The following is a 57,671-nucleotide window of genomic DNA, read 5'->3' on the forward strand; positions in this document are numbered from 1 at the left end:
CGTCAAGTGAACGCGTGGATCCGTGCGCAGCAGTCTCTCGGCATCCGGAGGCAAAGGGTCTTGCGGCTCGAACGGGCCTACCACCAACATGTGCAGCTCAGGACGTTCTACGCGCAGGGTCTGCCACGCCTCGACCAGCTCAACGAGCCCTTTGTCCCGGACCACGCGGCCGACGAAACCCACCACCTCGGCATCGAGTGGGATGCCGTAGCGGCCACGTGCGTCGGCACGGACGGTCGCCCCGACACCGGCTGGGTTGAACACCCTGTCGGCTGAGACACCGTTGATGCTGCCGTGATGGAGAACCATCATCTTGTCCGGCCTGCACAGCCCTTCCGCGACTGCAGCTTCACGCAACGAGGCACTGACACAGAAAACCTGGTGTGCCAGTAGACAAGACACCATTTCGGCCCACCGTAGAAGCCGCCGCTTCAGCCCGGTCGCCGTCATGAGCGGCAGGCCGTGCATGTGGTAGACCCGCACCGGCACCCGCGCCAGCCATGCTGCCACCATGCCGAGCAAACCGCCCTTCGGCGTGTGAGCGTTGACGATGTCTGGGCGCACCTCGCGCAACCAGCGCCACAGTCGGGCGATCGTCGCCATGTCACGCAGCGGTGTGATCCGCCGTGGCATCTCCAGTCCGTGAACTCGGACGCCCTCGCGAGCGGCGAACTGGTCCAGCAGCTCACCAGGCGAGGAAAGCGCCCATACGTCCATTCCCCGGGCGTTCAGGTAGCCGACCTGGCCATGGAAGAACGTGAGCGATCCAGGCACCGTGGTGACATGCACCAAACGAACCATGTAGAGAACCCCCGGACTTCATGCTGTGGCGCACCGGCATCGCGAGTGGCAGTGTAGGACAGAATCCGCGCCGGATAAATGGATCATTTCACCTATATGGAACCATTCACAGGAATAGATCCTTTTACCCATGTGGGCCATTCAGGCGGTGGCAATTCTCCATCTTCTGCCACGATCAAATTCGCTTAAAAGCATATCCCTGGGCATGGTCAAACACGATTGTGAACGTGTACGATGACCTCCACAACATTGAGAACCCAGTGGGGGATTTGTGCAGACCACACTCACTTCAAACGGTTGTGTCATCGACCAGGATCCAGCCAAATTCGGACACTTTCGGGAATCGAGCGAGTACGCCGCCGATGGCGCCGTGCTGCGCGAGCGCCTGAGCGAGGATGGGTACGTCTTCCTGCGCGACGTGCTCGACAAGCATGTGCTGTTGCAGGTGCAGGGAGCTATCGCTGACGAGCTGAACCGCCTAGACGCGCTCGATCCCGACGGCGACCGCTCCGCTCATCTGTTCCCCGCGCGGGCCGGTCTGTCGCTCTACAAGGTGGCCGACAACATCAGCCATACCGAACGCCGTGCGCTGACGGGCCAGCCCGCGCTCCAAGCCATCTTCCGCGCCATTTTCGGCGAGGAGGCGAAGTCGCTCGACTACAGCTGGCCTCGAATCGCCGGCCCGGGTCGCAGCGAGCAGCCACATTGTGACTGGGTCTTCATGCGGCGCGGGACGCCACGCCTGTACACGGCGTGGATTCCGCTGATGGATCTGCCGCTGTCACACGGCCCACTGATGATTCTCGAGAACTCACATCTCGACAATCCATACACCCGCGGCTACCTGCGGATGGATGCCGACGAACTGGGCTACTTCGACGCGATGCGCTTCAAGCACGGCACGCTAGTGCACGGCGGGAACTACAGCCGACGGCCCAATCGCGTTCGTGATGAATTCGGCACACGTTGGCTCAGCGCCGACTACCGACTGGGCGACGTGATCATCTTCAGCACGCGCGCAGTGCACGCGACACTCGACAACCGCAGTCAGGGTTTCCGCACGTCCATCGACGCGCGCTTCCAGCCTGCGAATGACGTCACCGATCCGCGCTTCGTAGGCCCGCATCCGACCGTCCACAGTGCGCGCGACATCAATATTTTCCAGCACGCACACAGGTTGACCGGGCGACAGGCAGACGGGCTCACCGCGTTACGCGACAAATGGAAATTGCAGCGTCAGAGCGGACTGCTTCGACACTTCGGCCGCCACGGGCGTGGCGCCGACGGGCGCGCGGCGGGCTCGGCGACATAGTTGCGCTCGCGCAGTTGATCCAGACGCTCACCATTCTGGGAAGCTCATCGAAACGCTGCGGCGGTAGATCGGGAAGAAGTCGGTTGCGGCTGGGATCGGATCGTCGTTCGTCAGACCGCTGAGCTCTCGATACTGCGTTTCGTTGGCGATGACGCGCAGGGTGCGGAACTTCCAACGCAGCGGCGAGAACCCGGCCTTGAACTTGAACACACCGTCGGCGCGCGCACCGACGCCACCACCAAGGTGCAGCCAGCGATGTCTGCGCGCATGCGCCCACTCGATTGCCTCCGCGATCATCAACTTTGTCGCATGTGTCGAGGCATGCGCCTGGTCCATCGCGGAGAGGTGGTACTGCACGATTCCACTTTCCTCGAAGAACATCGAAGCAGCAGCCAGCTCACCCTCCCGCGTGCGTGCGAGAAACAGGTGACAGTTGTCAGACAGGTCTTCGCGCAGCTTCTCGAAGTACGCGCGGTCAAACCTGTATGCACTGAGCGCACCGACGCGGTGCATCGTCGCGTCGTAGAGCGCGATGAAGTCATCGAGGTTCTTGCAGGTGGGGTCATGCTCGACCATCACGCCTTTGCGCACCGCTTGGGCGATCTCGTTGCGATGCGTCTGGCGCATGCGCGCGCGGATCGTGGTCAGGTCGCCGTCGAGATCGATCGGAACGGTCTCACCGTGATCGACCAGCAGACCAAATTCGTTGAGCGGAAGCGTCGACGCGTTGAGCAGCGGATGCAGACGCATCAAGAAGGTCACGATCGATTCAGCTGCGAGTACTTCCAGAAACGCACCGGCGACCTCGCGGCGCTGCTCTGGCGCCGGGAGCTCGTTCCGCCGCCACAGCGCACCCGAGTATCCGTAGGGGCTGATTGCGTCGAACAGGTCCCCTCGGCCTGGTACAGGCCGGCGCAACAGCGGCACGAGCAGGCCGCACCCCGCGACCTCCAGCCATACCGCCAGTGGCTGCTCGTCCGTGTCCGCGTCGGCGCAGGCGTATTCGGGGCGGTGATAGATGTCGTGCTCCGTTTCGGCGAGCACCCGCGGCCACCAGGGATCGTCCGCAGTCAGCAGCCGCGCCGTCACCGAGACCCGTGTTTCCCTGCCGTTGTTGATGCGCGCGTCGGTCGATCGTGTGGGCCGCGCAGGTATCCCGACGGCAATTGTGTGCGGCGGAATGTCATGGGCGACGAGTCCGCCGCCGCCGACGACCGAGTACTCGCCAATTTTCGTGCCGGGCAGCATTGTGGCGCCGATGCCGAGCTGAGCGAAAGGACCAACCGCACAGTTGCCGCCGAGCGTCGCGTGCGGCGAAATATGCGCAAACGCCCCCACCACGCAGTCGTGCTCTATCACCGCCGACGTGTTGACGATCGCACCGCGCCCGACGACACCGTCAGGATTGACCACGGCGAGCGGCATGATCACTGCGCCGTCCTCCACGATCGCAGACGGCGCGACCACTGCACTCGGATGGATCACGGTGACCAGCTCCGCCTGTTTGGCGAGACACAGCTCGGCTGTGCGTGCTCGCACGATGCTGTTTCCCACGCCGAGCGCAACGCGCGCATCCGGATTCACGTCGAGCCAATCCGACGAGCCGAGCACCGGCAGACCGAGTACTTTCATGCTCTCGGACTTGGTGTCATCGACAAAGCCGGTGACCGTCTCACCGCATGCGATCAGGATGTTGGCCACGACTTTGCCATGCCCGCCCGCGCCGTACACGATCAGCGGCCGCGCATCCACACCACGCCCGTGGCGAAATAGTCGCGCGATCCGTTCCCGCGTCGCACTGGCGGTCACGCCGCTCTCGATCGCGTTGGCACAACCGACGAAGGGGCCAGGACCGTCCATATCACCGACGTCACCATGAGCTTGGACGCCCGCGATCCGGTCTCCGACATCGCCACCCCTCGTAGTCGGCCGTCGGGCTGGCATCTAGGTCACAGCCCTCGGTCAGGATCATCTCGCGTCCTGACCCGCCGCGCTAGAAATTGCTCGCAGTGCGGCGCTGTCCAGGTGAGGCAAACTGACCCCATGCCTGGGATCCTTGCGAGGGGCGTCATCGGCCCGTCGTTGGCACGCCATTGACGACGCTTGCGGATGTCCTTCCGTGGTTCCTTCCCGGGTTGGCCATTGCCGCCGTGATCGCACTCGCCGTCGCGGGCCGTGTGGCGCGGCGGCTGCGCACGAAGAGTTGGGTGGCGTTCCTCCTCGTGACGAGCGCCGGCGCCGTGCTCGCGGCGACGATCCCGCCGAAAGAAGGTGGCTTCAGTGGCCGACCACCGGCAGCGGGTCGATGCGATTTCGGCCGCGTCGGGCTCGCGCCTCTGTCTGAGTATGTCCACCTTGGCGACACCAGCCTGAACCTCATTCTGTTCGTGCCCCTTGGTCTTGCGATCGGGCTCCTCGGTCGATCCCCCACCACGGCCCGGGTGTTTGCGGCTGCTGTCGTGCTATCGCCGGCCATCGAAGCCATCCAATCGCTGGTACCGATGCTCGGGCGTGGATGCCAGAGCCAGGATGTCGTCGACAACCTCCTCGGACTCGGTATCGGAGTCGTGCTTGGGGTGTTGATCTCAGTCGTGAGAACGGTGCGGGGCAGGAGGGACAGAGCTCGGGGAGCCCCACGCGAACCCGGCGCAGACGGTCGCCAGCCAGACCTCCTGTGACTCGGGCGGGTGTTACTGGCAACGCGACGGAGACGTCGAGGAGTTTCCCTCCTACCTGCGGTTGGGCCTGCTAGCGTGGGCGCGGCGTGGCCTGCTGTCGGGGGGCGACGTGAGATTGGCGCAACACATCGACCACGTCTAACGATGAAGGCAGGACGGTGCGTACCGAGGACTTCCGGACGATCGACCATCTGACGCCCGAGGCGAAGAACGAACGCCTTTCCGTTGACCCAGTCCCCACACTGACCTGATGCCGACGCCGCCCGTGACCCTCATCGACCCCACCGACGAGCGATGGACGTCCGCTCTGGCCCGAGTGGGCCACGATGTCTACGCCACGCCCGGCTATGTCACTGCTGAGGCGCTTCGGATTCAGGCGGAGCCGGTGGGCTGCCTGATCGACGACGGTGGCCGTCTGTTCCTGCTCCCTCTGCTGCTCCGGAGTGTCGAAGGCGACGAGGGATCGACGAGGGACGCGATCTCGCCCTACGGCTATCCCGGCATCGTGCTCGACGAAGACGGCGCCGCGGACGATGACTTTGCGGATGACTGCCTCGCTGCGTGCCTCGATGCGCTCCGCGGAGTTGACGTGTGCACTGCGTTCGTCCGATTGCATCCGGTGTTGAACGCTTCGCTGGGCCCCCAGCTGAGGCGACACCCGGTCACCGAGAACGGCCTCACGGTGTCGATCGATCTGACGGTGCCCGCCGACCAGGCGTGGGCCGCCATGAGCAAGGGGCACGCAAACGCCATCAATCGAGCCAACCGAGCTGAGTTCCGCGTCGAGATATCTCCAGCCAGCGACCAGATCAACGAGTTCGCGGCGGTGTATGCCGAAACCTTGCAGCGCCTCGGCGCGGACGAGACCTACCACTTCAGCGACGAGTCCCTCGGCCGGCTGGCCGCACTGAACGAAGCCTTCGTCGCCGTCGCCTACGCCGGCGATGTGGTGGCAGGCGCATATCTTTGTTTCGAGAGCCACGGCATCGTCCAGATGCACCTCGGCGGACCCCGAACCGAGTTCCGAAAACCGTCCCCGTCGCACCTGATGATCCACTCCATCGCGCAGTGGGCCAGGGAACGGGAGAACTCGATCGTCCATCTCGGTGGAGGGGTCGGCGGGACGATCGATGACTCGTTGTTCACTTTCAAAGCTGGCTTCTCACACAGTCGGCATCCCTATCGGACGTTGCGGCTGGTGGCGAACCAGGACCTGTACGACGGTTTGATCTCGGCTCGGGCACGTCGTCTCGGTTCATCCAGTGCGGAGTTGCTCGGCACGGGCTTCTTCCCCGCCTACCGCGCAACGCCTGAGCCAAGCGACTGATCGTCTGCCGTCGCCTCGCGGTGTCATCAACTCTGCGGCTGCATCCCGTACACCCGGACGCCGAACGGCGGCACGGATGCGTCGACAACCACCTGACCTGCAGCAAGCGAGGTGGCAACTGGCATGTCCGTCGTCCACTCCTGGACGGACGCGGTCGCGGCATCGGTCCGAAAGCGCAACCGGCCGCGCCACGTGGAGCCGCCGACATCGGTATTGATCAAGGTCACGACAGTGCCTGTGCCGACCTTGTTCACCAGATACTGCAGCGGCGGCCCGTCCACGCTCACCGTCGCGGCAGCGGCATGGAGTTGGTCGAGCAGTCGCTGGCCCGACTTGAGCACACCTTGTCCCTCGGCATCGAGCAGGCCGTCTGCCGTAGTCAGATATACCGATCCGTGCCCGAGTTTGTGGCGGACGATGGCCGGATGACCATCGGTCGTGGTGGCAACGATCTCGGTCTCCAACCCCGGTTTGACGAGGACGTAGTTGAACTGGTTCTCCGTGATGACCGAGCCGTCCGACCACGTGACCGAGTTCGCCGGCCGGTGCTCTGCAGAGATGTCGACATTGGTCAGCGAATCGACGCCAAGCCTCAGCTGATCCGCGTTGACGACGACCGTGCCGCCCCGCCGGACGAACTCCTTGAGATCCGAGAGCAGGTCCGCCGACAACGGTCCGCTATTGGCCAGAACCACGACCCGGTAGAGGAGCAGCGTGTCGAGTCGTGCTTGATCGGTGATCACATCGAGCGACTCGCCCCACCGCGTGCTTCCCATCGGTTCCCACGCCCGCGGGTCGGCGTTCGGTGCGGCCAGAGCACGGCGGTAGGCAGCCTGGGTGGCACGGGTATCCAGCGTCCCGTCGGTGTCGGTCACCCGCCAGTCCGCGTTCGCCACGATCGTTCCCCATGTCTGGTGTCCGGGGTAAGCGACGTCCAGGAGACCGCCAAACATGCGGTCACCTGCCGTGTAGGAGTTCTGTCGGTACCACTTGAGTGGCTCCTGGTCGAACTCGCCGTACGGCGGCTCATATCCAGAGAAGTGGTTCTGCAAGATGGCCATCGACACCTCCGGGACACCCCTGTTGGGATGGCGTCGCAAGCTGAAGTCGGCGAAATCGGCCACCACCGCACCGAGCGGGTTGCGGCCGGTGTTTCCGGCGCCGAAGCCGTAGTTGGCGGCCTCGTTCAGAATCACGTCGGCGCCAGCCATGTACGCCGCGTACATGCTTCGCTCGAACATCGACGGTGACCAGCCGGTGACCAGCTTGCCGCTGTCATCGAATGTCGTCGGACCGCCGTTCCAGAAGCGGTAGGTCGAGATGTCGATCCCCCACTCACGGCCCAGGTGTTGTCGAGCCGCGCCCCGGACCATTGCGAGACCCGGGCTCATCCCGCTGACTTCGTCGAGGTTTCGCTCAAGGAGCACGGCGTCGGATCCGAGGTCGTACGCGTACTGGGGGCAGAAGGCGTAGACGCACACCGACATCCACTTGTATCCGCGTTGTTGGGCGGACTGTTCCAGGTAAGGCCGAAGCGCCTTCGCGTCGAGGTAAAAACGAGACCAGGTTGCGTACGCCTGCTCATCGGTGAGGCCAGCGAGACTCGGGCGGTTCTTGGCCCAACATCCTCCGCCTTGATCGAACTCTGGCATTCCGAGGCGCCACGCCCACGACTGTGCCGTGACCCCGAGCTCGCCGAGCGTCCGCGCAACGTCAGGGTCGGACGAAGCCGGATAGCAGGCCGACACGTTCGCTTCGGTGGGAATCGCGAAGTACGCAAAAGGGCGACCGGTTCCGTCCACGAAGCGCCGTTCATCTGCCTCGACGGGTGGGTGCAGGCTGGCCCCATTGGCCAAGGTGTCGTGGAGTCGCTGGTCGAGCAGTGGCCCACTCTCGCCGTACACCTCGGTGAGAAAGGCGAAGGGGCGGGTCATGGATGGTGATCCCAGCTGCGCGGTGGACCGGCCAGCCGGCGACAACGGAGCCGGGACGGGGAGCGGGACCACCAGGTATGTGACAAGTACGACGACGAGGCCGAGCGCGAGTCGCCGAGTCGCCCTACCGGCCCGAGCTCGGGGGGTCTGCAGGGCATGACGGGGCACCTGCATGCCGTGTGTCACCGAATCCAGAAATGACCAGTCGAATTTGATGTCATGGACCGGTCAGTTCCGCCCACATCGTGTTCCAGGTGGAGATTTCGGAGGGCGACGGAACCCGGTTGCGTCGGACGAGCACGAGGTCCTGTCTTCGCGCGATGACGGCCACGGTGTCACGAACCCCCTTCGCGAGCTGGCCGCCCGACCCGACCAGGCTCGACATTATCCGGCGATGCCGAGCTCCATAGCGCATCAGCAAGACCACCTGGTGCAACCGCGCCTCTACGCTTCTGCGCAGCTTGATCTGATCCTCCCGGTAGCCGAGCAATACGTCGGGAAGCGATGCGTAGCGGCTTGACGTGTGCCCGCGCAGGAGAATCTCCCAGTCCTCGCAGCCGCGGGCGCACGGATCGTAGGGAAACCGCTGGAACCACGATCGCCGTCCCATCCAGGTGGGGTGTGCCAGGGGGATGCCGTTGCGCATGGGATTGGCGGTGAGCTCCTCATGGCCGCCGGGACAAGAACGTGGACCGCGAGGGGTGCCATCAGATGTGAACACCATGGCTCCCGCTCCCACGACGTCGACCTCTGAGTTCTCCCGCAGAAAGGCAAGCTGGGTCTCCAGCCGGTGCGGATAGCAGATGTCGTCGCCGTCCATCCGCGCAATGATCGACGCGCGACTGTGCAGCACGCCCTCGTTGAGGCGAGCTGAGATCCCAAGCGAGCGGCCATCGACGAAGGGACGAATCCGATCGTCGAGATCGGCCCACGCTCGAAGCTGGTCCACCGTGCCGTCGGTGGATCCGTCGTCAAGGATGACGAGCTCCCACGCCTTCCATGTCTGCGCCACGATCGAGCGGACAGCTGGACCGAGGGTGGCCTGCACGTTTCGGACCGGCATGATGATGCTGACGGCGGGTTCCATGGCGCAGTCATCCCCCCGTTCCACGGGCTAGTCGCGTCACTGCCCTGTCGCCCTGCAGAAGCGACTCGTACAGCTCCAGATGTCGGTCGACCATCGTCTCGACTGCATATTCCTGTCTGACTTCGCGCGCACGGGATTGCGCCCTGCTCACGAAGCCCGGGTAGTCCGAAGTCAGCTTCACGATCGCGGACGCGAGCGCAACGTCATCTCCCGGCGGAGCCAGCACGCCGGCGTTTTGAACCTGCTCCGGAATTCCTGCATCAGCGCTCGCGATTACGGGCTTGTGTGCAAGCAGAGACTCGGTGATCACACTCGGCAGTGACTCCGCCTCGGCGAGGCTCGGAAGAACCAGAGCGTCGGCGAGGCGGTATTCCGCGAGCATGCCGGTGGTGTCCCGCTTGCCGACGAACGTCACGATGTCGTCGATCGACAGCTGCCGGGCCAGGTCTTGCAGGTTCTCCAGCTCCGCGGAGTTGTGATAAACCATCCGGAGAGTGACGGGGGTTTGCGATCGGATGGTCGCCATCGCACGGAACAGCACGTCAAGACCCTTTCGCTGAATCAATTGACCTGCGAACAGCAGCCGCCACGGGCCGTCCTGCCGCGGCAGGACGGGCGGCGGCGGATCCGTCGGCGCGTCGATTCCGTTGCGGATCATCACGACGCGGCCCCGCACCTCGGAGCGCAGGCGATCCGCCTCTTGATACGACAACGCCACGCAGGCATCGGCGGCCCGATTGATCAACCGGAGCGCCACAGCCCGCTTTGCCGGCAGAGTCCTTTCCTCGTTGTGCCTGGTGAAGACAATCGGCGTGGGTCGAACCGCACGGCGGGCGGCAAGCCCCGGCACGCTTTTGGCCAAGTGGTGGACGTGCACGATGTCGATGCCCGTCAGCGAATGGTTCCAGCTGTGTGGTGCCACCACGACTTCGATCCCCCGCCCACGGAGACCCTTTTCGAGCGTCATCTCCGGGGTCGGATTGATACTGCGTCGATACTCCTCGTCACGCCCGAAGACGCCACCAACAATCAGGACTCTCACTTCTGAATCTCCTTCGTGCGGGAACCTGTCAAATATGCGACAGCGACCATTGCGATCATCGGCCAGAAGAAATACACAACCATCTGCGCGAGGACCGAAATCGAGTGAATGATGAGCAACGCCACCCAAATGCCGCAATACGACCAGGTGAATGACGCCAGCGCGTCTGGCGCCACCTCGACACGATCGTCGAGTCTGCGTATTGCGAAGCCGAGCAGTAGATATCCGATCACAATTCCAGGGACGCCGAAATTCCAATACAGTTCCGCACCCAACGGAAGATTCTGGTCCCTGATATCGGGCTCGCCGTAAACCAATTCGTTGTACAGCGTGGGTCCACTGGTCGCCCGGAAGGACTTTCCGAGCACCGGTACGGGAAACATTGCGGAACTGACGATGGAATCGCCGTAGCGCAGTCCCGTCTGATCCACTTCCTGGATCACCACCGCCCAGAATTGTGGGCCATTGCCGTAACCCTGCACATTGTCTGCGAATGAGGCACCCGGCTGGTCCATTCCGGCGGCCGCCGGGTTGATCTCGCCCCCGCGTGTGCCCGAATAGACGTCTCGGTACTCCCCGAACAGGAAGCCGACGGCAGCCAACAGCGCCAGTAGCGCCACGATGCGAGTCGGCGACTGTCGCCGACCGAAGCAGCTGTAGGCCGTAACGAGGGCCAGCAGGGGAACAACCACGGATCCGCGGTTGTAGTTGTACGTCGCCGATGCACCGATGGCGATGACGATGAGGCCGATCTCGACAGGCTGGAGGCGGGCCCCCGGCCGTCGGCGAGCGATCCGCGCGGCCCACAGAATAATGACGCCGTACGCCAGGAACGGGCGCAGGAATTGTCCTGCCGCCGCCGCCAGGGTGGCCGGGCCCTGCTCTTCGAAGATGTCGCCGTGCCCGCTGAAGTAGTCGACGAGCGCGCCGACGGATGGAAACGCTAGCCCCAGTCCCACCACCCCGAGCGCGATGAAGCACATGGCAATTCCAGTTGTACGAACCGGTTCCAGGAGAAGCGGCCGTGGTCGCGCAGGCTTCGGGTACGCAATGTATCCGCCCGCGAAGCACACATATGCCAACGCCTGCAGCAGCACCGCCGTGTTGACGAACTGGTTGGCGGGATAGAAGCGAAGCGTGCCCAGAAAGGGCCCGGATACTACGAGAGCCGTTGGGATGACCACGAGTTGGAGAAAGAAGAGCATCGCGGCAACGTTGCCGGGTCCGAGAACGCGGTCACGGTTCCACCTGACTCGTGGCACTAGCAGCTGGATGGCCAGGAATGTCGCGAACGATATCGGCACAGCCGGATATCTGCTCGCATAGCCTCCCCGCTGCATGGCGATGGCCCAGACAATCGCCGCCACGCAGACCGCTGCGGCGGGTGGTGAGATCGCCGGGTATCGACGGACTTCCACGGTCCTCACCGCCATCATGTCAGTCCTCTCGCGGGTGGGCGGGCCGCCAGCGCAATCGGCAGCAGCACAAGGCAAGTCGCAATGTAAGCAGCGAGATAGGCCGAGGCCAGTCCGACGCCCTGGAGCACAGGCACCAGGACGACCGCGCTAACGACAAGCGTGATAGCGAGTGCAAAATCACTCCAAACCCACAGTGCCAGACGCCCTTCGGCAAGAGCGCGGTTACTCAGTACGTTGTTCAACGCGGCCGGAACGGTCGCAATGGCAAGTACGACGAGCACTCCGGACGCGAGCGTGAAATCCGGGCCCTGCAGACCCATGAGTTCGGGCGCGAATGCGACGAAGCCGAGGCACGTCAGCGTCGAAAAGGCCAGCGTCATCGCACCGTACTGAACGAACAACGTCCGTGCGTCCGTGCTGCGGCCCGTCGCCCGCAGCCGGCCGAGCATGGGCAGTAGAACCGAACCCATCGTCGCGGGGACAAACAGCGCGATGGCGTGCCATCGCATGGCGACGGCGAACGTGCCAACATACGCGAGACCATCTGACTGCCTGCTCAGCAGTACCTGCCCCAGCCAAAGTGCAGGCTGGACCGACACACTCGCGATCAACGCCGGAAATGACACGCGCAACAGCGATTTGGCTTCGATCAGCAGTTGGGCGCGCCCGTAACGGAGGGCTGAACGGGGCCCGCGGGCAGACATGACGAGCTGAAACCCCAGGAGGCACCCCAGTACGTCCGCCGCGGCCAGTGCCCAGAGCACCGCCTCTGCGCCGGATGCGCTGAGAAGAACAACGGCCAACAACACCCCACACAGAAATCCGTGAACGGCGCGGAAGAGTCCGACCATCTCGAACCTCTCCAGCGCGGCCAACAGGCCGGCCAGGACCTCGACCATCGGGGTGGTGAGTATGAGAATCGACGCGACGGCCATCAGCGGGGCGACACGCGGCTGTTCCAGGATCGAGTCTGCGATCCACGCGCTGCTCAGCACGGCGCCGATCATCGCGAGTAGACCAACGGATGCGGTGACCCAGAGAGTCAGATCGATCAACCGGTCCCGACGGGCGATGTCGACCTCGCGGGCTTCGGCAACCAATTTCTGCGCGGCTACCGGCAGCCCGAGAACACTCACCGACGTGATGACGAGCGTGGTCGACAGCGCAAGCGATACACCACCAAACTGCTCGCTGCCGAGATGCCTGGCAGCCAGGAGCAGCGCGCCGACGTTCGCAATACGACCGATGAACGTCCCGCCCAGAGCCCAGCTGCTACCCCGCAGCGCGGTGCGCAGCGTCATGTCGCTGAGCGGTCGGGTCAACACCGTCCAGGAACCAATCACACAGACCACTTCGCCCCGGTCATCGGTCCAACACTTCGCGATACAGCTCCTCGGCCCGCTCGGCGATGGCGGGCCAGGTGAACTTTCGCGCCTCCCCCGGTGCCGCCGCGGCCAACCGTGCCAATGCGGGGCGGTCGTCACACAGCGCGATCAGTTCTACGGCCAGGGCCTCCGCGTTGCCGGGCTGCACCAGGACGCCTGCAGAAGACGGGACCACCTCCGGCAGGCCACCGAGGTTGGAGCAGACCACCGGAGTTCCCGACGACAGCGCCTCTGCAGCGGCCATGCCGAACATCTCGTCCTCGCGGGTCGGCATCGCGCAGATATCGAGAGAGCGAAAGACGTCGGCGACCTCGTCCTCGGGCACGGCACCGAGCCAGCGCCCGCCCAGCTCCTTGATGTGATCCGTCAATGCCGTAGACCGGGTCTGACCGAAGAAGTCAGTAGGACCGGCGACCAGTAGAGCGGTGTCGGGATGCGCCTCCTTCACCCTCCGGAAAGCCTCGGCGAGTGTGTCGGATCCCTTCTGTTCGCACACGCGGCCCACGTATCCGATCACCAGCTGGCCATTCAATTCGTAGCGCAGTCGCGCAGCCACCCGCCGCGACTCGTCGGGACTGAACTGCTCGACGTTGACACCGTTGGGAAGGACGCGGAGGTCGTCGAGCCGAAAGGACCAGTACTCGGCGGCCTCGCGGGCACAGAAATCCGAGACCGGCATGAGCAGGTCGAACGATCTCAGTGTGCGACGGTGTGCCGCCTTCACAATCGGGAATTCGCTGCCCCGGTAACGGAAGAAGTCGAATGTGAGGACCTTCGGAGCGGGGAGCCCGGCGAGGCATACCGCCGCCGTGGAGCTGTTGTGGACGTGGATGACGTCCGGGGCGAACTTCCTGATACCGGATCGGGCACGCAGCAGCAACTCGATGTCGCGCACCGGGCGCCGCGTTCGGCAGGCGACGTCGAGCATCGGGACCGAACGCGCCGCCCCCGTCGAGCGGGGTTCGTCGCCCTCCGGGGCGAGGGACACGACCAGAACATCGTCGCCGCGCTGCAGCTGCGCTGCCGCCAGCTCGACCATCCGCCGCTCGACCGCGCCGCCAAAGGAATACCCGACAGGCAACGTGGATGGTCCGATGTGGACGATTCGGGTCATGTGCTCGCCGAACCGTGTCCCGGGGGCGGATGGCAGTGGTTCACAGTCGGGCCTCGCTCGAGTTGAAGACAGTCGAATCGCCGCTGTGATTGAGGTTTTCGGGCACCGCGTCCAGTTCTGGAAGGTCCTTGTCGATCTGCGGGTCGACGGATTCCGGCACCTGGCTCGGTTTCGGCCGACGGGTAAAGGACTCTGCGGCCGAAGCACGAGAGCGGCGGGTTCGTTTCGGCCGCGGCTCCATGGAGAATACGCAGCCGAGCACGCGTGCAGAGACCGCGCGCAGGGCCTCGAGGGCTTCCGTGACCTCCGCAGCAGGTGTCCGGCCGTACCGCACCACGAGCAGGGTCGCATCGCAAGCACGAGCGAGCACGATTCCGTCTGCTACCTGTGGCAACGCAGGTGAGTCGATCAGGACGATGTCGTAGTGACTCTCGAACTCGGCGAGCATCGCCGAGGCACGGTCCGAGCCGAGCAGCTCGCTCGGGTTCTCGGGAGACGGCCCGCTCGTGAGGACATCAAACAACCCATCCCTCCACGACCCAATTGCATCGGACGGCTGGCATTGGCCGAGAAGGACCGTGCTGAGGCCAATTGTCTTCGTGATTCCGAGAAAATTGCCAATGCTGGGCCTGCGCAGGTTCGCGTCGACCACCAGGACTTTGTCGCCCTCCATGGCAAACGCGGCGGCGAGGTTACATGCCAGGGATGTCTTGCCCTCCCCAGCTACTGCACTCGTCACGAGCAGGCTGGTGCAGTTGTCACCGATCCCGGCAGACCGAAGGTTCACCCGTAGCTGCCGCACAGCCTCAGCGACCTGCCCGTGCGGACGATCCGGCAAGAGACTCGGGGTCCGCCGAGACTGCTTGTCATAGGGGACTGACCCGAGCACGTTCAGGTCGGTGAGCTCTTCCAATGCATCCTTCGTGCGTACCGATCTATCAAGATTGCGCCTGATGAGAGCCACCGACAGCCCGAGGAATCCACCGATCACGGCCCCCACCAGCACGTCGACTTCGAGGTTGGGAGACGTCGGCGTTGTCGGAATGTCAGCGGGGGCGAGCACCCGCAGCGTCGTCACCGTGGAGAGTGTCGGGTCACGAGGGCGCTCCAGATCTGCCACGAGATTGGAAGTCTTCTCGGCGAGGCTGTCTGCGACCATCGCGGCGCGTTTGGCAGATGAATCGGTGACCTTCACGATCACTGTCGGGTTTCCCGCGCTGGCCTCAACGGTGATCGAGTTGGCCGGAACTGGGCCGCAACCGTCCCGGCAGGCGCCGGTCGTGTCGTTTCTGACCTCGTTCAGTACCCGGTCGCTGACGATCAGCTGGGTATAGGCGCGGGCCTTCTGCTCGGCGAGCAGAGCGCCCTGGTATGCCTGCCCAGGCTCGCCGCCACCCTCGATAGCTGCGAAGTACAGCGTCGTGGTCGCGACGTAGGTCGGAACGCTGGTCAGGGCGAACGCGAGACCGCCGAGCATTCCGAAAAGTAGACCGGCGGCGATCCACCATTTCCCGTAGCGCATGAGTTGCAGGTATTCGCGAAGGGACAAGAGGGGCTCCTAAGTCAGTTTGTGGCAACCAACCCGAAATAGTCGTGATCTCGGGCTGGACGGCCAGCCTATTTTTCTAGGACAGTTTGGAAGGCTTGACATTTGACAGTCATGGTCGAGACCAAACCGTCGGAAAAACAGCCGGATCACTGAAGTCCGGGTCACCGTTCGGCAATCTGCGGCAGAGCTTTTCGTCGAACATCTCCACGTTGCGTCCATGAGGGTCGAGCAACGCGCGGTAGCGGTTTCCGCCATCCTGATAATGTGCTGCGTACGAAAGACGAGGCGCGCCAGAGGTATTCGGGTAACTGCCGTGCACAGTCCAGCCATGGTGAAAGCTGCACTGCCCGCGCTTCAAGATCATCGGAACCACGTCGACGTCGTGGCCCTCGGCGCGAAGGCTTTCCTCTACTTCGGAAAAGTTCTGCTTGTTGAAATAGCGGGTGTGCTCCATACCCTTCCAGCGATGGCTACCCCGCATCACGGCGAGCGGGCTGCGGTTCTGCGGCACATCGTGGAATGGCACCCAAGCCGTGGTCAGGTCATCTGAACTGCATGTACCCCAATACGCGTGATCGGCATGCCACCCGGTGCCGATGCCAGGAGCGTCGCTTGAGCCGGACGGCTTGTAGAAAAGTTGATCGTCGAGCAATCGAACAGACCTACCGTTCATGAGCTTTGCGGCAATCGCACCGAGAAGCGAATAGGTGGCGAGTTCCAGTAGCTCTCTCTTTTGCAAAGAAATGAACTCGTTGATCCGCTGCCCCGCACCGTCCGATTTCTTCCAGTTCACGTACCCGGTGTCGTAAGGCAGGACCGCATCGACTTTCCCATCCCAGAACTCCTGGATTCCAGCGTAAGCTGAATTCAACAGGGCCTCCGGAATAACCTCTTCTTTCGTGATGTAGTACCCGTTCGCTTCATAGAACGCTATGTCGTCATCATCAGGCAGAAAAGCCTCTTGCTCAGCCGTGAGTTCGAATGACGGCGTCACGGGCCGGGGAAGTGAAGTGGCCACCGAGCCGATCTCGTCGAGCGTCATGATGGCCGATCTTTCTGATTCAAGCTCCGGCAGTTCGTCACAAACTGTGGAACTTCTGGTTCTCGCCGTGATTCTGGTTCTTTACCAAGTGAACCTTGGAAAACGACCTCCGTATAAGCGCCTTCCTTGCGGATCCCTGCCCCTTGCAAAACTCTGAAGACGGTCAAGAAAAGAATCTTCAGATCAAGCCAAAGACTCCAGTGGTCGACGTACCAGACATCGAGTTCGAACTTTCGATCCCAGGTGAGCGAATTGCGACCATTGACCTGGACCCATCCGGTGACACCCGGCTTGACCTCGTGGCGGCGCGCTTGTTCTGGGCTGTATCGGCAGAGGTAAAAGGCTCGCAGTGGGCGTGGTCCGACCAAGCTCATATCACCCTTGAGTACGTTCCAGAGCTGAGGAAGCTCATCCAGACTGGTCTTGCGGAGGAACTGCCCGAAGGGTGTTATCCGTTGCGAGTCAGGCGGCGCACTACCCGTGTAGTTTGGATCGTCGAGCAATGATTCACCCCGATCAGGAACCATCGTCCGATATTTGTAAAAGGTGAAGATCTTCGAATCTTTACCGGGACGCGGCTGAGCGAAGAGAACGGGCCTCCCCATGCTGAAATAAGCGGCGATGGCAATGGCAATCATGAGGGGAGACAGAAGAACGATCAAACCGAACGCGAGACATCTGTCTGTGATTCCCTTGACCATTCTTTGAAATCGGCGGTCGCACCCACTCATCGGCGGTCCTATCTCTGGGTTTTCGATTGGAATACGAGCGGCTCGCGCGCGATTCATTTACCAGATCCCCTTTTCTCGACGGGGGTCGGCGAAACCGTAGATCTGAGAGTGAGTCCAAGATCGTCGAATTCGGCAGCTCCCCGATAGTCCGGGCGCCGGAATGGTTCGATGAGAGTCTTGAACAAGATGCGCATATCCAGCCCGAACGACCAGTCGTCGACATAGCGCACATCGAGGTCCAGCTTCTCCGAATATGCCACAGACTTACGACCGTTCACCTGGGCCAAACCGGTGATTCCCGGGCGGACATCGTGGCGCCGAGCGTGATGTGGCGAGTACTTGTCGATGTATTCCACCAGAAGCGGGCGGGGCCCAACCATGCTCATTCGCCCGCCGACCACATTCACGAGTTGCGGCAATTCATCAAGGCCGGCCCTTTGCAGGATCCGTCCGGCACGGGTCAACCGCACATCGTCGTCGGCGCCCGACCAGGGGTCCTCACCAGGCAGAAGTGGGCGCATTGTTCGAAACTTGTACATCGTGAAAATTTCCCCGTGCCATCCCGGCCGTCGCTGACGGAAGAGAACGGGAGGACCTGACGTGCACCAAATCAGCAACGCAATGATCGCGAAGAGTGGGGCCAGCAGGACAAGAAGCGCAGACGCCGTCAACAGGTCGAGAGCCCGCTTCAGTTGTGAGGGCCGAGCGCAGTCACGAGACATGATTCGAGGCTCCGCGGTCGGGACGAGCGGTGAGGAACGCCCGAATGAGCGTGTGTAGCCGATCGACCTGAGCCGAACAAAGTACGGATCCGCTCGGCAAGGCAAGGCCTGTCGCGAACAGCCGGTCGGCGTGTCCGCGCAGGAACGCACGGGACCCGGCGAAAACAGGCTGTTGGTGCATGGGCTTCCAGAGCGGACGGCTCTCGATGTCTGCAGCAGTCAGCATGGCCGAGAGTTCGGCCGGCTTCCACTCCGCTGCAACCGAATCGACGAGAATCGCCGTCAGCCAGCAGTTGTCCTCGACGTCACCTTCCTCTTGGAAAATCTTCACGCCCTCGACGTCGGCGAAGAGCTGACGGTAGCCCTCTCGCAATCGCCTACGGCGTGCGAGCATCTCGTCCAGTCGCTCCAACTGCGCGAGACCAAGGGCAGCGAGCACATTGCTCAATCGGTAGTTGTAGCCGATCTCGTTGTGTTCGTAGTGTGTAGCCGGCTGCCGCGCCTGTGTGCTGAGATACCGCACCCGTTCGGCCAGTCGTGCGTCGTCCGTGAGCAACGCCCCGCCGCCACTGGTGGAAATCACCTTGTTGCCGTTGAAGCTCAGGATGGCGGCGACGCCGAACGAGCCGGCGGGACGACCTTCGCGGCTGGCTCCCAGCGCCTCTGCGGCATCTGCCAACAGGGGAACCCCCGCGCTTTGGCAAATGCTCTCGATCTGCGGGTAGTCCGCACAGTGTCCAAGGAGATCGACCGCGATCACCGCAGCAACTCGCTTGCCGTCGCGTCTGAGCGACCGGAGTGCCAGACCCAGTAGTTCAGGATCCAAGTTGCCGAAATGCGGATCGCAATCCACAAAAACCGGTGTGGCCCCGGTGTATACGACAGCGTTGGCAGTCGCGGCGAACGTCATCGTAGGGACGACCACCACATCGTGCGGCCCGACTCCCAGCTCCAGCAACGCAAGATGCAGTGCTGCGGTGCCGGAGCTCAGCGCGACCGCGTAGCGCCGAGAGCATCGGTCGGCCAGGGCTTCTTCGAATGCGTCGACCATCGGTCCAAGCGGAGCGACCCAGCCGGATCGCAGTGCGGCGACACACAACTCTTCCTCTCGCTCACCAACATCGGGAGCTGAGAGGTAGATGCGGCTGTTCATACTGCATACCCCCGTGCTTGGTTCGTCGCGCCCGTAAGTCCGCGCTCAGGCATCAGGCGTTGTGTCAGTTCGATGACGGACGCAGGCATCGCCGCAGCCTCGGATGCCATCCAACGCAGTGCGGAATCATGGTCGGCGAACCGATCCAGGCTCGTCTCGCCGTCGAGCAACGCCAGCGGGGGCACATGGACATGCGAAACCAGCGGATGTGACGGACGGTAGTCGCTGACTTCGGAACACCCGAAGAGCTCCTCGTGCAGCTTCTCTCCAGCGCGCAGGCCGGTGTAAACGATCTCGACATCATTGCGCTGCGCTCGGTAGATCAGTGACCGCGCAACATCATCGATCCTCACCGGCGCGCCCATGTCGAGCACCAAAGCTTCGCTGCCGCTGCCTATTGCGGCTGCCTGGAGCACCAGCTGACATGCCTCTGGAATGGTCATGAAGAACCGGGTGACGTCAGGATGCGTGACCGTCACCGGGCCACCTTCTTCGATCTGCCGTGCGAACGCCTCCAGAACCGAGCCACGCGATCCGAGAACATTCCCGAAGCGGACGCTGAGGAAACGGTCGTCCATACAAGTTGCGGCAGACGCCGTGAGGCGCTCGGTAACTCTTTTGCTGTAGCCAAGAACGCTGGTCGGATTGGCCGCCTTGTCCGTGGAGATGTTGACGAAAGTCTCCACCCGCGACTCCTGCGCCGCACGTAGGACATTCCAACTACCGACGACGTTGGTCATCCAGGCCTCAAGAGGGTACTTCTCCAGCAGCGGTAAATGTTTGAGAGCCGCCGCGTGTATCACCACTTCAGGCCGGCACACATCGAAGATCCGTCGCATCGCGCGCAGGTCACGGATATCGGCAAGAACCGTCTCGTCGTTGTCGAGCATCGCACGGCCATGAATCGACAGTTGCGCAGCATGCAGCGCTGATTCGTCACGGTCAAGCATGACGAGCGCCGCAGGGTTGAGCCGATGGATCTGGCGGCACATTTCCGAGCCGATGGATCCGCCGGCGCCGGTGACCAGAACACGACGACCGGCGATCTCGGCCGCTATCGCTTCCTCGCCCAGGTGTGCCGGTGACCGTCCGAGGAGGTCGTGGAGGTTGAGATCCCGCACGTCGCCGTCGGGTCGCGCACTACGCACCAATTGCGACACAGGCGGAACAATCAAAGCACCGATACCCAGCAGCGCAGCTTCCGTGGACACGCCCCTGACGAGCTCAGGATCCGGATCCGAGATCGCGATGACCACCGCATCCGCGCCGAAACGTGTGATGACAGAAGCGAGATCACGTCGTGTCCCGCGTACCTGCACTCCAGCGACGTGCAAGCGGCGCTTACCCGGGTCGTCATCAAGCAAGGCGACCGGCTCAAACGGCATTCGCTCATCGAGCTGCATCTGGCGCACCAGATTTTGGCCATAAGAACCCGCACCCAGGACCACCACCTTGCGGCGGCGGGTGTCATCTTTACGATGCCGGCGAACCAATGTGCGGCCGATCCATCGAACAGCCAGCATGCCGCCCAGCGCGAATGTTCCCGACAGCAGTGGCACCGACCGCGGCACGAGGAAGGGCGTCAACAAACTCAAGCTCAGCAGCAGAAGCGTGGACGAGATCGTCGCGACCGCCGCCAACGCCACGCTCTCTTCGAAACTCGCGACGATGTAACGGTGTCGATAGATTCCCAATGCGCCACCCACGACGACATTCGCCAGCACGGCACTCAGCGCGACGATGGTCATCGGGCTGACCTTCACGAACTCGAAGTCGAAATCGAAGCGCGCCCAGGTTGCCACCCAAACGGCGATGAACCAGATCGCAGTGTCGGGCACCCACCACGGCGATACCGGCACGTTCTTCGTCGCACCGCCCCTGGGTCCGTAGCGCCTCAAGAGTGCCGCCGGCACCGAAGTCGTATCGCTTTCGGATTGGCCAGTTGTTCCGGTCATCGCGCGAACCCCCGATTGCCCACGTCAAGCACCGATCAGGTAGGGCAGGTCGAGCGCGAGAGTGGCGCTCAGCCAGCGGATTGTGCGATCGAGACCCGCAGCGAGGTCGAAGGTCGGCGTCCAACCGAGATCGCTCTGGGCTCTGGTTACATACGCTGCGCCAGGACGCAACTCGGCGATACCGGGATACCAGGAGGGCGCCGGTCCCCCATTGCGGATCGTTGACATCAGATCAGCCAGCTCGGCGAAGCTCGTATGCCGTCCGGTGCCGATGTTGTATGTCCCGGTCGTTTCAATAGCAGCGCCGCCGGCCCGCACGAAGGCATCGACCACGTCATCGACATAGATGAAGTCCTGCTTTGCGGCGTCATTCCAGCATCTCGTCCACGGCTGACCGGCGATCTCGCCGCCACCGAGGTGCACCACCGCGCCCGCGGGGCCGTATGAACTCTGGCGGGGGCCATAGACGTTGGACAACGCGAGGCAGATCGGTGCCAATCCGTACATTTCGCCGTAGGCGTGCAAGTACATTTCGCCAGCCAGCTTGGCTGCCGCACCAGGAGATGCGGGATACGTCAGCGCGGCGTCGTCCAGGACCCCACGGGTCGAAGCGCTGGACCCGGCGTAAACGACCCTCCGGACACCGGATTGTCGGCTGGCCTCACACAGGTTGATTGTTCCGAGCACATTGCAGCGGGCGTCAAACTGCGGATCGTCCATCGCCGTCTGTGGATTCACCTGAGCCGCAAGGTGGAAGATCACGTCCGGGTGGCAGCCTGCCACAAGTCCGGCCAGATCCGGTGCCTGAATATCGTTCTCCAAGAAGATGAATCGCTGCTTGCCGGGCATGTTCACGCTGAACGCGGGCTCGAGATTGGCCATCGTGCCGGTGCTGAGGTTGTCGACGCCGATGACCTGGTGTCCGTCCGCGAGCAGACGGTCGATCAGGTTCGACCCGATGAATCCGGCCGCGCCGGTCACCATGACTCTCATGAAATCTGCGAGTTCATGTGGCTACTCCACCGTCACAGACTTGGCGAGGTTGCGGGGTTTGTCGACATCCCATCCGAGGGTCAACCCAAGTGTTCGGGCCAAGACCTGCATCGGGATCACGCTCCCGAGCGGGCCCCAAGGCGCGAAGGGATCACCCGGTGCTGGAATCGTGCTACCCGCGGGACCGATGCTGATGGTTCGGCCACCCCGAGCCAGTACCTCCGAAACGTTGGCCGCCAGTTTGGGGTCGCCGTTGTCGACGATCACAACCGGAGTTCCGTTGCCGACAAGCGCAAGTGGCCCGTGTTTCAACTCTCCTGCGGGGTAGCTCTCGGCCCAGCGGTAGGTCAGTTCTTTGAGCTTGAGTGCACCTTCGGCCGCGTATGGCAATCCGTTTCCCCTCGATATGAAGAGGAAGCCGCCTGCCTCGCTCAAGTCTTCCGCGATCGGGGGCACCAGGCACTTCGCCACCGTTGCGGCTTCGGCAAGTTGATCCGGGAGTCGATGCAGCTCATCGACCAGCAGCGCAGCATGTTCGGTCGGGAGTTTTCCCATATGGACGAGCGCTGAAATCATCAGTGCCGCACCGGCAATGACCTGGCATACGAAGGTTTTGGTGGCTGCTACGCCGATCTCAGGGCCGGCAGAGCAGCAGAGGTACTCATCCGCGCCGCGCGCCAAGGTGGAGTGTGCACTGTTGGTGATGGCCAGAACGGGAGTGCCGCCATTGCGACCTGCGAGGGCGCGCAGTACGTCTGCGGTCTCCCCTGACTGGCTTATCGGTAGGCACAGGGTACGGGGTTCGGTGATTTCGTCGGCAGCTTCGCTTGCGACTGTGCAGTTGACCGGGATGGCGCCCAACCGGCGGGCCACATTGGCTATCACCCGACCGGCGTTGAGTGAAGTGCCACAGCCGATCAACTCCAACCGATCGAATGAGTCCAGGCCGAAGTCGGCCCACAGCGCCCCGTCGGCAACTCCGCCAATCAGTTCGTCGATCAATCGGCGCGCGGCGATCGGGGTCTCGTCGATCTCTTTGGCCATGTAGTCGGCGTATCCGCCCAGCTCGGAATCCTCGCCGTTCCAGACACTTCGGGCCATCAACGGCTTCCGTTCTTCGCTCCCCCCGTTTCGCCAGCAGTCAGCGTCTGTCAACTCCACGACGTCGCCGTCTTCGAGAACCCGAAACTCATCCGCCCAGTCGGCCACCGCTGCAATGTCGCTCGTCGCGAAATCCCCATGTCCAGTCCGTGCGATGAGAAGCGGAGAATGCTGCGAGGCGACCACGATGCGGCCTGTCCGCTCCTCCAGCACCGCCAGTGCCCAAGAGCCCTCTACTGCAGTGAGCGCCGCCTGCACGGCGACCAGCAGATCGACGGAGCACTCCAGCTGGTCTTCGATGAGATGACACAGCACTTCACTGTCCACCGCTGAGGAGAAGTGATGTCCCGATGTCGCCAGCGTTTGACGGAGGACGTCGGCATTTTCAATTATCCCGTTGTGGACCAGGCTGATTCGGCCCTCGCAGTCGGAATGCGGATGGGCATTGTTTTCGGTCACCGTTCCGTGTGTCGCCCAACGAGTGTGGCCGATTCCCACGTGGGCGAATTCAGGTCCGGTCCAGCTCTCGACGGCGCGATCAAGCGCAGCGACTCGGCCCACGGTTCGCAATCGTGCGACGTCACCGGCTGATGTCTGTACCGCAACCCCCGCCGAATCGTAACCGCGATACTCGAGCTTCCGAAGTGCGACCAGGAGATAGTCGATTGCAGGCGCGCTGGTGCGGCACGCGATGATGCCGCACATCAGCCGACCCACAAATTGCGCATGCCGGCCGGGATGTCGATCTCACAGTCGTTCGCTAGGAAAGTCCCAATGGGGGCGATAGCTAACTTTGCGAGCACCCAATAACTATCGGTCTCCGCAACCCGGGCGTACATGGGCAATCGGATCCAATTTTCGGTAGACCGCGATCTAGTCCCCGCCCTGGTGCCTGTTCGTCCGAATACCCCGTGCCAGTTCCGCCGCCTCGGTGCGCGTGTGCACGCCGAGCTTGGTCAGAAGACTGTGGACATGGTTCTTGACCGTGTAGAGGGCGATGCTGAGCTGCGATGCGATGTCGCGATTGGATTGGCCCAATTCCAGCAGTCGCAGGATCTGCGCCTCTCTGGCCGTCAGAGCTAGTTCCACCATTGCCGGCTGCGGATGGGCAGCCAGTGTCGATACCCTGCGGAGCAAAATCGCCGTAATCCTCGGAGGCCAGTCAGATTTCCCGGCAGCGACGTTGTCGATCAAGCCGAGCAAGTCCTCGAACGAGTCGCCTCTCATGTGATAGGCAGATACCCCGGCCTCGGCGCAGTCGACGATCTGAGACTCATCATCTTCCCTGGCGCCCAAAGCAACCGCCCGGATGTGCGGATGAATGTCTTTCATCGCGCGGAGCAGCAGGGAACTCCCCCGGGTAGCCAGGTTCAGCACCGCGACCACCGGCTCGGAATCTTCGAGTGCCACCACCAACGAGGGCAGGTCCCAGGCAACGATCGGGTGGTATCTCCCGTTCAGCGCGACGAGGCCCGCCAGGCTCTCGCGGTACAACCGGTAGTCGTCGATGATCAGAATGCTTTCGCCGCACGACGCGGCGGGCCCGTCAGTCCGATCGGACGCCACCCTCATATGGCGACCGAGAACGGGCGCGGGCAACGCGCCGCATGATCCTGCATGACCGTTGTCCCGCCCAGCGCCAGCACGGGTCGCCGGGGTGCACCGCCAGCAACGCTACTGACGGTCACAAAGAAATTAGCCAATGCACGATTCACGGAGCACCGACGATCACGGGTGTGCCCATGACGGCATCCCCCGGACCCGAAGGCTGATTCGATCTGACAGCAGACGGGGGTCCGGCGTCGGCTGCATAGGTCTGCCGGGAGTGTTCGGCGAAAAGCGCAGTCAGAATTCGAGATTCGCCGGTGCAGACCTCGCCACCGCCCGAAGTCTCGACCGGAGTAGACAAGCATCGCATTGATCCACTATCAACTCGGTCGTGGCTGGTCGTATATGGGCTATTGGATTCACTTTATGCGGGCGTTGCGCCTAGATCCCCACCGATGCCGTCGTATCGAATCGAACGAGAATAAGCCGCCGCGGCGGTCCGTGTACTGACACCGAGCTTGGTCAACACGTTGTGCACGTGGTTCTTGACCGTATGTACCGCGATGCAGAGCCCACCCGCGATGTCTCGATTGGACATGCCCATCTCCAGCATTCGCAGGACCTGGAGTTCGCGTGAGGTAAGGAGGACAAGCCCCCCTGGCTGAAGCTGCCGTCGCGCGGCAAGCGTCGACAGGCGTCTCAGCAGTATCGCAGAAACAACTGGCGGACAATGTGATTCACCGGTGAGTACTCTGCCTATGATAACGAGTAATTCGCCAAGTGACTCGGTTCGCAGGTGATAGCCGGCGACACCTGCTTCAGCGCAACCGATGATTCCAGCGTCGTCATCGTCGGAGAGGCCGGTGACGATCACTTTCGTTTGGGGGTGAGTCTCCCGAACCAGGTGGATCAACGTATGACTGTCACGGGTGGCCATGCTGAGCAGCACGATGTCCGGGGCGAATTCGTCGAGCGCCCTCCGCAGCGACAGCAGATCCCACGCCGCGTCAGCTACACAGCCCCCGCTGGCAAGGATGACAGCGGCCAGCGTGTCGCGGTGAAGCATGCTGTCATCGACGATAAGTATCTCGGCCCTCGCAAACTCAAGCCGAGGTTCCGCCAGTCGCGGCGAGTGCCCATTGTGCGACGTCAACGCAGGCGAGGCGCCGATTCGTGTCATCGAGTCGTACTTGGGTCGCGGGCACACTGAATGGCCCTCGTGCGCAAGTCCATTCGCCGCCGGAGCTGGATAGGGCTGGCTCATCGGAGTCGGCTCAGTCGCACTGGCAGATTCCGGGCGTACCCGGCTAACGGACCGATGTCGTTGGCGCTCACGATGGTTCGCCTCGGTTGGCGACCAGCGTCCCCGACTTTACCCTGAGTCCGGCGCGTCGCTTCCACGCGGAGATAGAGATTCACCCAAACTTCATCTTCTAGCAACACTTCGGCCTCCCCTCCGTATGTCTCAACTATGGGACACGCTTGCCATCTCGTACATGGACCATAGGAATCAAATTCAATCCAGACCACGATCTAGTTCTCCGGTTCAGTCATAGGCAGATCGAGGGCCCGAACTCGGGCGGCAGCCTCCGCCCGAGTACTGACTCCAAGTTTGGTCAGCACGCTGTGGACAGCGTTCTTGACCGTGTGCAATGCAACCGAAAGGCGATCGGCGATGTCTCGATTCGACAGTCCCATTTCCAACATCTGCAGAATCTGGGTCTCACGCACGGTGAGAACTAGCTCCTTGGACGCCGGCCGGCGCCGGGCTCCAAATACCGAGGCGATCGAGCAGAATCGCCGAGATTCGAGGCGGGCAGACAGACTCCCCAGCAGCTACTTTCCAATCTGCTCATTGCGCACCGCAACGAGCTGCGGTTATCTGTCGGTTCATCGAGTTACTCTGCCGTCACTGATTTGGAGAGGTTGCGGGGTTTGTCGACGTCTCGGCCCAAGGCCAGCGCCAGTGTCCGGGCCAGAATCTGCAGCGGGACAATCACTTCGAGGGGACCCCATGGCGCGGCCGGTGCGGACACCACGGGTACGGTGCTGCCCTTCGAACCGATGCTGATGATGCGACCACCACGCGCCTGGACTTCGGCGATATTGCTGACAAGTTTGCGGTCGCCATTGTCGACGACGACGACCGGTGTGCCGGAACCGATCAGCGCGAGGGGCCCGTGCTTGAGCTCACCCGCCGGATAGTGTTCAGCCCATCGGTAGCTGAGTTCCTTGAGTTTCAACGCGCCCTCGGCCGCATAGGGAAGCCCGGTTCCCCTGGCGATGAAGATGAAACCACTGGCGCCGGTGAACTCTTCGGCAATCGGGGGAACGTCACACTTGGCCACGGTGCCAGCCGTCACCAGCTGTTCCGGCAGCCGTCGAAGGTCATCGAAAATCGTGCTGGCGGCGGCCGCGGAGAGCCGGTCGGTGGCTACGAGCGCCGAAACCATCACCGCGACACCCGCAACGATCTGGCACACGAAGGTCTTGGTGGCCGCCACGCCGATTTCCGGGCCTGCCGAACACGTGATGACTGCATCCGCACGGCGCGCAAGATTTGATAGCGGGTTGTTGGTGAGGGCCAACAAGTCTGACCGGACGATCGTCGGAAAGTCGAGGGCCTTCAACAGGTCGGCGGTCTCCCCGGACTGGCTGACGGCGAGGCGCAGCGTCCGTGGCTCCACGATCTCCTCGGCGGCTTCACTGGCGACCGTGAGCACCACTGGGATTCCGCCGAGGCGTTGCACGACGTTCCCAATCACGCGACCCGCATTCAGCGAAGTACCACAACCGATTATCTGTAGACGGTCGAACGGCTCCAATCCGAGATCGGCCCAGAGTGATCCGTTCGCGGCGCAGGAGCCGACCGCGTCGAGCACCCGTGCCACGGCTTCGGGTTGTTCGTCGATCTCCTTGGCCATGTAGTCGGCGTGACCGTTCAACTCGGCGTCACTCTGATGCCAGATGTATCGCGCCATGACGGGCGCCGGGGTGCCAACTCCGTGCGCGTGCCAGCCGTTGTTCCCTGTCAACTCGACTACGTCACCGTCGTTCAGGACACGGAATTCATCCACCCATTCAGCCACTGCGGTGATGTCACTCGCCGCGAAGTCGCCGTGGCTGGTATGCGCGATGAGGAGTGGAGACTGGTTGGCGGCGACGACGATTCGACCGGTTCGTTCGTCCAGCACCGCGAGCGCCCACGATCCCTCGAGTGGAGTGAGCGCGGTCTCCACTGCGTCGAGGAGGTCGCCGGAGAGACGCAGCTGATCCTCAATCAGATGGCACACGACTTCAGTGTCGACGGATGTAGCGAAGTGATGGCCCGACGTCGTTAGCGCGCGCCGCAGCGTGTCCGCGTTCTCGATTATTCCGTTGTGGACGAGACTGATCCGGCCTGTGCAGTCGGTATGAGGGTGTGCGTTGCTCTCGGTCGCCGGCCCGTGCGTCGCCCATCTGGTGTGACCGATACCCGCGCCATCGAGCTCCGGTCCGGTCCAGTCGCGCACTGAACGACGAAGTGCGCTAATCCTTCCGACCGTCCGCAACCGCACGACATCGCCTCCGGTGGTTTGCACGGCAACCCCAACCGAGTCGTAGCCGCGGTACTCGAGTCGGCGAAGTGCGATCAGGAGGTAATCGATTGCCGGCGCATGCGTCCGGCACGCGATGATCCCGCACATCACGCGGCCGCCTGATCCGTTGTGGCCGGCCAGGATTCGTTGGCGAGCGATCGCCTGTCACCGTCTAGAGCTAACCCGAAGAACACCACTTCACTATCGGGGTCCGCAATGCGCACGTACATGGACCATGCGAGCTAACTTTTGCTGGACCGAGGTCTAGTTCGTCCGGGTCACCCCTGGTGTAAACCGGATGGTGCGGGACAGTGCCGCCGCCTCCGCGCGCGTGCTGACACCCAGTTTGGTGAGCAGGCTGTGCACGTGGTTCTTGACCGTGTGTACGGCGATGGCGAGCTGATCCGCAATGTCCTGATTCGATCGGCCCAGTTCCAGCATCCTCAGGATCTGAGCCTCCCGGGTCGTGAGAGCTAGTTCCTTCATCGCAGGTTGCCGCTGCGAGGCCAGCATCGACAGTCGGCGGAGCAAAATCGCGGAGACGGCCGGGGAGCAGCCCGTATGCCCAGCAGCAACCTTGCGTATCAAAGCGATCAGGTCCTCGAGCGAATCGGCTCGCATGTGGTACCCGGCCACACCTGCCTCGGCGCACGCGATGATCTCAGTTTCGTTGCCCTCCGACGCTCCCAGAACGATCACTCGCATGTGAGGGCTGATGTCCATCGCCGCCCGGAGCAACGATGCGCTGTCGCGGGTCGCCAGGTTCAGCAGGACCACGCTGGGCTCGGCCTCATCGAGCGCCCTGACCAAAGACGGCAAATCCCAGGCGACGCTCGGTGCGGCCATGTGGTTTTGAACGAGGATGGCGGCCAAGTTATCGCGATCGAGCGTGCAGTCATCGATGATCAAGATGCGTTCGTCACGAAGTCCATCGTCGGAATCCGTTCTCTGCCAATCCACTTGGAAAGCCACCTTTCCGTTTCGCCAGTATTGGCCGCCGTGTTGGCGGGGGACCCTTCGCTCGGATCCGGGATCATGCCCACCCTGCTGGCCGTCACGCACCAGATGAAGGGTGTGCTCACCCGATCCTGTAGACATTCCCTTCTGCACTTGGCATCTCCTGGCTTCGATCTAGAAAGCGATGCGAGGACGGACTCTTGATCCGGGGTGAACATGTCAAACAGCTCTGGTCCATGCGGCAGTGGATACAGCGAGACGGTCAATGCCAATCCGATGGCGGCCAGCGCGGCACCAATGGCTCGACTGGCTGGTCGCTCGGACTCACTGCGATGCCGTCCGGTGTTGGGCGGCTGGGTCAGCGATTTCGACGAAGTCGTCTGGCCGGTCATGAATCCCACCTAGCGGCCCGCGCTGCGAGCACCACACCGTCGATGCTGTGGTGTCGCCGCATCGGGCTACCGCCGCTCGACGCACCACGGCGGTGGAGACTCGGCAGACCATGCGAATACACGCACGGAGACGCCATGTCCTGAGCAACCCGTCCCGCCCGTTTTTCCGTGTGCGTTCCAACCGAGCCGAACCAGTCGCCACGCACCACGGGGACATCGGCAGAACTGCGTCAGTGTGTGCCGAACAAGGGGATTGAGCTAACTCACAGCGCACCGATCCACTATCAACCCCGCCTGCCGCGCCGTACATGGACCGTTGGAGCCATTTTCAGACCAGCTCCAGACCTGGATCTTGCTGGCTGAAGCTGAACGAGCGCGAGACGGCCACGGCCTGTGCCCGCGTTCTGACGCCGAGCTTCCCCAACACGCTGTGGACGTGGTTCTTGACGGTATGCAGCGCGATGCAGAGCTGGTCTGCAATATCGCGGTTCGACAGTCCCATTTCCAGCATGCGCAGGATCTGAATCTCGCGTGCGGTCAGAACTAGTTCCTCCGCGCTGGGTTTACGCTCCGCCGCAAGCGTCGAAAGGCGGCGAAGCAGAATCGCCGAAACCTTCGGCGAACAGACGGACTCGCCGTGGCTGAGCTTGTGAATCAACAAGTGCAGATCGTCGAGCGACTCAGACCGGAGGTGATAGCCAGTTACTCCGGCCTCGGCGCACGCGACGATCGTCGATTCGTCGTCCTCCGACACTCCTACGGCGATCACCTTGGCGGCAGGACTGGTCGAGGTCGCCATTTTCAGCAAAGTCGCACTGTCTCTAGTCGACACAGTAAGCAGAACGATGTCCGGCGTGCATCCTTCGAGCGCCGACTTCAGTGACAGCAAATCCCACGCAACCGTGGATTCGACGGCATCATTCACGGCCAACAACGTGACGAGATTCTCGCGATATAGCGTGCAGTCATCTACGACCAAGATCCTGGTCGGACCCCGTACACAATCGCTCGGCGCGACTCCGAATCCGAACGCTCGATCCCGCGTGTCACCGAGTGGCTCCAGGAGGTCCGTCGACCCGTGCAGCGAAGCTACGAGGCCGCGCAAATCAGTCGGCAACGCTCCATCACGAGCGTGCTTCGGCCAGCCGCCGAACGACGCCCTCGCAGATACTCGACCGTCCTCAGCAAACCCGCCGACGATGCTCTTCGGTACGCACGTATTGTTTGCCATAATCACGTCACCGTGATCATTTGCTCGCCCCATCCCCGACCCCCGTTTCGCATACCGGACCCTCGACTTCGCATGCTGGCCCACGTTTTGCGTGTCAGCCCTAGTGGAGCATACGGCCAATCGGCAATATTGACTATCTAGCCAAAAAGGGCACGAATTACGGCATCCGCCCTGCAAACTTTGCTAGATCTGAACCGCCGCGCGTACCGGTGCCTCCTGGAGGCGCCAGCTAACCGAGGATGAGACCGGACGTCGGCACGCCGGTGCCTGCCGTGACGAGCACGTGCTCGACGTCGGGCACCGGATTGACCGAAGTGCCGCGCAACTGCCGCACGCCTTCGGCGATGCCGTTCATGCCGTGGATGTAGGCCTCGCCGAGTTGGCCGCCATGGGTGTTGATCGGCAGCCGGCCACCAATCTCGATGGCGCCATCGGCGATGAAGTCCTTCGCCTCGCCCCAGCCGCAGAAGCCCAGCTCCTCCAGCTGAATCAGGGTGAACGGCGTGAAGTGGTCATACAGAATCGCGGTCTGGATGTCGGTCGGCTGGAGCCCCGATTGCGCCCAGAGCTGCTGGCCGACCAGGCCCATTTCGGGGAGCCCGTCCAGTTCCGGTCGGTAATAGCTCACCATGGAGTACTGATCGGGGCTGGCGCCCTGGGCAGCCGCCTCGATGATGGCGGGCCGGTTCTTCAGATCCTTGGCCCGCTCCGCCGACACGATGACCAGGGCGACGGCGCCGTCGGTCTCCTGGCAGCAGTCCAGCAGTCGGAGCGGTTCGGCGATCCACCGCGAGCTCTGGTGCTCCTCGATGGTGATCGGCTTCTCGTAGAAGTACGCCTTCGGGTTCTTCGCGGCGTGCTTGCGATCGGCGACGGAGACCGCGCCGAAGTCCTTGCTGGTCGCACCGGACAGATGCATGTACCGCTTGGCGATCATCGCCACTTGTGCTGCGGGGGTGGACAATCCGTGCGGATACGAGAAGGAGTTGTCCACGCCCGTCGAGTCGGCATTCTCCACCAGCCGCGTCTGCACCTGGCCGAACCGCATGCCCGAGCGTTCGTTGAACGCGCGGTAGGCCACCACGCAGTCCGCCACACCGGTGGCGACCGCGACGGCCGCCTGCTGCACCGTCGCACAAGCCGCACCGCCGCCGTGGTGGATCTTGGAGAAGAACTTCAGGTCTCCAATGCCAGTGGCACGCGCGACGGCGATCTCGGTGTTGGAGTCCATCGTGAACGTCGTCATGCCGTCCACGTCCGCTGGCGTCAACCCGGCATCGTCGAGTGCGTCGAGCACGGCCTCGGCGGCCAGCCGAAGCTCACTACGGCCGGAATTCTTGGAGAAGTCCGTGGCGCCGATGCCGACGATGGCCGCCTTGCCCGATAGTTCGCCGCTCACGCGACCCCTCCCATGACCAGCGTCGCATTGGCGATGACGTGATCGCCAAGGCTGTTGCTGCCCTTGATCTTCAACGTGATGAGTCCGTCGTCGACGGCCGTCACCTCACCGGTGAACGTCACCGTGTCGTAGGCGTACCACGGCACGCCGAGCCGCAGTGCGATCGACTTGATCACCGCGTTCGGGCCTGCCCAGTCGGTGATGAAGCGCTGCACGAGGCCGGTGTCGGTCAGGATGTTGACGAAGATGTCCTTGGACCCCTTGGCCTGCGCCTTGTCCCGGTCGTGGTGCACGTCCTGGTAGTCCCGGGTCGCGATGGCGGTCGACACGATGAACGTGGGATCGCCGTAGAAACTCAACTCGGGCAGTTTCGTGCCGACCTCCATCGTTGGCGCGCTCATGCGTCCGGCTCCCACGCGTAGAGCGTCCACGCCGGTCCGACGTTGTTCTCCGGAAAGTCGATGTACGTTGCGCGGACGGGCATTCCGACCTCCACAGCCGCGGGATCGACATTGCGAAGCTCACCGAGCATCCGGACCCCCTCTTCGAGTTCGACGAGCGCGATGACGAACGGCAACGTGCGGCCGGGCACCTTGGGAGCGTGGTGCACGACGAAACTGAACACGGTGCCCTTGCCGCTGGCGACCTGATATTCGGTCTCCAGCTCCTTGTCCAGCCAGAGCGCGGGCACAGGCGGGTGCTGCAGGCTGCCGTCGGCGCGCTTCTGGATGCGCAGTTCGTGGGCGTTGACACCGTCCCAGAAGAACTTGGTGTCCTTCGACGACGCGGGCCGCATCATGGCGTCGGCGTCGAGGTCGTCGGGCACGGGTGCCGCGGTGGAAGCCTGATCGGCGGGGATGAACTTCATGATGCGCCAAAGCATTTCGGCAACGTCCTCGTCGCCGACCTGCCAGGTGATCTTCTGGTTGATGAAGTAGCCCTCGCCGAGGGCCGTCTGCTTTGGTCCGACGACGTCGGTCAACTCGGCGGCCACACTGACCACCTCGCCGGGACGCAGATACCGGTGATAGGTCTGCTCGCAATTGGTCGCGACGACGCCGACATAGCCTGCGTTGTCGAACAATTCGATGATCTTGCCGAGCGGATCGTCGTCGGGACGGACGCCGCCAAGACCCATCATGGTCCAGACCTGGATCATGGCGGGGGGCGCGACGACGCCAGGATGGCCTGCGGCCTTCGCAGCCGCCTCGTCGACGTAGATGGGGTTGCGGTCACCGATGGCGTCGAGCCAGTGATCGATCATCGGCTCGTTGACGGGGTGTCGCCCCGCGCGCGGCTTGCTCCGGCCGGCCGCCTTGACCTTGTCGATCTCGGCCTGGAAATCGTCCGCGCTCATACTTGTCCGTTCTTCGCGCAAGCGCTCATCACCGCGGGACCCTCGGCACCTTGAGCCCCGACGCCGCGATCATCTCGCGCATCACCTCGTTGACCCCACCGCCGAAGGTGATCACCAGGTTGCGCTTGGACTGCACGTCCAGCCACTCGAGCAGCTCCGCGGTTTCGGGGTCGGCCGGGTTGCCGTGGGCACCGACGACCGCCTCCGCGAGCCGCCCGATGTACTGAATGCGCTCGGTACCAAAGACCTTGGTCGCCGCCGCGTCGGCGACGTCGATGTTCTCCCCGGACGCCGCGACCTGCCAGTTGAGCAGTTCGTTGATCCGCCACATCGCCTTGATCTCACCCAGCGAACGCTTGACGTCGTCGTGGTCGAGCGGAGTCTTGCCGTTGCTGCCTGGCTTGGACGCCCACGCGTGTACGCGGTCGTAGATGGCGGCGACCCGACCGGCGGGACCGAGCATCACCCGCTCGTTGTTGAGCTGGGTGGTGATCAGCCGCCAGCCGCCGTTCTCCTCGCCGACGAGCATGTCGGCAGGCACCCGCACGTCGCTGTAATAGGTGGCGTTGGTGTGGTGCGCGCCGTCGGAAAGGATCATCGGGGTCCAGGAGTAGCCGGGATCCTTCGTGTCGACGATCAGGATCGAAATACCCTTGTGCTTAACGGCTTCCGGATCGGTCCGGCACGCCAGCCAGATGTAGTCGGCGTCGTGCCCACCGGTGGTGAAGACCTTCTGCCCGTTGACGATGTACTCGTCGCCGTGGCGGACCGCGGTGGTGCGCAACGACGCCAGATCGGTGCCGGCATCCGGTTCGGTGTAGCCGATCGCGAAGTGCACCTCGCCGGCGAGGATGCCCGGCAGGAACTTCTTCTTCTGCAACTCGCTGCCGAACTGCTGCAACGTCGGCCCGACGGTCTGCAGCGTGACGGCGGGCAGCGGGACGTCGGCCCGTTGCGCCTCGTTGACGAAGATCGACTGCTCGATGGGGCCGTATCCCAGTCCGCCGAATTCCTTGGGCCAGCCGACGCCCAACTTGCCGTCCGAGCCCATCCGCTTGATCACCGCCCGGTAGGCCTCGTTGTGCCGGTCGGACTCCATCGCCTTGGCTTCTTCTGGCGAGATGAGGTTCGAAAAGTACTGCCGCAGTTCGGCTTGCAGCTGACGCTGCTCGGGGGTCAGTTCGATGTACATAGCGCTCCCACCAGATCGAGGCGGTGTGACGGACCGCCGAGCAGCCGGGTCAGGTCCTTGATCGTCGAGTAGTAGCGGTCCATCGGGTAGGCGATGTCCATGCCCATGCCGCCATGCAGATGGTGGCAGAGCTGCATCACCGGTGGCGCCTGCGACGTCACCCAGTACCCGAGGACGTCGAGGTCCTCGTCGGCGTCCCGACCTTCCGACAACCGCCAGATCACCGACGTGGACACCAGCGAGATGGTGCGCGACGCGATGTACACCTCGGCGAGCTGCGCCGCCACGGTCTGGAACGTCGAAAGCGGCCTGCCGAACTGCTCGCGACTGGCCACGTAATCCGCCGTCAGCCGCAGCGCTCCCGCGACGAGTCCTGCGGCGAACGCACCCGTCGTCGCCAGCACCAGCTGGTTGACTCGACGTACCGAAGCGCCCGCGAGGACGTCGGCATCGGGGACCGTGACGCCGTCGAACGTCACCACGTACTCGTCGGAGTGGTTCGAGGTGGGGGTCTTCGTCAGCGTCACGCCGGGCGTCTTGGGAGACACCACCACCACCGCGTTGTCGGCAGTGACGACGAGCCAATCCGCTTGTTCTGCATGGGGAACGCCGACCTTGGTGCCCGACAGCTTTCCGCCGGCGAAGACCGTGCCAGGCCGCTCCGGCAACGAGGAACCCGGCTCGTTCAGTGCGGCCGAGAGCAGGCCGCCCTTCGCCACCCCTGCCAGGAAACGGTCCTGCTGTTCGTCGGACGCCAAATCCAGCAGCGGCACCAGGCCGAGGCCCAGCGTGGCCAGCGCCGGGCTGACGGTGCCATGCCGACCGATCTCCGTGAGCGCCGTGGCGATCTCGGGTAGACCCACCCCGTCGCCGCCGAGACGTTCGGGAACGCCGAGGGCGATCACTCCCCCGTCCACCAGCGCGGCCCAGCTGTTGTCACGCCCGAGAGCAGAGGTCACCACGTCGGCGACGGCCTGCTGCTCGGGGTCCGGACTGAAATCCACCGAATCCTCCTTGATTCAAATGCGCTGGTGCGGCGATTCAATTGCGCTGGTGCGCCGGTGCGGCGGGTCAGTGCGCGGCGCTGGCGCCGGTGTAGTCGACCTGCCAGTGCTTGATGCCGTTGAGCCATCCCGACCGTAGCCGCTCGGGTTCGCCGACCGGCTTGAGGTCGGGCATGTGATCGGCGACGGCGTTGAAGATGAGGTTGATCGTCATCCGGGCCAGGTTGGCGCCGATGCAGAAGTGGGCACCGGTGCCGCCGAAGCCGACGTGCGGGTTCGGGTCGCGCAGGATGTTGAACGAGTGCGGGTCTTCGAAGACGTCCTCGTCGAAGTTGGCGGAGCGGTAGGACATCACCAGCCGCTGGCCCTTCTTGATCGGTACGCCCGCCAGCTCGGTGTCCTCGAGTGCGGTGCGCTGGAACGCCGACACCGGGGTGGCCCAGCGGATGATCTCGTCGGCCGTCGTGGACGGCCGCTCCTTCTTGAACAGCTCCCACTGATCCGGGTTGTCCGCCAGCGCGATCATGCCGTGGGTGATCGAGTTGCGGGTGGTCTCGTTGCCCGCCACGGCGAGCATGATGACGAAGAACCCGAACTCGTCGTCCGACAGCTTCTCGCCGTCGATGTCGGCCTGGATCAGGGTCGTGACGATGTCGTCGGTGGGGTTCTTGCCCCGCTCATCGGCCATGGCCATCGCGTACATGATCAGTTCCATCGAGGACTGGGCCGGATCGACGTCGGCGAACTCGGGATCCTCGCCGCCGGTCATCTCGTTCGACCAGCGGAACAACTTGTCGCGATCGTCCTGCGGGACGCCGAGCAGCCCGGCGATGGCCTGCAGCGGCAGCTCGCACGACACCTGCTCGACGAAGTCGCCGGTGCCCTCGGTGGCCGCGGTCTTGGCGATGTTCTGGGCCCGCTGCGCGAGCTCCTCTTCCAGACGACCGATGGCGCGTGGCGTGAAGCCGCGCGAGATGATCTTGCGCAGCCGGGTGTGGTGCGGCGCGTCCATGTTGAGCATGACGTTGCGCTGCAATTCGATGTTCTCGAACGTCATCTCCTGCGGCCAGACCGGGATGGCGCCGTTCAGCCAGCTGGAGAAGACGTCGCTGCGACGCGAGACCTCCTTGACGTCGGCATGCTTGGTGACGAGCCAGTAGCCCTTGTCGCCGAAGCCGCCGGTGCCGCCCGGCACGTCGACCCAGTGGATCGGTTCGGACTTGCGCAGCTCGGCGAGTTCGGCGATCGGCAGTCCGGCGAGGTTGACGTCGGGATCCAGGAAGTCGAAGTCAGCCGGAATATTGGGGGGTGCCATAACGGGGTGCGCTCCTCTACAACGTCAATTGCAACGTGTTCTAGTGCCAGTAAAACACGGCTTCACCGCAGATCAAAGGCGTGGCCGCATCGCAGCTTGTCAGACTAATGAAACGTGTTCTAGCCTGGCGGAATGGGTAACCCTGTCATCGTCGAAGCCACCCGCAGCCCCATCGGCAAGCGCAACGGCTGGCTGTCCGGCCTGCACGCCACCGAGCTCCTGGGCGCGGTGCAGAAGGCGCTAGTGGAGAAGGCCGGCATCGACCCCGGCGACGTGGAACAGCTGATCGGCGGCTGCGTCACGCAGTTCGGCGAGCAGTCCAACAACATCACCCGGGTGGGCTGGCTGACGGCGGGCCTGCCCGAGCACGTCGGCGCCACCACCGTCGACTGCCAGTGCGGCAGCGCCCAGCAGGCCAACCACCTCATCGCCGGTCTGATCGCGACCGGGGCCATCGACATCGGCATCGCGTGCGGCATCGAGGCGATGAGCCGGGTGGGTCTCGGTGCCAACGCCGGACCCGACCGCTCGATCATCCGGGCGTCGTCATGGGACATCGACATGCCCGATCAGTTCACCGCCGCAGAGCGCATCGCGAAGCGGCGCGGCATCACCCGCGAGGAGATCGACCAGTTCGGGTTCGATTCCCAGCGCAAGGCCAAGGTGGCCTGGGCCGAGGGGCGGTTCGACAGGGAGATCTCGCCGATACTGGCACCGGTGCTCGACGAGCAGAAGCGACCGACGTCGGAGCTCGCGCCCGTGACCCGCGACCAGGGGCTGCGCGACACCACCCTCGAAGGCCTCGCACAGCTGAAACCGGTGATGGAGGGCGCAATTCACACCGCGGGTACGTCGTCGCAGATCTCGGACGGCGCGGCCGCAGTGCTGTGGATGGACGAGGACAAAGCCCGGGCGCTGGGCCTGAAGCCGCGGGCCCGCATCGTCAGCCAGGCCAACGTCGGCGCGGAGGCGTACTACCACCTCGACGGTCCCGTGCAATCCACCGCCAAGGTGCTCGAGAAGGCCGGCATGAAGATGGGCGACATCGACATCGTCGAGATCAATGAGGCCTTCGCGTCGGTGGTGCTGTCCTGGGCCCGCGTGCACGAGCCGGACATGGACCGCGTCAACGTCAATGGCGGCGCGATCGCGCTCGGTCATCCAGTGGGAAGCACCGGTGCCCGACTGATCACCACGGCGCTGCACGAGTTGGAGCGCAGCGACAAGAGCACCGCGCTCATCACCATGTGTGCGGGCGGTGCGCTGTCGACGGGCACCATCATCGAGCGGATCTAAGTGGTCGACGTCCAGGTCACGGAGACCGAGCGGATCGCCGCAGCGCGGGCGTACATCGACGCGCTGGTGAGCCACGACGCGAGCGACGTGCCGTTTGCTCCGGACTGCACCCGCATCGAGTTCGGCGCCAAGACGGGATTCTCGGGAAACCACTTGCGCCGCAGCCTGAATGGCGGACCCCAGTATCGCGTCATCCAGTCGGCCACCGTCTTGGAGATCGCCGTCGACGGCGACGTGGTTCGGGCCCGGTTCGACCTGCTGACGAAACCCTCGTTCGCCGGCCGGCGCGTCGGCGCCCACGTCGACGAGACCTTCTTGATCCCCGCCCAAGACGGGAAGATCCATCACATCAAGGCGACCGTCCGCCCGTTCCTGCACAACGGATAGGTTGCACACATGGCCAACTCACGTCCGAAGTACATGGACACCGCGTGGGGCGACTTCATCGTCAAGTGGATGTCGCGCATCAACACGTACTTCTACCGACGCAACAAGGGCTCGGGCCTCGGCGGCAACTTCCAGGGCATCCCGGTCGCCATCCTCACCACCACCGGCCGCAAGTCCGGCGAGCCGCGCGACAGCCCGCTGTACTTCCACCGCGACGGTGACAAGGTCATCGTCGCGGCTTCCAAGGGCGGTAGCGACAAGCATCCGATGTGGTACCTGAACCTGAAGGCCGATCCCAAGGTGAAGGTCCAGATCAAGGATGAGAACTTGCACCTGACCGCGCGCGACGCCACCGAGGACGAGCGCAACCTCTACTGGCCGAAGCTGGTCGAGATGTACCCGACCTACGATGACTACCAGTCCTGGACCGAGCGGAAGATCCCCTTGGTGGTTTGCGAGCCCTGACTCGCGGCAACACGCCAAGGCATGTCCCGCGAGCATCCGATCCGCAACTCGAAGCTCGTCGCGCTGCTGCTGAAGTACTTCGCCCGCGCGCACATCTGGGTGTATCAGCGCACCAACGGCCGTCTCGGCGCGCAGCTGCTCTGGTTTCCCGCCGCGCTGCTGACCACGGTCGGCCGCAAGAGCGGGCAGCACCGCATCACCGCGACGCTGTATCTACGCGACGGCGACCGCGTCGTGTTGCCCGCGTCGTTCGGCGGTCGTGACCGCGACCCACTGTGGTATCTCAATCTGAAGTCGAATCCCAAGGTGCACGTGCAGATTCGTGGCGAGCACCTCGACATGACCGCGCGGGACGCAACCGACGAGGAGCGGCGCCGCTACTGGCCGCCGCTGATCCGGATGTACCCGCCGTACAAGGGTTACCGGGATGCGACCGATCGGGTGATACCGCTCGTGGTGTGCGAACCCATCGCCGGTTAGGCGCCGTAGACCGGGAGTGGGGTGCGTGACTTGGCCAGCAGGTCCGCGACGACCGGGCCGAGTTCGGCCGGATCCCACCGCGCACCCTTGTCCGCCTCGGCGCCGCGTGCCCACCCCTCGGCGACCCGCACGATGCCGCCTTCCACCTCGAACACCCGCCCGGTGACGTCCTTGGACTCGGCGCTGCCCAGCCACACCACCAACGGCGAGACGTTCTCCGGCGCCATGGAATCGAACTCGGACTCCTGCGTCGACATCATGTCGGCGAAGACGGTCTCGGTCATCCTGGTGCGCGCCGATGGCGCGATGGCGTTGACGGTGACGCCGTAGCGGCCCATCTCGGCGGAGGCCACCAGCGTGAGTGCGGCGATACCCGCCTTGGCGGCGCTGTAGTTCGCCTGCCCGACACTGCCCTGCAGGCCGGCGCCGCTGCTGGTGTTGATGATGCGGGCGTCTACGGTGTTGCCGGCCTTCGACTGCGCCCGCCAGTACGCCGCAGCGTGTTTCATGGTGGCGAAGTGCCCCTTGAGGTGCACGGCGGTGACGGCGTCGAACTCCTCTTCGCTGGTGTTGGCGAACATCCGGTCCCGCACGATGCCGGCGTTGTTGACCAGCACGTCGAGACCACCGAACGCGTCCACCGCCGTCTGGATCAGACCCTCGGCCTGCGCCCAGTCGGCCACGTTGGCGCCGCTGGCGACGGCCTCGCCCCCGGCGGCCTTGATCTCGTCGACGACGGCCTGCGCTGCGCTGCCTCCACCGGCGGGTGAGCCGTCGAGGCCCACGCCGATGTCGTTGACCACCACGCGCGCCCCTTCAGCGGCGAACGCCAGCGCGTGCGCACGGCCGATGCCGCCGCCCGATCCGGTCACGATGACGACCCGGCCGTCGACCAGTCCCATATCCCTTGTTTCCCTTGTTATTTGATCGCATTGGTGGTGGCGAGATAGTGCGGCGGCTCGCCACCGCCGTGTACCTCGAGTGATGCGCCGCTGATGTAGGAGGCAGCGTCGGACGCCAGGAATGCCGCGGCCCAGCCCACGTCGGCGGGTTTGGCGAGCCGGCCGAGTGGCACGTTGGCCGAGATCGCGGCGATGGATTCGGCGTCACCGTAGAACAGTTCGGATTGTTCGGTTTCGACCATGCCCACGACGAGCGAGTTCACCCGGACCTTGGGCGCCCATTCGACGGCCAGTGTGCTGGTGAGGCTTTCGACGCCCGCCTTGGCCGCGCCGTATGCCGCGGTGCCGGGGGTCGGCCTGCGCGCGCTGACGCTGGCGACGTTGATGATGGAGCCGCCCTGCGCCTGGGTCTGCATCTGTGCGTTGGCGTGCTGCGAAACCGAGAGCGGGCCAAGCAGATTGAGCTCGATGATCTTGGTGCTGAACTTCGCCGAGGCATCCGCCGCGAGGACGTAGGGCGATCCGCCCGCATTGTTGACCACCACGTCGAGCCTGCCGTGCGCGGCCACGATCGCCTCGATCAGCGCCGCCACCGACTCGTCGTCGCGGACGTCGCACGGGTGGAATTCGTACGGCAGATCGTCGACGGGGCGACGGGCGCAGGTGACGACCGTCGCGCCCTGACCGGCGAAGACGGCACTGATGCCCGCGCCAACCCCTCGCACGCCGCCGGTCACCAGGACGACCCGGCCATCGAGTTGCAGATTGATTCCAGCCGCGTCGGTCACTGTGCTAGCGTACCAAGCAAGTGCTTGCTTAGGTAGCCATCCCCCAGGAAGTGACCCCCATGACGATCACAACCAAGACGGTCGAACCGGGCATCGTCTCCGTCACCGTCGACTATCCGAAGGTCAACGCCATCCCGTCGAAGGGTTGGTTCGAACTCGGCGACGCCATCACCGCGGCAGGCCGGGACCGCAGCACCCACGTGGTGATCCTGCGGGCCGAGGGCCGCGGCTTCAACGCGGGCGTCGACATCAAGGAGATGCAGAACACCGAGGGCTTCACCGCACTCATCGACGCCAATCGCGGCTGCTTCCACGCGTTCCGCGCGGTCTACGAGTGCGAGGTGCCCGTGGTCGCGGCGGTCAACGGGTTCTGCGTCGGCGGCGGCATCGGGCTGGTCGGCAACGCCGACGTCATCGTCGCCTCCGACGACGCCACGTTCGGCCTGCCGGAGGTGGAACGCGGCGCACTCGGCGCGGCTACCCACCTGTCCCGCCTCGTTCCGCAGCACATGATGCGGCGGTTGTTCTTCACCGCGGCCACCGTCGATGCGCAGACGCTGCATCACTTCGGTTCGGTGCACGAGGTGGTGCCCCGCGCCGACCTCGACGAGGCGGCGTTGCGCGTCGCCCGCGACATCGCAGTCAAGGACACCAGGGTGATCCGGGCGGCGAAGGAGGCGCTGAACTTGATCGACGTCCAACCGCCGAACGCCAGATATCGGATGGAGCAGGGCTTTACGTTTGAGCTCAACCTGTCCGGCGTGTCCGATGAACATCGCGATGCATTCGCCGGGACGAAGAAGGGCAAATGACAGACAAGAGAACGACATTCGATGACGCCGTCTCGTCCATCGAGAGCGGCATGACCATCGGCATCGGGGGCTGGGGATCGCGGCGCAAGCCGATGGCGTTCGTGCGGGCCCTGCTGCGCACCGACGTCACAGACCTCACCGTCGTCAGCTATGGCGGGCCGGACATCGGATTGCTGTGCGCCGCGGGCAAGGTCAAGCGCGTCTACTACGGTTTCGTGTCGCTGGATTCGCCGCCGTTCTACGACCCGTGGTTCGCCAAGGCGCGCACCAGCGGCGCCATCGAGGCCCGCGAGATGGACGAGGGCATGCTGCGCTGCGGCCTGCAGGCGGCGGCGCAACGGTTGCCGTTCCTGCCGATCCGCGCCGGACTCGGCAGCGACGTGCGCGCGTTCTGGGGCGACGAGCTGACGACCGTCACGTCTCCCTACGAGACCGACGGGGCGTTCGAAGAACTCGTCGCGATGCCCGCACTGACGCTCGACGCCGCATTCGTGCACATGAATCTCGGTGATGCGCAAGGCAACGCGGCCTACACCGGCATCGATCCCTATTTCGACGACCTGTTCCTGATGTCGGCCGAGAAGCGCTTCCTGTCCGTCGAGCGGGTGGTCTCCACCGACGAGCTGGTGAAAGCCGTACCGCCGCAGGCACTGTTGATCAACCGGATGATGGTGGACACCGTCGTCGAAGCGCCGGGCGGCGCGCACTTCACCACCGCGGAACCCGACTACCGCCGCGACGAGAAGTTCCAGCGGCACTACGCCGAGGCGGCCGGGTCCGACGAGACCTGGAAGCAGTTCGTCGACACGTATCTGTCCGGCAGCGAGGCCGATTACCAAGCGGCGGTCCGCAAGTTTCAAGAGTCGGCCAAGGAGGCCTCGAAGTGATCGCCGTGACCCGTGCCGAGGTGTGTGCCGTCGCGTGCGCGGAGCTGTTCCGCGACGCCGGCGAGATCATGGTGAGTCCGATGACGACGATCGTGTCCATCGGCGCCCGGCTGGCCCGGTTGACGTTCTCGCCGGACATCGTGTTGACCGATGGCGAGGCGCGGCTGCTGGCCGACACTCCGGCGATCGGGGTCACCGGCGCGATCGAGGGCTGGATGCCGTTCGGCCGCGTCTTCGAGACGCTCGCCTGGGGTAGGCGCCATGTGGTCATGGGCGCCAACCAGATCGACCGCTACGGCAACCAGAACCTGTCGGCGTTCGGCCCGCTGCAGCATCCGACCCGTCAGATGTTCGGCGTTCGCGGTGCACCGGGCAACACCATCAACCACGCGACCAGTTACTGGGTGGGCAACCACTCCAAGCGCGTGTTCGGCGACTCCGTCGACATCGTGTCCGGCATCGGTTGGGACAAGGTGGATCCCGACAATCCGGCATACCGGTTCGTCAACGTCTTCCGGGTGGTGACGAACCTCGGCGTCTTCGACTTCAACGGGCCGGAGCACCAGATGCGGGCGGTGTCGTTGCATCCTGGCGTCGCGCCCGAGCAGGTCCGGGAGAACACCTCCTTCGAGGTGCACGACCTGGACTCCGCGGAGCCCACGCGGCTGCCGACGCAACAGGAACAGCAGCTCATCCAGGAAGTCATCGACCCGAAAAGCCTGCGGGACAAGGAAGTACGGTGAGAAGTACGGTGAGCAAGCTACGCACCCCGCTCACCGAGTTGGTCGGCATCGAGCATCCCGTCGTGCAGACCGGCATGGGCTGGGTGGCCGGCGCACGACTGGTGGCGGCGACGTCGAACGCCGGCGGTCTCGGCATCCTCGCCTCGGCGACCATGACGCTCGAGGAACTGGCAACGGCGGTCACCAAGGTCAAGGCTGCCACGGACAAGCCGTTCGGCATCAACATCCGCGCCGATGCCGGCGACGCGATCGACCGTGTCGACCTGCTGATCCGCGAGGGCGTCAAGGTGGCGTCGTTCGCATTGGCGCCGAAACCCGAACTGATCGCCAAGCTGAAAGAGGCTGGTGTCGTGGTGATTCCGTCGGTCGGAGCGGCCAAGCACGCCAAGAAGGTCGCAGGCTGGGGCGCCGACGCGGTGATCGTGCAGGGCGGAGAGGGCGGCGGCCACACCGGGCCGGTAGCGACGACGCTGCTGCTGCCGTCGGTGCTGGACGCGGTGGACATCCCCGTCGTGGCCGCAGGAGGCTTCTTCGACGGTCGCGGGCTGGCCGCCGCGTTGTCCTACGGTGCCGCGGGCGTCGCGATGGGCACCCGCTTCCTGCTGACGTCGGACTCGACCGTGCCCGATTCGGTCAAGCAGCGTTACCTCGATGCCGGACTGGACGGCACGGTGGTGTCGACGCGCGTGGACGGCATGCCGCACCGCGTGCTGCGCACCGGGCTGGTCGAGAAGCTGGAAAGCGGATCGCGGGCGCGTGGTTTCGCCGCGGCGGTGCGCAACGCACACAAGTTCAAGAAGATGTCGGGCATGACCTGGCGATCGATGGTCACGGACGGTCTGGCGATGCGCCACGGCAAGGAATTGACCTGGTCGCAAGTCGTGATGGCGGCCAACACGCCCATGCTGTTGAAGGCCGGCCTGGTGGAGGGCAACACCGATGCAGGCGTGCTCGCGTCGGGACAGGTCGCGGGCATCGTCAACGACTTGCCATCGTGCGCGGAACTCGTCCCGGCGATCGTCAACGACGCCGTCAAACACCTGCAGGCCGCGGTGGCGTTCGTCGCGTCCTGACATGAGGTGAAGCCATACTCTTCACTTTCGCATGGTTAAGCTATAGTCTTCATATGACCGTGATGAAGGCAGAAGCTTCATCGAAGGCAGAAGCTTCATCGAAGGCGACGCTGATCGGTGACGTCGTCCGATCGCGCGACGCCGCTGACCGTCGCGCGTTGCACCGCAACCTGACCACCGCGCTGACGGCCATCGCCGACGGCTCCATCGACGTCCCGGCCTTCACGGTCGGCGACGAGTTTCAGGGCAGCTATCCCACCGTCGGTCAGGCGATCGCCGCCGCGCTCTCGGTTCGGCTCGCTATCGCGCCCGATGTCGACGTCCGCTTCGGCATCGGCTGGGGACCGGCCACCGTGCTCGACCACGACACCGGGATCCAGGACGGGCCGGGCTGGTGGGTGGCGCGCGAAGCGATCGAATGGACCGCCACCGCCCAGCGTCAACCCGGTCTCGCGCTGGTGCGCACGTCGTACCGAACGGCCGATCCGGCGGGGCCCGCGGCGGACCCGATCAACGCGGCGCTGATGTGTCGGGACCACATGCTTGGATCGCTCGATGAACGATCCATCCGCATCCTGAGAGGTCTCGTGCACCACCGGTCCAAGAAGGAACTCGCCGACGAGGAGGGCATCAGCGCGTCGGCCGTATCGCAACGCGCGGGCCGCGACGGTTTGGATCTCATCGTCGCCGCGTCGCGGTATCTCTCGGAGATCCGATGAGCGCGCTGGCCGTACTGCTGATCGCGGTGGGGGTCGGTGACGTGTGCCGGCGTCTGATCCGCGCGCGGTGGTTGCCGACGGTGGCGGCGCTGGCCACCGTCGTGGTCTGCATGCTGCTCGGTGGGCTGTGGCATCTCGGCGACCTTCCGCTGCTCCTCATCGCCGCGGCGACCGCCGTCGCCTGGCTGGTGCTCGGTGGTCGCGCGGATCGGGCGGGCATCCGCCAGGCCGTGCCGCTGGCAGTGTTTGGCGGGGGCGCCGCCCTGTTGATCCTGTTGTCCGGCTGGGCATCTGAGGTGAACGGCCTCGTCGGGCGATGGTCGAATTGGGCTGGCTTGTTCGGTGCACACCCCGTCGATCCCGACCGATTGCTGATGATCGTCGGCGTGCTGCTGGTGCAACTGGCCACCGGCAATCAGCTGGTTCGTCTGGTGCTCGGCTCGGTGGGCGCGGTGAAGCCCGTCGGCCAGCCGCAGGCGTCGGACAAGCTCAAGGGCGGCCGGCTGCTCGGTCCCATGGAGCGGCTGCTCATCGTCGGTCTCGGACTCGGCGGGCAGCTGACGATGGCAACGGCCGTCGTCGCCGCCAAGAGCATCATCCGGTTCCCCGAGATCACCGCACAGAAGGCCAGGGAGAACGGCGGCATAGGGATCGACGACGTGACCGAGTACTTCCTGGTCGGCAGCTTCGCCAGTTGGATCCTGGCGCTGGGCGGCCTGGCGCTGGTGCACTAGCCGGAGCGGCGAAAACCCCTCCCCCGGCACTCGGCGTTCCTACACTCGGCTGTCAGGACAGCAAACAATCGGGGGGACGTCACATGAAGATGAACGCGGCCGTGCTGTGGGACTTCAACACCGAATGGAGCGTCGAGGAAGTCGAACTCGACGGGCCGCAGGATGGTGAAGTCCTGGTGTCGTTCGAGGCCACCGGGCTGTGCCACTCCGATCACCACGTCCGGACCGGCGACTTCGGCGAGCTCCCGTTGCCGGTGATCGGCGGCCACGAGGGTGCCGGAATCGTGCAGGACGTCGGACCGGGCGTCCGCGACCTGCAGGTCGGCGACCACGTCGTGGCGTCGTTCCTGCCTGCCTGCGGGCGGTGCCGCTGGTGCGCGACCGGACACCAGAACCTGTGCGACCTCGGAGCGCTCATCCTGACCGGCACCCAGGTCGACGGCACGTACCGACGACGGGCTCGCGGCAAGGACGTTGGAGCGGCCTCGCTCTTGGGCACCTTCGCCCAGTACGGCACGGTTTCGGAGACCTCGCTCGTCAAGATCGACGACGATCTGCCGCTGTCCCGCGCCTGCCTGCTCGGCTGCGGGATCACGACGGGATGGGGCTCGGCCGTCAATACCGCGGACGTCAGTCCAGGCGACACCGTGGTGGTGATCGGCTGCGGTGGCATCGGAGCCGGCGCCATCCAGGGCGCGTGTCTGGCGGGAGCGGAGAAGATCGTCGTCGTCGACATCGTTGAGACGAAGCGTGACAAGGCTTTTCAGTTCGGTGCTACCCACTTCGCGACGTCGATGCCGGAAGCGACGGAGTTGGTTGCCGAGCTCACCAAGGGCGTGATGGCGAATTCCGCCCTACTCACCGTCGGTCTTCTCGAAGGCCCGATGATCAACGAAGCGCTCAACATCGTCGGAAAGGGCGGCGCGGTGGTGGTGACGGCCATCGCGTCGATGACCGATGTGACGCCGACGCTTCCGATGGCCATCTTCACGCTGTTTCAGAAGCGGCTGCTCGGAAGTCTCTACGGTGAAGCGAACCCGCGCGCCGACATCGCGCGCCTCTTGAGCCTCTACCGCGAGGGCAAGCTGCTACTCGACGAGACGGTGACGGCCGAGTACAAGCTCAACGACATCAATGAGGCCTACGACGACATGCTCGCGGGCCGCAACATCCGCGGCGTGATCATTCACGATCACTGAGCGCTAGAGGCGTTCGATGATGGTGACGTTGGCGGTGCCGCCACCCTCACACATCGTCTGCAGACCGTAGCGACCGCCGGTGCGCTCCAACGTGTTCAACATCGTGGCGAACAGCTTGGCGCCGGTCGCACCGAGCGGATGTCCGAGCGCGATGGCGCCGCCGCTGGGGTTGACCTTCTCCGGGTCGGCCTTCGTGTCCTTGAGCCAGGCCATCACGACGGGGGCGAAGGCCTCGTTGATCTCGACGGTGTCGATGTCCTCGATGGTGAGGCCAGCCTTGTCCAGCGCGTACTGCGTCGCGGGAATCGGCCCCGTCAACATGAACACCGGATCCGCACCGCGCGCACTGATGTGGTGAATGCGGGCCCGTGGCTTCAGGCCGTGGTCCTTGACCGCCTGCTCTGAGGCGAGCAGCACCGCGCTGGCACCGTCGGAAATCTGGCTGGCCATCGCCGCGGTCAGCCGACCACCCTCGACGAGGGTCTTGAGCCCGGCCATCTTCTCCAGCGACGTGTCGCGCGGCCCTTCGTCGGTGACGAAGCCGTCGACCGGGATGATCTCGTTCTCGAAGTACCCGGCGAGGATCGCCGCTTGTGCCCGTTGATGACTGGTGAGCGAGTACTGCTCCATCTCCTCGCGGGAGATGTTCCACTTCTCCGCGATCATCTCGGAGCCACGGAACTGCGAGATCTCCTGATCGCCGTAGCGGTGCAGCCAGCTCTTCGACTCGTTCGTGGGCGAGGTGAAGCCGAACTGCTCGCCGACGATCATGGCCGAGCTGATCGGGATCTGACTCATGTTCTGCATGCCGCCCGCCACGATGACGTCGGCGGTGCCGGACATGATCGCCTGTGCGCCAAACGAAATGGCCTGCTGGCTGGAGCCGCACTGACGGTCGACGGTGACGCCGGGGACCTCTTCGGGGTATCCGGCGGCCAGCCACGACAGCCGGGCGATGTTGCCCGCCTGCCCGCCGATGGCGTCGACGCAACCCGCGATCACGTCGGTGACGGCGCCCGGGTCGAGGTCGGTGCGCTCGAACAGGCCGCGCCAGGCGGCGGCGCCGAGGTCGACCGGGTGGACGCCGGCCAGCGACCCGTTGCGCTTGCCGATCGCGGTCCGTACAGCGTCGATGACGTACGCCTCGCCCATGTCTAATCTCCTTCTTTCGTGATTCCGCCAAGAACGATGGCCAGATACTGTCGGCCGACCTGCTCGGCAGTGAGTGGCCCGCCCGGCTGATACCAGCGGACCGAGACCCAGGTGGTGTCGCGGATGAAGCGGTAGACCAGATCGACGTCCAGGTCGGGGCGGAGGCAGCCTTCTTCGACGCCCTGCTTGAGCACGTCCACCCACATCTGGCGCTGTTCCCGGTTGCGTTCGTCGACGAAGGAGAACTGCGGCAACGCCGACAGCCGCTTGGCCTCGTCCTGGTAGATCACGACCTGGGCGTGACGGTGCTCGATCGCTTCGAACGAGGCCATGAACAGGCCCTTGATGCGTTCCAGCGGATCGCGCTCGCCCTCGACGATTTCGGTGTACCTGGCGAATAGCCAGTCGAGGAAGTCGCGAAGGACCTCCTCGGCCATCTGCTCCTTGGACTTGAAGTGGTGATAGAGACTGCCGGACAGGATTCCGGCGGAGTCCGCGATGTCGCGCACCGTAGTGGCGCGCAGGCCACGTTCGGCGAACATCGCCGCGGCGAGGTCGAGCAGCTCGTCGCGGCGGCTCGGAAGCGCCTTGTCCACCAGATCAGAGTATCAACCAAGCGCTTGCTCGGCTAGCCCGGGCTACGGTCGCGAATACGCCGGGACCCAGTAGACCGCACACGCGTCGGCCGGTGGCGTCCCATCGTGGCTGGCGCGCGAGCGGGAGAGGTTGAACTCGTACCAGGCGTCCGGCCCGTCGTCGCGGTACCGCGCGCACTGCCGAATCGGCTCGGGCAGGCGTGCGAGAGCCTGCTCGGCGTCCGGCGACAAGGACAGCAGATAGTCGGTGTCGAGCAGCCCGGTCTGCTCGTAGCGGTCGATGTTGCGCTCGGCGATCAACCGTTCCGGGTTGATGCCGGCCAGCCCGAGCAGCGTCGCCACACCGGCGATCAGGACCGCGCGCGGCAGCCACCGGGCCGTCATCCCGATGCCCGCCAGGGCGATGAGGACGAACACCGCACCGAGCCACAACTCGATGGCGATGACCATGACGCGTTGCACGCTGAACCCGTAGGCCTGTTGGTACAGCCACATCCGGTGAATCGCCGAGACCACGACGACCACCGACGCGGTACACATCGTCCCGACGAGCGCCCGCAGCATTCGACGATCGGCGGTGGTGGTGCGGCCGGCCACCCGGATCACGCAGGACAGCACCAGCAGCGTCAACGCCGACACCCAGAGCAGCTGCCAGAAACCCTGCCTGGCGTACTCGGCGTACGTCAGCCCCTCGGTCTCCAAGACGTGGCGGTGCCCGCCGAACAGCACGGTCGCCTGCACGGCGACGAAGGCGATGAACAGCGCGTCGAGCACGCCGAGCGGCACCGCCCATTCCCACCTCGGCACGGGCCGCATCGGCGCGGGTGCCAACGCGTCCAGCTTCGGCGCGAACCGGATCAGGTAGGCGCCACCAAAGATGAACGCCGCCACGACGGCGAGCACGAAGACGCGTGCGACGACGTCGCCGATGTCCAGCGCGGGCATCAGGGTGCCAGCCACGTGCGCGAAGGCCGGGTCGGCCGCGGCGAACAGGCCGCCGAACACCAGCACCAGGGTCACGGTGATCGCGACGACGGCGGCGGCGCGGCCCAGCTTCGGTACGCCCACCCCGCGTGGAACCAACTCCGGCAGCGAGCGCCGCATCCAACCGGTCACCCGGCCGGGGAGCACCCACGGGATGAACGGCGCCGAGAACACCGACGTCCACGTGCGGCCGCCGACCAGCGTGCCCCAGCCGACCAGCCACGCGGCGATGAGGCAGAGCACGCCGAGCCACTCGGCCGCGAGCACGGCAGGCACCGCGAGCAGCGCGAGTGTCAGTCCGATTCCGAGCCATTCGCGTCGGGCGGGCCGACGGTCACCGGTGCCATAGACCACCGCGAAGACCAGCACGCCGGTGATGAGGTAGCCGATGCTCAGCACCGACGGCCGCCACACCGCGGTGCCCAACAGGCCCGCCACGAGCGCCGACACGACGACACGGCGCGGCGCCCGGGCCAACGGGTCGATGGGCCAGACGCGGTGCGGCCAGATCGTCCAGCCCGGTTCGCCGTAGCTGGGTCGCGCGGGCCCCAACACCGGCGGCGGCAGGGGCTGCGCGGTGTGCCAGCCCGGAACCATCATCGTCACGTGCGTTCCTCCATCGTCGCGGGGATGGTGACCCCGATGCGGCATCCCGCCCTCTCATCCATGACTTCCATTGCGCCGCCGTGCAGTTCGACCGCCCATCGTGCGATCGCGAGGCCGAGGCCGGTACCCCCTGCCGACGTGGCGCCGCGCGTGAAGCGCTCGAATACGCGTTCGCGTTCGGCTGCCGGAATGCCGGGTCCCGAGTCCGACACCTCCAACCGCAGTCCCGAAGGCTGCGCCGTACTCGCCTCGACGGACACGCGACCACCGGCTGGGCTGTGCCGGATCGCGTTGTCCACCAGGTTGACGACGACCTGCCGGAGCCGCGCCGAGTCGGCAACGGCGACCAGATCCGGCGGGGACACCCGTACGACGACGTCCACGCCGGGGGTCGACACGGCGACGTGGGCGATGGCGTCGCTCAGGAAGTCAGCGGCACGAAAGGAGCTGAGCTGCAAAGGGATCGCGCCGCCCTCGAGACGGGACAGGTCGAGCAGGTCGGAGACCAGTTCACCGAGTCGCTCGGTCTGCAACAACGCCATCCGCATGGTGTCGGCATCCGGTTGCGCGACACCGTCGACGACGTTCTCGAGCACCGCGTGCAGGGCGGCGATCGGCGTGCGCAGCTCGTGCGAGACGTTCGCGATGAGCCCGCGCCGGTATTCGTCGGCGGCTCCGAGGTCGGCGGCCATCTGGTTGAATGCCGTTGCTAGTTGGCCGATTTCGTCACGCGACGTGGCGCGTACCCGGCGGCTGTAGTCGCCGCGGGCCATGGCTCCTGCCGCTGCGGTCATCTGCCGCAGCGGGGAGGTCATTCCGTGTGCCATGAACTGGGTGAAGACCAGTGACGTGGCCAACGCCGCCAACAGCGCGTAGCGGAACTGCCAACTGGCGCCCACCCAGAAGGTGAACGACGCCAACAAGATCGCGCCGCCGACCAGCAGCCCGGTCTTGACCTTGAACGACGCAAACGGGTCGAGCGGGCGTGGCAACCGATCCCACAGTGCGGCAAGGCCGCTCACCGCGGCGTCTCCAACGCGTAGCCGACGCCATGCACGGTGCGGATCAGACCCGATCCGAGCTTGCGCCGCAGCGCCTTGACGTGACTGTCCACCGTGCGTGTCTCCACACCAGACGCCCAACCCCACGCGTGCTCGAGCAAGGTCTCCCGGGCCACCGCCGTTCGGGGCCGGCCGGCGAGGAACGCCAGTAGATCGAATTCGATCCTGGTGAGGTGCACTTCGTCCGGTCCCCGATGAACGCGGCGGGCCTGCAGGTCGATTCGATAGTCGCCAACCGATACCGGGGTGGTGTCGTTCGCCCGGTCCACGCGGCGCAGCAGCACGCGGACGCGGGCCACGAGTTCACGCATGCTGAACGGCTTGGTCAGGTAGTCGTCGGCCCCGATGCCGAGGCCGACCAGCATGTCGGTCTCGTCGCTGCGCGCCGTCAACATCAGCACCGGCGTCGATCGCACGGCCTGGATGCGTCGGCACACCTCCAGACCATCGAACCCGGGCAGCATGACGTCGAGCACCACCAGGTCCGGATCAGTGGCCGCGGCCGTCGCGACCGCAGACGGTCCGTCGACGGCGGTTTCGACCAGGAAGTCCTCCGCGCGCAGCCGGGTCGCGACCGCGGCCAGGATGGTCGGTTCGTCGTCGACCACCAGGATTCGCTTCACCCACCTGACTGTAGGTGGCTGGTGTGGTGCTTCTGGGCAGCGTTTGTGAAGAAACCGTGGAGATTGCTCGGCTCAGGCGCGCTGGCTGGACACCGAGATCACTTCGCCGGTCAGGTAACTGGAGTAGTCGCTGGCCAGGAAGGCGATGGTGGCGGCGATCTCCCACGGCTCGGCGGCGCGGCCGAACGCCTCGTCGGACGACAACTGGTCCAGCAGTTCGGAGCTGCTGGTCTTCTCCAGGAACTTGTGCCGCGCGATGCTCGGGGATACCGCATTGATCCGGACGCCGAACTCGACGGCTTCGATGGCGCTGCACCGGGTCAGCGCCATCACGCCGGCCTTGGCCGCGGCGTAGTGCGATTGCGAGTGCTGCGCGCGCCAGCCGAGCACGCTGGCGTTGTTGACGATGACGCCGCCGTGACCCGCGCCGCGGAAGTACCGCAGCGCGGCTCGGGTGGCCCGCATCACCGAGGTCAGCGTCACGTTGAGGACGCGGTCCCACTCGTCGTCAGTCATGTCCACCACGGGCGTTTGGCCGCCGAGGCCCGCGTTGTTCACCAGAACATCCAGCCGGCCCATCTTCTCCACCGCGGTGGTGATCAGCGCGTCGACGGCCTCAGTCGACGTCACGTCGCACACCACGGCCTCCACCCGGCCGAGGCCGAGGTCGGCGAGCTGATCGCGGGTCTCGCCGAGCCGCCGCTCGTGGTAATCGGAGACGACGACGTCGGCGCCCTCGGCGAGGGCCCGCCGTGCGGTCGACGAGCCGATGCCGGTACCGGCGGCGGCCGTCACGAGCACGACCTTGCCGGTGAGCAGGCCGTGCCCGTCGATCTCCTTGGGTGGGGTAGATAACGTCATGAAGCTCCCTTGATGGTCTTCGCGCAAGCGCTCATCCCTTCACCTCTCGGGGCAGGCCGAGCACGCGCTCAGCGATGATGTTGCGTTGGATCTCATTGGATCCGCCGTAGATGGTGTCCGAACGGGAGAACAGGTACAGCCGCTGCCATTCATCGAACTCGCCGCCGTCGAGGACCAGCCCCGCCATGCCTTGGATCTCCATCGCGATCTCGCCGAGTTCACGATGCCAGTTGGCCCACAACAACTTCGACACGTTGTCTTGGCCTGGCTGCTCGACATCCATCGTGGCGAGCGCATACGACCGCATGGCCTGCAGCCCGGTCCACGACCGCGTCAGCCGCTCGCGGATCAGCGGGTCGTCGATGGCACCGTTGCGCTTGGCCAGCTCGACGAGACCGGAATGTTCACGCGCATAACGGATCTGCTGACCCAGCGTGGACACGCCGCGTTCGAAGGTGAGCGTGCCCATGGCGACGCGCCACCCGTCGCCCGGATCGCCGACCACGAGATCGGCATCGGTACGGGCGTCGTCGAAGAACACCTCGTTGAACTCGGAGTCGCCCGTGAGCTGGACGATGGGGCGGATCTGCACACCGGGTTGGTCCAGCGGCACCAGCAGGTAGGACAGGCCAGCATGCCGCTTGGAGCCCTTCTCGGTGCGGGCGATGACGAAGCACCACTGCGCCCAGTGCGCCAGCGACGTCCACACCTTCTGCCCGTTGATCACCCATTCGTCACCGACGAGTTCGGCGGAGGTGGACACGTTGGCGAGATCGCTGCCTGCGCCGGGCTCGGAGTAGCCCTGGCACCACAGCTCGGTGACGTCGAGGATCTTGGGCAGGAAGCGCGTCTGCTGCTCGGGTGTGCCGTACGCGATCAGCGTCGGGCCGAGCAGTTCCTCGCCGAAGTGGTTGACCTTGTCCGGTGCGTCCGCGCGGGCGTATTCCTCGTAGAACGCGACGCGGTGCGCGACGGACAGGCCGCGGCCGCCGTGCTCCTCCGGCCAACCCAGGCATGTCAGCCCCGCCTTCGCGAGATGCTGATTCCATGCCCGTCGTTCCTCGAACGCCTCGTGCTCACGCCCCGGCCCGCCAAGGCCCTTCAGCGCGGCGTATTCGCCGACGAGATTGTCGGCGAGCCACTGCCGGACCTCGGCCCGGAACTCCTGGACCCCTATCACCCTTGTAGGCTAACCTACCAAGCACTTGCTTTGTTAGAGGAGCATCAATGACGAGCGGCCGCCGGACGATTCCGCAGGTCTTGGACGAAGTTGCGGACCGCTACTCAGACCGCGACGCCGTCATCACGGTCGACCGCAGCCTGACGTTCGCCCAGCTGAGGACCGAGGTCAGGCAGGCCGCGGCCGCGATGATCGACCTTGGCGTGCAGGCCGGCGACCGGGTGGCCATCTGGTCGCCGAACACCTGGCACTGGGTCGTCGCGTGCCTGGCCACGCACCACGCCGGCGCCGTTGTCGTACCGCTGAACACCCGCTACACCGCCAGCGAAGCCGCCGACATCCTGGCCCGCACCGAGGCCCCGCTGCTGATCGGCATGGGTGAATTCCTCGGAGCCGACCGCGTCGGCGACCTCGACCGGGACGCACTGCCCGCGCTGCGCGACGTCGTGCGCGTCCCGATCGATCGCCAGGACGGCACATGGGACGAGTTCGTCGCCCGCGGCACCGACCTCGATGCGGTCGACGCCCGCGTCGCCGCGCTCTCCCCCGACGACGTGTCCGACATCCTGTTCACCTCCGGGACGACCGGGCGCAGCAAGGGCGTGCTGTGCGCGCACCGGCAGTCGCTGGACGCCCCCGCGGCGTGGGCGGCGTGCGGTGAACTCACCGCCGATGACCGCTACCTGTGCATCAACCCGTTCTTCCACAACTTCGGCTACAAGGCAGGCATCCTGGCGTGCCTGCAGACCGGCGCGACGCTGATCCCCCAGCTGACCTTCGATCCGGAGACCGCGATGCGCACGGTGGCCGAGCACCGCATCACCGTCCTGCCGGGGCCGCCGACGATCTACCAGACGCTGCTCGACCACCCGAAGCGTGCCGACTACGACCTGTCGTCGCTGCGGTTCGCCGTCACGGGGGCCGCCACCATCCCGGTGGTGCTGATCGAGCGGATGCAGGCCGAGTTGGACATCGACATCGTGCTGACGGCCTATGGGCTCACGGAGGCAAGCGGTTTCGGGACGATGTGCCGCGCCGACGACGACGCGGTGACGGTGGCGACGACCAGTGGACGCCCGATCGCCGACTTCGAACTCTCGATCGCCGAGGGCACCGGCGAGGTGCTGCTGCGCGGCCCGAACGTGATGCTGGGATATCTGGACGATCCGGAGGCGACGGGCCAGGCGATCGACGCCGAGGGCTGGCTGCACACCGGCGATATCGGAAGCGTCGACGAGCGCGGCAATCTGCGCATCACCGACCGGCTCAAGGACATGTACATCTGCGGCGGCTTCAACGTCTACCCCGCCGAGATCGAGCAGGTGCTGGCCCGCCTCGACGGCGTCGCGGATTCGGCGGTGATCGGGGTACCCGACGAGCGCCTCGGCGAGGTCGGCAAGGCGTTCGTCGTACTCAAGCCGGGTGCGGTGCTCGATGAGCAGGCCGTAATCGCCTATACCCGAGAGCATTTGGCGAACTTCAAGGCCCCCCGCTCGGTGGCGTTCATCGACGCCCTGCCGCGCAACCCAGGAGGCAAGGTGGTCAAACCACAACTGCGAGAGATGGCTGGATAGAACCGATATGGACTTGCACCTCGACGAGGCGACAGAAGAGTTCCGGGCCGAGGTCCGCGACTTCCTGGCGAGCAACACCGCGCAGTTCCCGACGAAGTCGTACGACACCGCAGAGGGTTTCGAACAGCATCGGCACTGGGACAAGGTGCTGTTCGACGCCGGCCTTTCGGTGATCGCGTGGCCCAAGGAGTACGGCGGCCGCGACGCGACGCTGCTGCAGTGGATCGTCTACGAAGAGGAGTACTTCCGCGCGGGCGCGCCCGGCCGGGCCAGCGCCAACGGCACGTCGATGCTGGCGCCGACGCTGTTCGCCCACGGCACGGAGGAGCAGCGGAAGCGGGTGCTGCCCAAGATGGCCAGCGGTGAGGAGATCTGGGCGCAGGCCTGGTCGGAACCCGAGTCGGGTAGCGACCTGGCCTCGCTGCGGTCGACGGCCACCAAGACCGACGGCGGCTGGAAGCTCAACGGGCAGAAGATCTGGAGCTCGCGGGCGCCGTTCGGCGAGCGGGCCTTCGGGCTGTTCCGGTCCGACCCCGAAGCGCAGCGCCACAAGGGCCTGACCTACTTCATGTTCGACCTGCACGCCGACGGCATCACGGTGCGGCCCATCGCGCAGCTCGGTGGCGACACCGGCTTCGGCGAAATCTTCCTCGACGACGTGTTCGTACCCGACGAGGACGTGATCGGTGAGCCCAACGAGGGCTGGCGCGCCGCGATGAGCACGTCGAGCAATGAGCGCGGCATGTCGCTGCGCAGTCCGGCCCGGTTCCTGGCCCCGGCCGAACGGCTCGTCGAACTGTGGCAGGCCGACCCCAACCCTGCGTTCGCCGACCGCGTCGCCGACGCGTGGATCAAGGCGCAGGCCTACCGGTTGCACACGTTCGGCACCGTGACGCGGCTCGCCGGAGGTGGTGAGCTGGGCGCCGAATCGTCGATCACCAAGGTGTTTTGGTCGGATCTGGACGTGGCGCTGCACCAGACAGCGCTCGACCTCCGGGGCGCGGATGCCGAGCTTGCCGACTCGTGGACCGATGGGCTGCTGTTCGCCCTCGGTGGCCCGATCTACGCAGGCACCAACGAGATCCAGCGCAACATCATCGCCGAGCGGCTGCTGGGACTGCCCAGGGAGGCGAAGTGAACTTCGAGATAGACGACCAGCAGCGCGATTTCGCCGCGAGCATCGACGCCGCGCTCGGGGCCGCGGACGTGCCTGCCGCGGTGCGGGCCTGGTG

General features: G+C 64.8%; 55 protein-coding genes (2 of these 55 only partly in view). 17 read left to right on the plus strand and 38 right to left on the minus strand.

What is annotated here, in order from left to right:
- Positions 1–789, minus strand: the 5' portion of a protein-coding gene (locus N536_RS0108990) for a glycosyltransferase family 4 protein (RefSeq protein WP_197040086.1). The gene continues 390 nt to the left of window position 1, outside the view; only the first 789 of its 1,179 coding nucleotides appear in the window; it begins with the start codon at positions 787–789; its stop codon lies off the left edge, out of view.
- A gap of 283 nt (positions 790–1,072) precedes the next feature.
- Here N536_RS0108990 and N536_RS0108995 point away from each other — a divergent pair, with 283 nt between their 5' ends.
- Positions 1,073–2,113 (plus strand): phytanoyl-CoA dioxygenase family protein, encoded by a 1,041-nt coding sequence (locus N536_RS0108995; protein WP_029113319.1) that lies wholly within the window; start codon positions 1,073–1,075, stop codon positions 2,111–2,113.
- A gap of 27 nt (positions 2,114–2,140) precedes the next feature.
- Here N536_RS0108995 and N536_RS40670 read toward each other — a convergent pair whose 3' ends face one another.
- Complete coding sequence (locus N536_RS40670; RefSeq protein ID WP_051574334.1) at positions 2,141–3,973, minus strand: NeuD/PglB/VioB family sugar acetyltransferase; 1,833 nt, start codon at positions 3,971–3,973, stop codon at positions 2,141–2,143.
- A gap of 275 nt (positions 3,974–4,248) precedes the next feature.
- Between N536_RS40670 and N536_RS0109005 the strand changes: the two genes are divergently transcribed.
- Complete coding sequence (locus N536_RS0109005) at positions 4,249–4,791, plus strand: VanZ family protein (RefSeq protein ID WP_197040087.1); 543 nt, start codon at positions 4,249–4,251, stop codon at positions 4,789–4,791.
- A 250-nt stretch (positions 4,792–5,041) separates the two neighbouring features.
- Positions 5,042–6,118, plus strand: coding sequence for a GNAT family N-acetyltransferase (locus N536_RS37815; protein ID WP_051574335.1), 1,077 nt, complete (start codon positions 5,042–5,044; stop codon positions 6,116–6,118).
- A 26-nt stretch (positions 6,119–6,144) separates the two neighbouring features.
- On the opposite strand, the gene N536_RS0109020 is transcribed toward N536_RS37815, so the two are convergent.
- From N536_RS0109020 to N536_RS0109150, 27 genes are all read right to left on the minus strand, one after another.
- The gene (locus N536_RS0109020; protein ID WP_029113321.1) at positions 6,145–8,052 is read right to left on the minus strand and encodes a hypothetical protein; all 1,908 of its coding nucleotides are present in this window, start codon (positions 8,050–8,052) and stop codon (positions 6,145–6,147) included.
- Between the two features lie 217 nt (positions 8,053–8,269).
- Complete coding sequence (locus N536_RS37820) at positions 8,270–9,139, minus strand: glycosyltransferase family 2 protein (RefSeq protein WP_051574336.1); 870 nt, start codon at positions 9,137–9,139, stop codon at positions 8,270–8,272.
- A gap of 7 nt (positions 9,140–9,146) precedes the next feature.
- The gene (locus N536_RS0109030) at positions 9,147–10,181 is read right to left on the minus strand and encodes a glycosyltransferase family 4 protein (protein WP_197040088.1); all 1,035 of its coding nucleotides are present in this window, start codon (positions 10,179–10,181) and stop codon (positions 9,147–9,149) included.
- Positions 10,178–11,278 (minus strand): hypothetical protein, encoded by a 1,101-nt coding sequence (locus N536_RS42560; protein ID WP_197040089.1) that lies wholly within the window; start codon positions 11,276–11,278, stop codon positions 10,178–10,180. The genes N536_RS0109030 and N536_RS42560 overlap by 4 nt, the downstream gene beginning before the upstream one ends.
- Positions 11,279–11,613: 335 nt before the next feature.
- Complete coding sequence (locus tag N536_RS0109040) at positions 11,614–12,900, minus strand: oligosaccharide flippase family protein (protein ID WP_155948503.1); 1,287 nt, start codon at positions 12,898–12,900, stop codon at positions 11,614–11,616.
- A gap of 61 nt (positions 12,901–12,961) precedes the next feature.
- Positions 12,962–14,098, minus strand: coding sequence for a glycosyltransferase family 4 protein (locus tag N536_RS0109045; protein ID WP_029113325.1), 1,137 nt, complete (start codon positions 14,096–14,098; stop codon positions 12,962–12,964).
- A gap of 40 nt (positions 14,099–14,138) precedes the next feature.
- Complete coding sequence (locus N536_RS0109050; protein ID WP_081809107.1) at positions 14,139–15,647, minus strand: polysaccharide biosynthesis tyrosine autokinase; 1,509 nt, start codon at positions 15,645–15,647, stop codon at positions 14,139–14,141.
- 109 nt (positions 15,648–15,756) lie between these two features.
- Positions 15,757–16,689, minus strand: coding sequence for a phytanoyl-CoA dioxygenase family protein (locus tag N536_RS0109055; protein WP_051574337.1), 933 nt, complete (start codon positions 16,687–16,689; stop codon positions 15,757–15,759).
- Positions 16,686–17,477 carry a sugar transferase gene (locus N536_RS41365; protein ID WP_369798400.1) on the minus strand — a complete coding sequence of 264 codons (792 nt, stop codon included), beginning with the start codon at positions 17,475–17,477 and terminating at the stop codon, positions 16,686–16,688. Before N536_RS41365 ends, N536_RS0109055 begins: the two co-directional genes overlap by 4 nt.
- Positions 17,474–18,142, minus strand: a complete 669-nt coding sequence (locus tag N536_RS37825) for a sugar transferase (RefSeq protein WP_081809109.1) — start codon at positions 18,140–18,142, stop codon at positions 17,474–17,476. Before N536_RS37825 ends, N536_RS41365 begins: the two co-directional genes overlap by 4 nt.
- Positions 18,132–19,295, minus strand: a complete 1,164-nt coding sequence (locus tag N536_RS0109070) for an aminotransferase class I/II-fold pyridoxal phosphate-dependent enzyme (protein ID WP_029113329.1) — start codon at positions 19,293–19,295, stop codon at positions 18,132–18,134. The genes N536_RS37825 and N536_RS0109070 overlap by 11 nt, the downstream gene beginning before the upstream one ends.
- Positions 19,292–21,250 (minus strand): nucleoside-diphosphate sugar epimerase/dehydratase, encoded by a 1,959-nt coding sequence (locus tag N536_RS37830; protein WP_081809110.1) that lies wholly within the window; start codon positions 21,248–21,250, stop codon positions 19,292–19,294. Before N536_RS37830 ends, N536_RS0109070 begins: the two co-directional genes overlap by 4 nt.
- A gap of 24 nt (positions 21,251–21,274) precedes the next feature.
- Positions 21,275–22,234, minus strand: coding sequence for an NAD-dependent epimerase/dehydratase family protein (locus tag N536_RS0109080; RefSeq protein ID WP_369798401.1), 960 nt, complete (start codon positions 22,232–22,234; stop codon positions 21,275–21,277).
- Between the two features lie 30 nt (positions 22,235–22,264).
- A complete protein-coding gene (glmS, locus tag N536_RS0109085; protein WP_029113331.1) occupies positions 22,265–24,049 on the minus strand; it encodes a glutamine--fructose-6-phosphate transaminase (isomerizing) in 1,785 nt (594 codons plus the stop codon).
- A 168-nt stretch (positions 24,050–24,217) separates the two neighbouring features.
- Positions 24,218–24,910 carry a response regulator transcription factor gene (locus tag N536_RS37835; RefSeq protein ID WP_231514456.1) on the minus strand — a complete coding sequence of 231 codons (693 nt, stop codon included), beginning with the start codon at positions 24,908–24,910 and terminating at the stop codon, positions 24,218–24,220.
- 406 nt (positions 24,911–25,316) lie between these two features.
- Positions 25,317–25,958: a response regulator transcription factor gene (locus tag N536_RS37840; RefSeq protein WP_231514457.1), complete on the minus strand. Its 642-nt coding sequence runs from the start codon at positions 25,956–25,958 to the stop codon at positions 25,317–25,319.
- A 467-nt stretch (positions 25,959–26,425) separates the two neighbouring features.
- Positions 26,426–26,599, minus strand: coding sequence for a LuxR C-terminal-related transcriptional regulator (locus N536_RS43500; protein WP_369798406.1), 174 nt, complete (start codon positions 26,597–26,599; stop codon positions 26,426–26,428).
- A gap of 191 nt (positions 26,600–26,790) precedes the next feature.
- A complete protein-coding gene (gene glmS / locus N536_RS0109105) occupies positions 26,791–28,578 on the minus strand; it encodes a glutamine--fructose-6-phosphate transaminase (isomerizing) (RefSeq protein WP_029113332.1) in 1,788 nt (595 codons plus the stop codon).
- 156 nt (positions 28,579–28,734) lie between these two features.
- Positions 28,735–29,379: a LuxR C-terminal-related transcriptional regulator gene (locus N536_RS37845; RefSeq protein ID WP_369798402.1), complete on the minus strand. Its 645-nt coding sequence runs from the start codon at positions 29,377–29,379 to the stop codon at positions 28,735–28,737.
- Positions 29,376–29,819, minus strand: coding sequence for a hypothetical protein (locus N536_RS42905; protein ID WP_231514465.1), 444 nt, complete (start codon positions 29,817–29,819; stop codon positions 29,376–29,378). Before N536_RS42905 ends, N536_RS37845 begins: the two co-directional genes overlap by 4 nt.
- Positions 29,820–30,147: 328 nt before the next feature.
- Entirely contained in the window at positions 30,148–30,744 is a 597-nt protein-coding gene (locus tag N536_RS41375) for a LuxR C-terminal-related transcriptional regulator (RefSeq protein ID WP_369798403.1), read from the minus strand.
- A 535-nt stretch (positions 30,745–31,279) separates the two neighbouring features.
- Positions 31,280–32,449, minus strand: coding sequence for a lipid-transfer protein (locus tag N536_RS0109125; RefSeq protein ID WP_029113333.1), 1,170 nt, complete (start codon positions 32,447–32,449; stop codon positions 31,280–31,282).
- Positions 32,446–32,850, minus strand: coding sequence for a MaoC family dehydratase (locus tag N536_RS0109130; protein WP_029113334.1), 405 nt, complete (start codon positions 32,848–32,850; stop codon positions 32,446–32,448). Before N536_RS0109130 ends, N536_RS0109125 begins: the two co-directional genes overlap by 4 nt.
- Positions 32,847–33,806, minus strand: coding sequence for a bifunctional MaoC family dehydratase N-terminal/OB-fold nucleic acid binding domain-containing protein (locus tag N536_RS0109135; RefSeq protein WP_029113335.1), 960 nt, complete (start codon positions 33,804–33,806; stop codon positions 32,847–32,849). The genes N536_RS0109130 and N536_RS0109135 overlap by 4 nt, the downstream gene beginning before the upstream one ends.
- Before the next feature lie 28 nt (positions 33,807–33,834).
- Positions 33,835–34,998, minus strand: a complete 1,164-nt coding sequence (gene fadE29, locus N536_RS0109140; RefSeq protein ID WP_029113336.1) for an acyl-CoA dehydrogenase FadE29 — start codon at positions 34,996–34,998, stop codon at positions 33,835–33,837.
- Positions 34,983–36,002: an acyl-CoA dehydrogenase family protein gene (locus N536_RS0109145; RefSeq protein WP_029113337.1), complete on the minus strand. Its 1,020-nt coding sequence runs from the start codon at positions 36,000–36,002 to the stop codon at positions 34,983–34,985. The genes fadE29 and N536_RS0109145 overlap by 16 nt, the downstream gene beginning before the upstream one ends.
- A 67-nt stretch (positions 36,003–36,069) precedes the next feature.
- Positions 36,070–37,317, minus strand: a complete 1,248-nt coding sequence (locus N536_RS0109150; RefSeq protein ID WP_029113338.1) for a cytochrome P450 — start codon at positions 37,315–37,317, stop codon at positions 36,070–36,072.
- 132 nt (positions 37,318–37,449) lie between these two features.
- Here N536_RS0109150 and N536_RS0109155 point away from each other — a divergent pair, with 132 nt between their 5' ends.
- From N536_RS0109155 to N536_RS0109170, 4 genes are read left to right on the plus strand one after another with little or no spacing between them, the layout of a single operon-like run.
- Complete coding sequence (locus N536_RS0109155) at positions 37,450–38,613, plus strand: steroid 3-ketoacyl-CoA thiolase (RefSeq protein WP_029113339.1); 1,164 nt, start codon at positions 37,450–37,452, stop codon at positions 38,611–38,613.
- Positions 38,614–39,000: a nuclear transport factor 2 family protein gene (locus N536_RS0109160; RefSeq protein ID WP_029113340.1), complete on the plus strand. Its 387-nt coding sequence runs from the start codon at positions 38,614–38,616 to the stop codon at positions 38,998–39,000. It begins immediately after the preceding gene.
- A gap of 9 nt (positions 39,001–39,009) precedes the next feature.
- Complete coding sequence (locus N536_RS0109165) at positions 39,010–39,465, plus strand: nitroreductase family deazaflavin-dependent oxidoreductase (RefSeq protein WP_029113341.1); 456 nt, start codon at positions 39,010–39,012, stop codon at positions 39,463–39,465.
- Between the two features lie 21 nt (positions 39,466–39,486).
- The gene (locus tag N536_RS0109170; protein ID WP_029113342.1) at positions 39,487–39,945 is read left to right on the plus strand and encodes a nitroreductase family deazaflavin-dependent oxidoreductase; all 459 of its coding nucleotides are present in this window, start codon (positions 39,487–39,489) and stop codon (positions 39,943–39,945) included.
- On the opposite strand, the gene N536_RS0109175 is transcribed toward N536_RS0109170, so the two are convergent.
- Positions 39,942–40,847, minus strand: coding sequence for an SDR family oxidoreductase (locus N536_RS0109175; RefSeq protein ID WP_029113343.1), 906 nt, complete (start codon positions 40,845–40,847; stop codon positions 39,942–39,944). The two genes, N536_RS0109170 and N536_RS0109175, sit on opposite strands and share 4 nt — an antisense overlap.
- 17 nt (positions 40,848–40,864) lie before the next feature.
- A complete protein-coding gene (locus N536_RS0109180; RefSeq protein WP_029113344.1) occupies positions 40,865–41,635 on the minus strand; it encodes an SDR family oxidoreductase in 771 nt (256 codons plus the stop codon).
- 59 nt (positions 41,636–41,694) lie between these two features.
- Here N536_RS0109180 and echA20 point away from each other — a divergent pair, with 59 nt between their 5' ends.
- The 7 genes from echA20 (at position 41,695) to N536_RS0109215 (ending at position 47,802) form a co-directional block, all read left to right on the plus strand.
- Entirely contained in the window at positions 41,695–42,447 is a 753-nt protein-coding gene (echA20, locus tag N536_RS0109185; protein ID WP_029113345.1) for a (7aS)-7a-methyl-1,5-dioxo-2,3,5,6,7,7a-hexahydro-1H-indene-carboxyl-CoA hydrolase, read from the plus strand.
- Positions 42,444–43,334: a cholesterol ring-cleaving hydrolase subunit IpdA gene (ipdA, locus tag N536_RS0109190; RefSeq protein WP_029113346.1), complete on the plus strand. Its 891-nt coding sequence runs from the start codon at positions 42,444–42,446 to the stop codon at positions 43,332–43,334. Before echA20 ends, ipdA begins: the two co-directional genes overlap by 4 nt.
- Complete coding sequence (ipdB, locus tag N536_RS0109195; protein ID WP_029113347.1) at positions 43,331–44,077, plus strand: cholesterol ring-cleaving hydrolase subunit IpdB; 747 nt, start codon at positions 43,331–43,333, stop codon at positions 44,075–44,077. The genes ipdA and ipdB overlap by 4 nt, the downstream gene beginning before the upstream one ends.
- 8 nt (positions 44,078–44,085) lie before the next feature.
- On the plus strand, positions 44,086–45,150 hold the full coding sequence (gene ipdC, locus N536_RS0109200; RefSeq protein WP_029113348.1) for a (3aS,4S,5R,7aS)-5-hydroxy-7a-methyl-1-oxo-octahydro-1H-indene-4-carboxyl-CoA dehydrogenase: 1,065 nt from the start codon (positions 44,086–44,088) through the stop codon (positions 45,148–45,150).
- Between the two features lie 53 nt (positions 45,151–45,203).
- Positions 45,204–45,869, plus strand: coding sequence for a SatD family protein (locus N536_RS0109205; RefSeq protein WP_231514458.1), 666 nt, complete (start codon positions 45,204–45,206; stop codon positions 45,867–45,869).
- Positions 45,866–46,603, plus strand: a complete 738-nt coding sequence (locus N536_RS0109210) for a hypothetical protein (protein WP_029113350.1) — start codon at positions 45,866–45,868, stop codon at positions 46,601–46,603. The genes N536_RS0109205 and N536_RS0109210 overlap by 4 nt, the downstream gene beginning before the upstream one ends.
- Positions 46,604–46,686: 83 nt before the next feature.
- The gene (locus N536_RS0109215) at positions 46,687–47,802 is read left to right on the plus strand and encodes an NDMA-dependent alcohol dehydrogenase (RefSeq protein WP_029113351.1); all 1,116 of its coding nucleotides are present in this window, start codon (positions 46,687–46,689) and stop codon (positions 47,800–47,802) included.
- Positions 47,803–47,805: 3 nt separating this feature from the next.
- On the opposite strand, the gene fadA6 is transcribed toward N536_RS0109215, so the two are convergent.
- The 7 genes from fadA6 to ipdE1 form a co-directional block, all read right to left on the minus strand.
- Positions 47,806–48,954 (minus strand): steroid 3-ketoacyl-CoA thiolase FadA6, encoded by a 1,149-nt coding sequence (fadA6, locus tag N536_RS0109220; protein WP_029113352.1) that lies wholly within the window; start codon positions 48,952–48,954, stop codon positions 47,806–47,808.
- A 2-nt stretch (positions 48,955–48,956) separates the two neighbouring features.
- Complete coding sequence (gene kstR2, locus N536_RS0109225; RefSeq protein ID WP_029113353.1) at positions 48,957–49,550, minus strand: TetR family transcriptional regulator KstR2; 594 nt, start codon at positions 49,548–49,550, stop codon at positions 48,957–48,959.
- A gap of 42 nt (positions 49,551–49,592) precedes the next feature.
- Entirely contained in the window at positions 49,593–51,134 is a 1,542-nt protein-coding gene (locus tag N536_RS0109230) for a DUF4153 domain-containing protein (RefSeq protein WP_231514464.1), read from the minus strand.
- A gap of 2 nt (positions 51,135–51,136) precedes the next feature.
- Positions 51,137–52,162: a HAMP domain-containing sensor histidine kinase gene (locus N536_RS0109235; protein WP_029113355.1), complete on the minus strand. Its 1,026-nt coding sequence runs from the start codon at positions 52,160–52,162 to the stop codon at positions 51,137–51,139.
- Complete coding sequence (locus tag N536_RS0109240; RefSeq protein WP_029113356.1) at positions 52,159–52,824, minus strand: response regulator transcription factor; 666 nt, start codon at positions 52,822–52,824, stop codon at positions 52,159–52,161. Before N536_RS0109240 ends, N536_RS0109235 begins: the two co-directional genes overlap by 4 nt.
- A gap of 72 nt (positions 52,825–52,896) precedes the next feature.
- Complete coding sequence (gene ipdF, locus N536_RS0109245; RefSeq protein WP_029113357.1) at positions 52,897–53,685, minus strand: (5R,7aS)-5-hydroxy-7a-methyl-1-oxo-2,3,5,6,7,7a-hexahydro-1H-indene-carboxyl-CoA reductase; 789 nt, start codon at positions 53,683–53,685, stop codon at positions 52,897–52,899.
- 31 nt (positions 53,686–53,716) lie between these two features.
- Complete coding sequence (gene ipdE1 / locus N536_RS0109250) at positions 53,717–54,865, minus strand: acyl-CoA dehydrogenase IpdE1 (RefSeq protein ID WP_029113358.1); 1,149 nt, start codon at positions 54,863–54,865, stop codon at positions 53,717–53,719.
- 47 nt (positions 54,866–54,912) lie between these two features.
- On the opposite strand from ipdE1, the gene fadD3 reads away from it, so the two are divergent.
- The 3 genes in view from fadD3 to N536_RS0109265 are tightly spaced (at most 7 nt apart) and all read left to right on the plus strand, a layout consistent with a single transcriptional unit that may run on beyond the window.
- Complete coding sequence (fadD3, locus tag N536_RS0109255) at positions 54,913–56,439, plus strand: 3-((3aS,4S,7aS)-7a-methyl-1,5-dioxo-octahydro-1H-inden-4-yl)propanoate--CoA ligase FadD3 (RefSeq protein WP_029113359.1); 1,527 nt, start codon at positions 54,913–54,915, stop codon at positions 56,437–56,439.
- 7 nt (positions 56,440–56,446) lie between these two features.
- Positions 56,447–57,577 (plus strand): acyl-CoA dehydrogenase family protein, encoded by a 1,131-nt coding sequence (locus N536_RS0109260; protein ID WP_029113360.1) that lies wholly within the window; start codon positions 56,447–56,449, stop codon positions 57,575–57,577.
- Positions 57,574–57,671 carry the start of an acyl-CoA dehydrogenase gene (locus N536_RS0109265; protein ID WP_029113361.1) on the plus strand. It continues 859 nt past the right edge of the window, so only the first 98 of its 957 coding nucleotides appear in the window; it begins with the start codon at positions 57,574–57,576; its stop codon lies off the right edge, out of view. The genes N536_RS0109260 and N536_RS0109265 overlap by 4 nt, the downstream gene beginning before the upstream one ends.

The sequence above is a fragment of the Mycobacterium sp. URHB0044 genome (genome assembly GCF_000620625.1).
In the GTDB taxonomy this organism is placed as follows: domain Bacteria; phylum Actinomycetota; class Actinomycetes; order Mycobacteriales; family Mycobacteriaceae; genus Mycobacterium.

Excerpts from the sequence above, each read along its gene's own strand:
- N536_RS40670 (WP_051574334.1), bottom strand. The coding sequence starts at position 3,973 with ATGGACGGTCCTGGCCCCTTCGTCGGTTGTGCCAACGCGATCGAGAGC.
- N536_RS37815 (WP_051574335.1), top strand. The coding sequence starts at position 5,042 with ATGCCGACGCCGCCCGTGACCCTCATCGACCCCACCGACGAGCGATGG.
- N536_RS0109020 (WP_029113321.1), bottom strand. The coding sequence starts at position 8,052 with ATGACCCGCCCCTTCGCCTTTCTCACCGAGGTGTACGGCGAGAGTGGG.
- N536_RS37820 (WP_051574336.1), bottom strand. The coding sequence starts at position 9,139 with ATGGAACCCGCCGTCAGCATCATCATGCCGGTCCGAAACGTGCAGGCC.
- N536_RS0109040 (WP_155948503.1), bottom strand. The coding sequence starts at position 12,900 with ATGACGCTGCGCACCGCGCTGCGGGGTAGCAGCTGGGCTCTGGGCGGG.
- N536_RS0109045 (WP_029113325.1), bottom strand. The coding sequence starts at position 14,098 with ATGACCCGAATCGTCCACATCGGACCATCCACGTTGCCTGTCGGGTAT.
- N536_RS0109055 (WP_051574337.1), bottom strand. The coding sequence starts at position 16,689 with ATGACGCTCGACGAGATCGGCTCGGTGGCCACTTCACTTCCCCGGCCC.
- N536_RS41365 (WP_369798400.1), bottom strand. The coding sequence starts at position 17,477 with ATGAATCGCGCGCGAGCCGCTCGTATTCCAATCGAAAACCCAGAGATA.
- N536_RS37825 (WP_081809109.1), bottom strand. The coding sequence starts at position 18,142 with ATGTCTCGTGACTGCGCTCGGCCCTCACAACTGAAGCGGGCTCTCGAC.
- N536_RS0109070 (WP_029113329.1), bottom strand. The coding sequence starts at position 19,295 with ATGAACAGCCGCATCTACCTCTCAGCTCCCGATGTTGGTGAGCGAGAG.
- N536_RS37830 (WP_081809110.1), bottom strand. The coding sequence starts at position 21,250 with ATGACCGGAACAACTGGCCAATCCGAAAGCGATACGACTTCGGTGCCG.
- N536_RS0109080 (WP_369798401.1), bottom strand. The coding sequence starts at position 22,234 with ATGGTGACCGGCGCGGCCGGATTCATCGGGTCGAACCTGATCGACCGT.
- glmS (WP_029113331.1), bottom strand. The coding sequence starts at position 24,049 with ATGTGCGGCATCATCGCGTGCCGCACCAGCGCGCCTGCAATCGACTAT.
- N536_RS37840 (WP_231514457.1), bottom strand. The coding sequence starts at position 25,958 with ATGCTTCACCGCGACACGCTGGCCGCTGTCATCCTTGCCAGCGGGGGC.
- N536_RS43500 (WP_369798406.1), bottom strand. The coding sequence starts at position 26,599 with ATGTTGGAAATGGGACTGTCGAATCGAGACATCGCCGATCGCCTTTCG.
- glmS (WP_029113332.1), bottom strand. The coding sequence starts at position 28,578 with ATGTGCGGGATCATCGCGTGCCGGACGCATGCGCCGGCAATCGATTAC.
- N536_RS42905 (WP_231514465.1), bottom strand. The coding sequence starts at position 29,819 with ATGACCGGCCAGACGACTTCGTCGAAATCGCTGACCCAGCCGCCCAAC.
- N536_RS0109130 (WP_029113334.1), bottom strand. The coding sequence starts at position 32,850 with ATGAGCGCGCCAACGATGGAGGTCGGCACGAAACTGCCCGAGTTGAGT.
- N536_RS0109135 (WP_029113335.1), bottom strand. The coding sequence starts at position 33,806 with ATGAGCGCGGACGATTTCCAGGCCGAGATCGACAAGGTCAAGGCGGCC.
- fadE29 (WP_029113336.1), bottom strand. The coding sequence starts at position 34,998 with ATGTACATCGAACTGACCCCCGAGCAGCGTCAGCTGCAAGCCGAACTG.
- N536_RS0109150 (WP_029113338.1), bottom strand. The coding sequence starts at position 37,317 with ATGGCACCCCCCAATATTCCGGCTGACTTCGACTTCCTGGATCCCGAC.
- N536_RS0109155 (WP_029113339.1), top strand. The coding sequence starts at position 37,450 with ATGGGTAACCCTGTCATCGTCGAAGCCACCCGCAGCCCCATCGGCAAG.
- N536_RS0109165 (WP_029113341.1), top strand. The coding sequence starts at position 39,010 with ATGGCCAACTCACGTCCGAAGTACATGGACACCGCGTGGGGCGACTTC.
- N536_RS0109170 (WP_029113342.1), top strand. The coding sequence starts at position 39,487 with ATGTCCCGCGAGCATCCGATCCGCAACTCGAAGCTCGTCGCGCTGCTG.
- N536_RS0109175 (WP_029113343.1), bottom strand. The coding sequence starts at position 40,847 with ATGGGACTGGTCGACGGCCGGGTCGTCATCGTGACCGGATCGGGCGGC.
- echA20 (WP_029113345.1), top strand. The coding sequence starts at position 41,695 with ATGACGATCACAACCAAGACGGTCGAACCGGGCATCGTCTCCGTCACC.
- ipdA (WP_029113346.1), top strand. The coding sequence starts at position 42,444 with ATGACAGACAAGAGAACGACATTCGATGACGCCGTCTCGTCCATCGAG.
- N536_RS0109205 (WP_231514458.1), top strand. The coding sequence starts at position 45,204 with ATGACCGTGATGAAGGCAGAAGCTTCATCGAAGGCAGAAGCTTCATCG.
- N536_RS0109210 (WP_029113350.1), top strand. The coding sequence starts at position 45,866 with ATGAGCGCGCTGGCCGTACTGCTGATCGCGGTGGGGGTCGGTGACGTG.
- N536_RS0109215 (WP_029113351.1), top strand. The coding sequence starts at position 46,687 with ATGAAGATGAACGCGGCCGTGCTGTGGGACTTCAACACCGAATGGAGC.
- fadA6 (WP_029113352.1), bottom strand. The coding sequence starts at position 48,954 with ATGGGCGAGGCGTACGTCATCGACGCTGTACGGACCGCGATCGGCAAG.
- N536_RS0109230 (WP_231514464.1), bottom strand. The coding sequence starts at position 51,134 with ATGATGGTTCCGGGCTGGCACACCGCGCAGCCCCTGCCGCCGCCGGTG.
- ipdF (WP_029113357.1), bottom strand. The coding sequence starts at position 53,685 with ATGACGTTATCTACCCCACCCAAGGAGATCGACGGGCACGGCCTGCTC.
- fadD3 (WP_029113359.1), top strand. The coding sequence starts at position 54,913 with ATGACGAGCGGCCGCCGGACGATTCCGCAGGTCTTGGACGAAGTTGCG.
- N536_RS0109260 (WP_029113360.1), top strand. The coding sequence starts at position 56,447 with ATGGACTTGCACCTCGACGAGGCGACAGAAGAGTTCCGGGCCGAGGTC.